Below are 55,881 nucleotides of genomic sequence, written 5' to 3'. Positions count from 1 at the left end.
CTTGTGCGACGACAGCCGGGTGGATCCGCACGGTCGGACACGTGACCGCCGTCATGAGCGGCAGCGAGCACACCTGCGAGATCGCGCCGATGACCGACCACACGAACGGGCTCTGTCCCTGGGCGTCGTTCCACGGGTGGTAGTGGTCGCTGATCCACAGCCCGGTGAACCCCGCCTCCTCGGCGAGGCGGGCCTGCTCGACCAGCTGGGACGGCGTGTACTCCTCACAGGACAGGAAGTATCCGACCTTCACAGAGATTCTCCTTCTATGGCGGCTGCTGACGCGTCTCCCATACCCAACACAGACCTCTGCACGCGGTCACTGCTAGCCTCCGCCCCCAGCGTCGTCTCCCAGGAGCCGTCCGAGCGCTTTCGCGCGATGCCCCGTTCGCGGAACGCCTCCAGCCAGCTCTCCATGGGCCACCACCCCCAGCGCTGCGCGAACCTGTTGGCGTTGCTGACAATGTCGGGCGCGTGCTCGACGGGCGGGCGGCTGGTCGGGTGATGCTGGTGGAAGGCGACCGCGCCGCCGACCCAGAGCATGCGCCCGCCGGCGCGCCCCAGCCGCTGCCCGAAGTCGGTGTCCTCACCCCCGTAGCCGAGGTAGCCATCGTCGAATCCGCCTGTGGCGGACCACGTCCTCGACGTCAAAGCGAAGGACAGCGACCAGAACAGGCGCAGGTCTTCGGCCGGGCGCACCTCGTCAGCCGCGAGTATGGGGCGAGCGGGATGGGCGGAGCCCACGGCATCGAGGTCGAGCTCGCGGTAGTCACGACCTGCGGGTGGCGGTGGCAGATAGAGCACCTCCCCCGCCAGCACGCATGGCGCGGCCCGAGACTCGTCGGTGTCGGGTCGGGCGGGAGCCGAAAGCGCGTCGCGGCCGGCGGCCCGCTCGTCCAGCACCGCGGCATACCTTCTGACCAACGTCGGAGATGGGATGCAGTCCACGTCGAGCAGCACGAGGTACTCGGCTCCAGCATCGAGGGCACGGGCAACGCCGAGGTTGCGCGCGGCAGCCAAGGGCAGGCGCCCGTCCCTGCGGGTGATGCTCGGCACGTGGGTCTCGGGTGCGCAGGGGTCGGCCGCGACGATGCCAGGGACGTCGCTGTCGTCCATCGCGACGACGACGTGCACATCAGGGGCTCGGTGCTGCCGGCGCAGTCCCCACAGCTGGCGCCGCAGGTGCATGTGCCGGCCGTGGACGATGGTCACGACCGCGATTCGACGCTGGCTCACGGTGCTCCGACGGGCCGCCCGAGGGCTGGCGACGGCGAGCGCATCTGTCCGATCGGGCGCGCCTGGTCGGGCATGAGCTGGGTGGCCAGGCCGTCGAGCAGCCGGGCGGCGGCGCCGGCGCCGTTACCGGAGGACCAGCGGTCCCAACCCTTCCCGCCCCGCGACACGGCGCGCTCGAGGATGCCGGGCCAGGCGGTTGCGTCGGCAGGCCACGACCGCAGGCCGACGGCGAGCCCGAGACGGTCGACGGCATCAGCGGTGGCCACCTGCTCGTCGAACGGCCGGGGCTGGGCGACAACGACCGCCGGCCGGCGTGCGGCGGCGACGTCGGCGACCGCGTTCTGGCCGCCGTGGGTCACGACGACATCGGCAGAGCAGAGGTCGGCCCACAGATCGGGCGAGGGTGACTCGGGACTGCGTTCGAGCCATTCCCACTCCGGCGCGGCGACCCGAGCAGCAAACACCTCGGCGGCTGGGACGCCACGTCCTCCGGCACCCCACAGCAGCAACACCCGGCGTCGCCGCTGCCCCGGCTCCCCCGGGGCGCTCGTCGCCGCGGCATGTGCTGTGACGGTCGTCGGGTCATGTCCGTCGAAGCGTGAGATGCCCCCGACGGCCCACAGCTTCGCCCGCCACACAGCCGGCCAACCCTTGGTGTGTGCCCCCGGTGGCCACGGTGCGAGCAGCGCATCGGCCAGGTCGTAGGCGGTCCTGTGGGCACGGTCGGCCCGGGTGCCAGGCAGGGCGACGACGACGACCGGTATGCCGCTGAGGCGGGAGAGCAGCGCCACCTCGACCGACACGTCGACGACCATGAGCGCGGGGCGGGTGCGGTCGAGCCACGACGTCAGCTGCGCCGCTCGTCGGCCCAGGCCGGCGTCGTGGCGCGGCACCCAGTGCAGGACGTGCGCGGTCGGGTCGATCCGCTCGAGGCCCGGCCGAGCGCCGTGGTCGCCACTGGTTCCGTCCGTTTGCCGGACCGCCTCGTCGTCGCGGGCCAGCTGGAGCCAGGGCCCGGGCCAGCCTGCGGAATGCATCGAGCTGATCCCTGTGACCGGGGAGCGAAGGCGCCCCGCGACGGAACCGAACCGGGTGCGGTGACCGATGCCGTGATGGTGCACGTAGTACCCGATCATGCTGCCCCCTGCATCCACGAGAGCGACCGGTAGAGGTCGAGATAGTCCTCCACCATGCGATCCACGGAGCACGTCGCCACGGCGTGGGCGCGACACGTCGCGCGGTCCAGGCGCTCGGCAGAGTCGATGGCCAGGACGGCACTCGCAGGATCGGCGTCCGGAGCGAGCAGCACGCCCACGGACGAGGTGACGAACTCTCGCAGGCCGCCTCGATCGAGTGCGACCACCGGGGTCCCGCAGGCCAGCGACTCCGCCGCAACCAGGCCGTAGGGCTCGTCCCACTCTGGGGTCACGAGGGTGACCGCGCTGGTGCCGAAGAGCTCGACAAGGCTGTCGGTGTCGAGGTGCCCTACGTACTCGACACCTCCACCGAGCCGGGTCGCCACCGTGGTCTCGAAGTATGCTCGGTCGCCGATCGGTCCGGCCAAGCGCAACCGGCGTCCCGAGGCCCGTGCCATCGCGACGGCCCGGTGCGGGGCCTTCTCCGGGACGATGCGACCGACCCAGGCAAGGTCCGGGCCTCCCGGCCCCGGCAGCCAGCGGTCGACGTCGACTCCGTTGGGCACGACCCGGGCACCGGCGACATGCGACCAGGAGCCCGCAGTGTGCGAGCTGACCGCCACGAAATGACTGTGCCGCAGGCGGTTCGGCATCCGTGAGTCGATCTGGATCGCCGGTTCGAGCCACGGTGTCGGCGGGGTGTGCAGCGTCGTCAGCATGGGCGCCGGCACGGACCCCGACATCGCGACGGGAAGGTGGTGAAGGCTGTTGTTGTGGACGACGTCGACATCATCGCGTCGCTGCAGAGCGAGCATCACCTGCAGGTAGGCATGGTGCTCGCGCAGCCAGGCCTCGGGCACCATGGCCACGTCGCGCCGCGCCGCCGCGCTGAGGCCGAGGGGGTCCACGTCGAGCTGAGTGGCACCCAGCCGAGGGTCGCTCCCGGGCGCGGCGAAGAGACAGACCTCGACATCACGCTGACGCAGCCCGCGCACGAGGTGCCAGGTCAGCGACTCGAGACCGCCGGCGAACGGTTCGGCGATCGGGTGGCTCGCCGCGGCCAGGATCACGATGCGCATGCGACACCCCGCACGGCGACGTCGGCCAGGGCGGCGGTATACACCTGCTGGTGGACGAGGGCGATCTCCCGCCGCTCGCGTCTGCGGTCCTCCGGATTCGCTCGCCAATTCTGCCCGACACGGTGGGCCGTGAGGAGGGCGGCGGCCAACGACGGCGTCTGCGTCGCGGGCCCGGTTGGGTCGCTGCTGTCGGCTGACGGGACCCCGTACACCAGGCACGGACGCTGGTCGGCGTAGTAGCCGCAGTCCGGCGCCACCACCGTCGTGCCGAGATCATGGCAGGCCTCGAGCCAGCCCGAGTGCGTGCCGAAGCGGTAGGGCAGCACCGACACGTCGAGCGACTCGAGATAGTCCCAGAGCTCCTCGTCGGAGAAGTAGTCGTGAACGCGCAGGTCGAGCAGTCCGGCTCGTTCGAGCTCACGCAGCCGCGGCTCCAGGTCGGGGGCGTGGCGCTGGTGTCCCGGGGTCATGACGTCGGTGTGGGCGTCGACGCGCAGCCGAGCCCCGGCAAGCCGCGGCAGCGCCCGGACGATCTCCTCGATGACCGGCAGGGGGTCCATCCCGGCCCGGAGGCTCTTCGCGTGCACGCCGATGACGAAGCCGTCGTGCCGCCGGCGAGGCCGCGACAGCCGTGGCTCCTCGACGACGTGTGGGTGGGGCACGACGCGGGCTTCACGGCCCCAGCGCTCAGCGATCTCCCGAGCCGCCCCGGAGGTCAGCGTGAGCACGGCATCGGCGCTCTCGACAAGGACGTCGAGCTGCGCATCGTGCAGCCCGCGTTCGCGATGGTGCGGGTTGCGAAGGTCGTGGACCGTCACGATCAGGGGCCGCCGGTGCCGCCTGAGGTCGGCGACGACGTCGGCGAGACTCTCCGGGGTCACCGCGTCGAAGCCGAAGTGGATGTGCATGAGGTCGAACTCGCCGGCGTGGGCGTCGACCCAACCAGGCTCCAGCATCCGGGGCGGCCACCACTGAGCGTCGGGGACATCCGCCCGAGGCTTCGGGTCAGAGAGCCGCCTTGCCAGGGCCGCACCCTCGGGCGGGTCGAGATGCCTGACGTACACATGCCCGGATGGGACGGAAGCGATAACGGGGATCAAGGACAACCTTTCGGCCTCTGGCGCCCTCACGTACGAGGCGGCGCGCGAAGCCACGTGGTTGAAGCCTCAGGGCCTGTTCGTACCCAGACACGACCCGGCATCCGCACATTCGGCGGACCACTACCTCAGGAGCCGCCCGACGAGGCCGGGCGTCACCGCTCCTCGCATGACTGCTCGCGAGAGGTGGTGACGCCCGGTCGTCCAGCGGCCGGAGGCGAGCTTGGGTGCTACTGCGTGTCGCGCCTCACGTTGTCGGTCGACTGAGCCGCACTGTCTCGGACGTCCTGAGCCGCCTGCTTACCCTCCTCCTTGACGTTCTCGGCGGCAGACTGCGCCTGCTGCTTGACCGACTCGGCGGCCTCCCGGGCCGGCTCCTTCAGGTGGTCGGCGGACTCCTGGGCCACCTGCTTCGCCGTCGAGCGCGCCTCATCGATCACCGGCGTCGCGTTGTCCTTCACGGTCTCGGCGATCTCGCGCTCCTTCTGCGTGGCCGGCACGAGGGCACCGACGACCCACCCGGCGGCCAGCGCCACCAGGCCCGCCGCAAGGGGTGAGCCCGTCGCTTGGCGGCGCACCGCGTATGCCGCCTCTTGGGCTTTGTCTCCCACGCCTGAGGCCACGTCAGAGGCAATGTCAGAGGCATGGTCCGTGGCGGAGCCGGCCACGTCGGAGGCGCTGCCCATGATCCGCTCCTTGAGGCCGACGGCCCGGTCACGGACGCGGTCCGCCCCACGGCGCGCGATGTGTCCTGGGGTCACGGCTTCTCCGAGCGCGTTGACGTCGCGGCTCAGCTCCGACCGAGTCCGCTCGATGTCGAGCCGGATGGCGTCCGGGTCGTCGTCGCGGTAGTAGCCGGGCCGGCCGGGATCGATGTTCTCGCTCTCCGGGAAGGGCTCGGGGTATCCCCGCCCAACACTGGAAACGCCGGTCGACTCGGGCGTGGTCGCGCCCGCCTCGGTGAAGCGCGGGTCCGGATGGCTGGTGGTCATGCCCTCTCCTCATTTCCCTTGAGCGCGTCCGGGATCCGCTTTCCGGTCTCCACGGTCCGCCTCATTCCCTGAATGCTTCGGATGGTGCTGCGGCCCAGCGCGGCAAGGACCGCCGCGATGATGGCCCAGACGGCCATGACGATGACCGCGGCCCAGCCGCGGTTGTCGATGCCGGCCGAGAGCCACTCCCAGACCGCAATCGACAGGAAGAGCAAGGTCATCCAGCCGGCAGTGGCTGCGCCACCGAACAGGCCGGCTCCCTTCCCGGCCTGTTGGGCGGCCTGCTTGGCCTCGGCCTTGGCGAGCGCGACCTCCTGGCGCAGCAAGGTCGACAGCTCCTCGCTGATGTCGGACACGAGCTCGCCGATCGACGAGGTGTCGGCCCTGACCCGGGCCGACGGACCACCCAAGGCCTCGTCGTAAGGCGACGAGGTCGTCATCGCACGGCCTTCCAGTCGGCTCCGGCAATATCCGGCCCAGTCGGCGGCATTCCGTCCGCCGTCGTGCGGCTCGGGGCGGTCGGGCTGGTCATGCCCGTCGTGCCGGTCGTCGGGTCCGGCGTGCCATTGGCGGACAGTGCGCTCGAGGTGCCCGCAGCTGGGGCAGTCGCCTGGTTGGCTGTGCTCCCCGGCGTGGGTCGCGTCTGGCCGCTCTGCGAGGAGCCGCCGGCAAGACCTCTGGTCAGCCTGCCGCCGATGATGCCGAGCACCGCGGCACCCGCGAGGAAGGTTCCCGGGCGCCGGCGGGCGAAGTCACGCACCTCGTCCAGCATCTGTTCGGGCTCTCGCGAGTCGAACCATCGTGCCGCGCTGGCAGCCCGGTCGGCGGCCTGTCGCACGAGGTCGTTGGCGATGCCGTCCGACGGCGACGAGGTGGCCATCTGGTCCAGCTCCGAGCCGAGCGAGTGCAGGCCTTGTGCGGCCCGGCGGCTCTGGTCGGACGCCTGCGTGCGGGCCTCGACACGCAGCTGGTCCAGTAGCTGCATCAGCTGTGTCTTCGCCTCTCGCGCAACGTCCTTCGCCTCGTACGTGGCGGTCTGTGCGACGTCGCGGCCGCGCTCCTTCGCGTCCTCTGCGACCGACGCGGCTTCCTCCGTCACAGCATCCTTCATGGGTCGTTCCGTCATAGGTCCACTCCCAAAGAGATTTCCAGCCGCGCCGTCACGCCCATTTCTCGAGCAAACCTGGCGGGCTGTGTCGGTCGTACCCATTCGCGGCGATTTCCGCCGTCCAACGGCTCTCGAAGATCGTCATGGGTCGTGAGCCGACGCACCGGCATACCCTGATGCGTGGCTCGGCCTCAGCCAAGGTCAGATCGTCGGCGCGGGCCGTCACGCCAGCGGTGTTCACCTATCCCGGCAGCGACACGGAGAAGTCGATCGGCTTGCACGAGCCGTTGTTCGACTTCTCGGCCGAGCAGGCGGTCAGCCCGACGACGAGGTCTGCCTCGGACCGCAGCGTCAGGCGGTCACCGACGCGGGAGGTGGGAGGGTCGATGTGCAAGGTGCCGTCCCGTTCGGTCCACACGTTCATGAAGACGTTGAGCGTGGTGGAGATGGTGTCCGGTGCCACCCCGTAGGCCGCCATCGATGTCGCGAGGTTCTCGTAGCAGCTCGGGTGGTACGCACCGTCAAGCTGTGGATAGAGGATGTCGAACGTCTCCTGGCTGCATGGGGTCAGCAGGATGTCGTGGTGTCCGCACGTGTCCTGCTCGACGACGGCCATCCTGCGGCTGCGGTTGCTATAGAGGACCGTGCCGGTCGTGACCGCGACCGAGTTCGCGTAGTCGATCGTCCGCCCCGAGGAGAACCATTCGTCGAGCCGGTCGGCCATCACGCAGAAGAAGTCGCTGACCTGCTCTCCCACGGGGTCCACCACGGTCAGCCACGCCCCGGCGGGCAGGAGGAAGGCGACGCCGGTCTGAGGTGACAGCCGCTCGAATCCGTATGCCGGAGAGGGCCATTCGCTGTCCGACTCACTCTGCTCGCGCTTGGCGCCTGGGCTCGTCACGCTGTCGGTCATCGGTCAGTGTCTTCCTCGTGTACGTCGAGCGGTGGAACCCAGCGCGCATCGTGGAAGCGACCTGAGTACTGCCTGGCCTCGCTCGACTCGCCGTGGTCGGCCACCATCGGGTTGACCGAGCCCTGGAGCTGCTCGTCCCGTGCCCGGATCCGGGTGCGCATGCCGTCGAACCTGCCCTCGTCCCTGAGGCGCTCGAACTGCTCATGCGGGTTGAAGACGAGTGTGGGCAGCGGCGCCCGGCGTGCGAGGCGCGAGGCCGCCGGGTGCAGTCCGACGATGAAGTACGCAGTGCCCCGGACGCTGAAGGCGAAGTGCGGGTCGGCCGGATCGGACCGGACCCCGGGCGCCCACGGTGCGCTGTCGGCGTCGTGCAGGTGCTGAAGCAGCTCGAACAAGGATCGCTCGAAGCCCGCCTCATCCGTGTGCACAGGGCCGCGGAACGAGGCGATGAACGAGTGGAACCCGTCGGCGTCGAAGCCGCCCTCGGCGAACGCCTCGAGGTGTCCGAGCAACACCTCTGGCGTGCCCGGCGCGTCCATGTCGTCGAGCACGACGTGCGTGACCCGGTCACGCCGGAACACCGACTTTGCCCCCAGACAGGGGTATGCCGGATCGGCGACCATCTCTTCGAGCGCGCCCAGTCCTCCGCGGTCGGACGGATCGCCGTGGGCGGCTGGAACGGCCAGGGACATGCCACCTCCTCGATTGCCCTTCCGACAGACCTTGTGGCGCAGACCTACCCAGGGCGCCGCCGTTCAAAACCTGCCCCGCCGCCTGCTCCCGACCCACGCCTGCCATCGGAGCTGCATGCTCGCGATCACCGCCAGCGGCTACAAGGCCGACCGGACCAGTGTCGACGACCTGGTCATCGCGGGCGCTCTCATCTCCGCGCGACCGAGATGGCAGCCACGGGCCGGTCAGCCTTGCGGAAGGTCCCGGTTGTCGAGCTCGCCCGTCTCGGCCAGTGCTCGCGCCACGGCCCGGAGCTTTTCGTTCAGCCGCTGGGACGAGTGACGTAGCACGTCGAAGGCGTCTTCCGGGGTGAGCTTGAGCCGCTCCATCAGGATCCCCTTGGCCTGCCCGATGACATCTCGGGTCAACAGGGCCGTGCTCAGGTTGTCTGCCAGGTCCTGAAGGTTGGCGCGTTCGTGGACGGCCCCCGCGGCCATCGACGCATGCGCGGCCAGGATGAGCCCGATCTGTTGGGCCTCGTCGGTGAATGCGTCGGGCACGTTGCCGTAGGTGTTCAGCGAGCCGCCGGTCCCTTCGGTCGCAAGACTTGCGGCTGCGAGCCGGTAGGAGGCGGCCGACTGTGCTCCCAGGTCGGCCGGACGCGATGCAAGCCGGGGCCAGCGCTCGTCCGGGAACGACTGCGCATACACGATCGGTGCGTCGACCGCGTCCAAGGAGGGTCCTTCGCGAGCGTCGTACTGAGCCTGGTCCACGGCCCTCGCGGCCGAATCGGTGGTCGCGGCCGTCTGGTAGGCGCCGCGCTCGCTGAGCGTGACGCTGGCCATGTCGCAGCCAGTGACCGTGGACACCGCAGCTTGCGCGATGCGGAGCAGGACATCGTCGAAGGTGTCAGCGGAGTACAGCTGCTCGGCGATCTCGGCGAAGGCCACGGCCAGCCTCGTGGACGGGAGCGCGGCGTCCCGTCGCTTCGTCGCCGCATCCCGGTCTGACGAGTCGCGGTCACGTTGGGCCTGCAGCTCCTCTCTGTCGAGACGCTCCTGGCCCCGGGCGGCACGCTCGTCGGACCGCTGCGCGACAGCCTCGGATCGCCCGGCGCTGTCGACAGGTAGACCCAGCTCGGCAGCACGCTCGTCCTGCAGCCGTTCCCGCTCGTCCATCGCTGCTTCACGTGCGTCCATGGCTGACTGCCGCTCGTCCGCGACGGCATCCCTGGTGTCGGCGTCGACGTCGCGTTCATCAGCCAGGGTGTCTCGTCGATCGGCCACGAAGTCGCGCTTGTCAGCCGCCCACTCCCGCTCGTCCTCGCCTGAACGCTTCGTCATCGGCCCTGGCCTCTCCTTCACGCCGCGCCCAAGAGATTTTACGCCCACGACGCCATCACCGTAACGCCGAGACAGCCTGCGCCGGCGCCCTGGACGACCTGTGAAAACGGCGGACGAAGGCTTGCCGCGTTACCGCCGTGGTGCGCTGGGTGGGGACACGCTGACGGGTTCTCGACCAGTCTCGAGGCACGGGCGAGAGACCCACAGCCGCCGATGAGCAGACTGGTGGGAGCGTGCGTTCAGGTATGCCGCGGGGCTCAGCCGAGCGGCATACCTCCGCTGCGCGTTCGTGGCTGGCGCACGCGGGCGGCGAGGCTCGTGATGTACGGGTCCTCAAGGCCATGCAACCGCAGAGCGTCGGCGAGCCGGAACAGGTAGTCGCGGTTGGTGCCGACCGGACCCTCGGCGTGCGCGATCCGTCGTGCCTGCTCGTCGATGTCGAGCTCCACCACGAGGGACGGCTGGGCCGCGAAGACGAGACTGTCCACGGGCAGGCCGCCCACGGTGAGCGGCAGGAGCGATGCGCGGTAGGCGCCGAAGGCCATCTCGCGGAGCCAGAGGCTGGTGGTCTCTGACTTGACGTCCGCGGCCGCGATGCGCAGCGCCAGTCCGTGGCAGCATCCCGAAGGCACGAGCGCGCACATGAGTCCGGGCCGGTCGGCCGAACCGCGGCCGCCCGGCAGGTCGATGCAGAAGGACCGCTGCCATCCGGCGAGGGTGGCGGGCCGGCTCTCGACGACGGTGATGGCGGGGTTCCACATGAGCGAGCCGTAGGCGAAGACCCACAGGTCGCTGCCGGCGGGATGGGAGCGGAGCGCGTCGGCTCGTGAGGTCGCAAGCTCGTCGTCGGTGAGCGCGACCATGCCGCCCGCGGCCGCGAGCTGGTCGAGCCGTTCCCTGGTGAACTCCGATCGCACCGGCATTGCTCAGAGCACCGCCAGCGCTGTGGTGACCGCGAGCGCCAGCCCGAACACGTAGGTGCCCGCGGCTGCGGCCTCGCGCGAGATCGTCGGCGTGGCCAATGAGGCGCTCGCCAGCATGCCCGAAGCGTGCACGAGGCGGCTTGCCGTGGCGGCGATGACCAGGGTGGTGCTCCACCAGCCAGGCGACTGCCAGGCGACCAGCAGGAACAGCACGATCAGCGTCGGCACATACTCGCTCGCGTTGCCGTGCGCCCGGATCGCGATGAGAAGCCGGTCGGCCGGGTCGGTCGAGGCCTGCGGGCCGCCGTTCTTGCCGCGGATGGCGCGCAGCCGCGTGACGTTGGCCCCGAGGGCGAAGACCAGAGCGCCGAGGACGGCGGTGCAGACGAGGGCTGTGGTCATGGTGGTCATGCGAGTTTCCTTCCGCGGCGCGTGGGGGTGAGGACGCGGTCGACGACGTCGCCGCAGAGCGTGGTGCCGAGCAGACCGTCGGCCTTGCGCAGGGCGCCCGGGCTGGTGACGTTCACCTCGATGAGGTGCGGGCCGATGACGTCCAGGCCCACGACGCGCTGGCCGTGGCGGGCCAGGATCGGCGCCAGGCGTTCGCAGATCTGGCGGTCGCGGGCTGTGACGGGCGCGGCTGAGGCGGGTGCGCCGATGCGGAAGTCGGTCTCGAGCGGGTAGCGGTAGACCGCGGCCTGTGGCACTCCGTCCAGGACGAAGACGCGCTTGTTGCCGTCCGACACCTCGGGCAGGTACCGCTGCGCGATGACCAGGCGTCTGGCGTGGTCCGTTGCGAGCTCGAGGAGTGACGGGAGGTTGGGGTCGTCCGGGTCGAGTCGCAGGACTCCTCTGCCGGCGAAGCCGTCCACGGGCTTGAGGACGGCGACGCGCTGCTGCGTCACGAACGCGCGCAGCGTGTCTGGGTCGGCGGTCACCGTCGTCGGCGGGATGAGGTCGGGGAACTGGAGCGGCAGCAGGTGCTCGCTCACCACGCGGAGGCCGCGCGGGTCGTTGACAAGGGCGGTGGCGAAGGGGTCGACGAGGTCGAGGACGAAGGTGGCGTGCAGGTACGTCTCGTCGACGGGTGGCTCGGTGCGCATGAAGATCGCGGTGGTGTCGTCGAGCCAGAGGTGCTCCGGCGCGGACGCCTCGAACCACCGCGTCGGCACGCTCCACCGGGTGCCGTGGGTGCGTTCGCTCGGAGCGAGTCGCACCTGCCGCGCGTGGGCGCGGGGACGCCCGTCGACGATGTCGAGCAGTCGGGCCTCGGTCACCCAGACGTCGGCACCGCGCTCCTGCGCCGCGTGCATGAGCCCGACGCTGGTGTCGATGCTCGGGTCGAGCCGGGCGAGCGGGTCGGTGACGAAGACGATGGTCATGACCAGGCCTCCGTCTCGTCGTGGGCCAGGCGCGCGGCGCCGGCTGCAGCGATCTCCAGCAGGTCGGGGATGTGGGGCGCGTGTCCTGCGGCGGCTGCGGCCCAGGCCGAGTCGAGGTCGCCGGCGACGGTGTCGAGCAGGTCGAGGGTCTGGTGGCGCGCGACCGGGTCGTACATCAGGGCGGCGACCGTGCGAACGACCTGCTCGATCCGGTCCACCGGCTGTGCGTCGAGGAACCGGAGCTCCAGGTAGCGACCACGTGGCCGGACCGGCGGGAACAGCGTCGACAGGTGGTAGTCCGGGTCGAGCGCCTGCTCGATCGGGAGCGGCTCGGCGGCCGCGGCGAAGGCCGCATAGGCGCCGACCGGGTCCGACGCGTCGACGTGACGGCCGTCGTAGCCGGTTCGTCGCAGGTCCACACCGCGCCAGATCGCGGTGCGCGAGCCGCCGGCCGGCGAGCTGCCCGGCGTGTTGTCGAACGCGACCGCGAGCGCGGGTCCCATGAGGTTCGCCACGACCCACTGGTCGACGCCGGCGGCGCCGGGCAGCAGGTCCACGCAGACCTGCAGGGACGCGGTGGTGCGCATCATCCGCCGCCCGTCGTGCCCGCACTCGTCGAACAGCTCCTGCATCGCCAGGTAGCGCGGCGTCGCGATGCGCAGAGGCACGTCGAACCATTCGAGCGTTGGGTTCACGCCGACGAGCTGCAGCGTCACGCCCTCACGAGCAGCGCGACGCCGAGCGCGGTCGATCGCCCGGACGGCGTCGCGGACCGCCTCCGTTGCCGACGGTCGTGGACCGAGGCTCAGCTCCACCTGGCCGCCGGGCTCCACCGAGACCTCGACCTCCCGGCCGAGCCGCGCGCCGGTCCGGCCACGGTCGCTCAGCTCATAGGTCGGCACGTCCGGGATCAGCTCGATCTCCAGGCCGACTCGGCGGCCCGGGCTCGGGTGCGGTCGGAAGGCCCGGGCCACCGCTTCGTCGAGCCCCGTGCTTCGCAGCAGCGTGCTGGTCATGACTCCTCCTTCGCGAGCTGATGACGACGAGGGTCCTCCGCGGAGCCCGTGGGCACCCGAGTGCCAGTACGCGAATCGAGTACGTGGATCGAGTAGGTGCAGTACGCGGATCGAGTACGCGAGGGCCTCCTTCGATCCCGTGTCTGACTGACCCGTCGGCCCAAGACTCACAACCCCCTTTCGTCGTCGGCATCGTCACTGAGGATGAAGATCGCTCAGCACGTCGTCCTCGAGGACGGTTCGTCCGGCGCCGGGCGGCGACACAATGAGCAGGTGATCAGGGTCCTCATCGCCGACGACCAAGAGCTCGTCCGCACCGGGTTCCGGGTGATCCTGGAGGCCGAGGGTGACATCCAGGTCGTCGCTGAGGCCGAGAACGGCAAAGAGGCGGTCCGTCAGGCGGCACTGACCAAGCCGGAGGTCGCGCTCATGGACATCCGGATGCCCGAGCTCGACGGGCTGGCCGCCACTGAGCAGATCCTGCGTCAGCAGGAGCCGCCCACGATCGTTGTGCTCACGACGTTCGACCAGAACGAGTACGTCTACCGCGCGCTCCGCGCCGGCGCGGCAGGGTTCCTCCTCAAGGACGCACCTTCCTCACGCCTGATCGCCGCGGTCCGCGCCGCTGCGACCGGCGACTCGCTGATCGAGCCGTCCATCACCCAGAGGCTTGTCGAGCGTTTCGCGGAACCCGAGACGCCTGCCGGCGTGCCTGACCGGCTGGCGTCGCTGACCGGGCGCGAGCTCGAGGTGCTCGGCCTGATCGCCCGCGGCCTGTCGAACGCGGAGATCGCCGCGGAGATGGTGGTCGCTGAGACGACCGCGAAGACCCACGTCGCTCGTATCCTCGCCAAGCTGGGCTTGCGCGATCGCGTGCAGGCGGTCGTGGTCGCGTTCGAGACAGGCTTCGCCCGCCCCAGTGGTACCTGAGCCCTGACACCGATCATGGACGTCCCGCGCGGAATCGACGCGGGCTCAAGCGGATCGGTCAGACGCCATCGACGTATGCCGTCAGGCAGGGGACGCCGAGCCGGCTGAGTTTCCCGCTGGCGCAGTCCGGGTACTGGGCGGTTCGTGGGTCGGCCTGGCGGGCGAGGATCCACGCCGGCATACGAGGCGTTCCTGAGGATGACGCGCCGACCGATCTTCATCCTCAGTGACGACGCCGACTACGAGACCAGGTTGTGAGAGTGGGCCAAAGGTCACTGACAACCGGTTCGGAAGGCGGGGGCGTACAGGATGAACGCGAGCCCGGCCGTGGTCGCCGGCATCATCTCCAGCCTGGTGTTTGCAGGCAGCGCTTTGCCGATGCTGGTCAAGGCCCACCGCACGAAGGACCTGCAGTCGTACAGCCTGGGCAACCTGGTGCTCATCAACGCAGGCAACGCCGTGCACACCGTGTATGTCGTCAGCCTGCCGTTCGGGCCGATCTGGTTCCTGCACTCCTTCTACGCGGTGTCCTCGCTGGCCATGCTGGGCTACTACCTGCGGCACGCACGTGGGATCCCGAAGTCCGCCATCAGCGCACCTGACGATCGCGTCATGGCACCCGTGCCACCAACGAGCCCACCCAGCCAACCCAGCCCACCCAGCCAAATCAGGAGCAGGTCCGTGAGGCTCCGCACGACCACAGCCCTCGGGGCGGCGGTCAGCATCCGACGGATAGAGCGTTCTCGAGGATGACGCTCTGAAAGGACTTCATCCTCGTTGAGGACGCCGACTACGAGACCAGGTTGTGAGTCTTGGGCCCACGGAGTCAGTCAGACACCGGATCGAAAGGAGCAGTCATGGATATCTTCAAGGGCATCCGGCCCCTCGACTACGTGCTGACGGCAGTGATGGTCGTCCTCGCTGTGCTGATCGGGCTCGAGAACGTCTACGCGACAGCGGACGTCGCTCATGCACTCGACTCGCGCTCAGCGCTGATGGTCCCCGTCTTCGCCATCGCCGCCGTGCCGATCCTGTGGCGGAGACGCCACATCCTGGCGGCGATCGGTGTCTCGTTCGTGGTCACCGCAGCCAGCGTGCCGATGTTCGGATGGGTGACGAGGTGCGGGTGGGCGCTGCCGCTGTCCATGGCGATGGCATACGCCGTGGCGCGCTTCGCCGGCAGCAAGCAGAACCAGGTCGTCGGCCTGGTCGGGATCCTCGCCTTCCAGATAGTCACGCTGGTGAAGGACTCAGCCACCGGAGGTCTCGGTGCTCTTGCGGTCTCGGTGCCGGCCGCCGCCCTCTGCTACGGGATCGGAAGGTTCGTGCAGTCACGAGCCGAGAAGTCGGCAGCTGGGCCTACGCTGGCAGTCGAGCACGTGCGCGTGTGAGGGGATCGAGCGATGAGAGAGGGCTCCAGGAGCGGGATCTTCACGGGGCTGCGTCCCGTTGACTGGTTGCTCGCGGGAGCCCTCACCGCGCTGGGCGTGTGGCTGATGGTCGGGAACGTCGTGATCTCGGACGCGCAGGTGGCAGCGAACATCTCGGCCGGGAGCATGGTCCACGAGCTGTCGTCCCACTCTTGGGCCATGGTTCCCGTCTTCGCCGCGGCGACGGTCCCGGTGCTGTGGTGGCGGAGCCACGTGATCGTCGTGACCGGGATCGCGGTGGTGGCGATGGTGGCACATGACCTCGTGTTCGGCTGGGTCACCAGGTGTGGGGCCGGATTGCCGCTGGCGCTCGTACTCGCCTATCTCGGCGCCGCGTCCCTCGAGCGCAGGCGGTCGTGGGTCTCTCTGGGCCTCGCCATGGTGCTCACGGCAGCCGTGCTGGTGATGGACGCCACCACCGGCTTCGGACTGATCGTGCTCGCGTTGCCGATCATGCTGATCGTCTTCGCCATCGGTCGCGCCGTGCGACATCGCACGGCTATGAGTTCCGAGCTGCGCTCACGCACGGCTGAGCTCCGGCGGCTGCGCGACCAACGAGTCTCCCTGGAGCTCACCAGCGACCGGGTCCGTCTCTCCGGCGAGCTCGACAGCCTTCTGCAGGAGCGGCTCGGCCAGCTGATGGCTGCTGCCGAGTCCGGCAAGGACCTCGACCCGGACAGCGCCAGGGCGTTGTTCGAGTCCATCGAGAGCCAAGGCCGGGCAACTCTCGACGGGATGCGTGAGCTCGTGGGCCTCCTGCGTGGCGGCGACGTCGCGCTGGCCCCCGCACCGTCGGTCGCCCACCTCGACGCTCTGCTGGCCAGGCACATCGGTGCGGACTCTCGTCTCACGGTGGCCGGTGACCCGCGCTCGCTCTCCGCGAGGGTCGAGCTCTCGGCCTACCGCATCATCGAGCACCTGGTGAACGTGCTGGTCGACCAGCCGGAGTCACCGATCGAGGTGGGCGTCCGTTTCGAGGACGACGCACTGGAGATCCGAGTCCGCGGACCGGTCGACAGATCCGCCGACTTCAAGGCCGGCGTGGCCCGCGCCAAGGAACGCGCCACGTTCCTCGGCGGCTCCCTCGATGTCAAGGTGAGCAGGGGCCACGCCAACGCCCTGGCCCAGCTCCCCGTGCACGGATAGCAGCGCCTGCATGCGTGCGCTCGAGCGGAGCGGCATCGCGCTCTTGATCCTCATTCTCGTGGCGCTGCCGACCGCGCTGCACGGCTGGCCGACAACACTCCGCGGCAACCTGTTCACCCTCGTGGTCCTCTGCGCCGGGCTCGCCCTGATGTGGTGGCGTAGCCATCCGCGTGCCGCACCAGTGCTGGCGCTCGGGCTCCTTCTGCTGGCGCTCGCGATCGGAGGTGGCTGGTTCCCGGACACGGCTGTGGCGATCTACTCCCTCAGCTACGCCCTGCTGGCGCTGGGCTGGTCCGGCCGCGCAGCCTGGCTGGTCGCGCTCTGCGCCGCGGCATACCTGATGCCCCTGTACGTCCTCAGCGAGGCGACCAGCTGGGTGCCTGTGCTCATCTTCACGGTCCCGCCGTACGCCGCCGGAACCGTACTGCGACTGCGCAGGGAGACCGCCGAACAGCTGGCCATGCGGGTCGAGGAGTTGGAGCAGGAGCGTGAGCTCTTCACCGAGATCGCTCTCCGTCACGAGCGGGCTCGGATCGCCAGCGAGCTGCACGACATCGTGGGTCATGCGATCAGCGTGATGGTGATCCAGGCAGCCGCTGGGCAACGACTGGTCGACTCCGACCCGGCACGGGCCAGGGAGGCCTTCGCTGCGATCTCGGAGTCCGCGCGGCAGGGCACCGAGGACCTCGAGCAGCTGATCAGGCTCCTTGGTGGCAGCGCCGACGACTTCGTGGGTAGATCGGACCTTTCGCTGGTGGACGAGGTCGTTACGCAGGCCGCCCGCAGTGGGCTCAACGTCAGCTGCCGCTTTGAGGGTGACCGTGGTCTGGTCGCTGCCCCCGTTGCGCACGTGGCCTTCCGCGTGGTCCAGGAGAGCCTCACCAATGCGCTCAGGTACGCACCGGGGTCGGAGGTTCGCATCCTCATCAGCGTCGACGAGACCGAGCGCAGTCTCGCCGTGCGCGTCGAGAACGACAACACGATGCACGGCAACCCGACTCTGGCAGGGACCGGGCGCGGTCTGGTCGGACTCCGCGAGCGCGTCCAGGCGCTCGGGGGCCAGCTCTACGGTGGGCGAACCCACCACGGCGGGTGGGTCGTCGAAGCACAGCTCCCGAGCGGCTGAGCCACCCGGCGCCCAGCACAGGCACACGGGCCGCGAGCGGACCATCCCTACGAGGGCATGGTCGGGCGGCGAGCGTGCCTCGTGCTTCCCGGCCCACAACGTCGTATCGTGGCGGCCGAAAGGAGGCGGCGATGGCCGATCCGGTGGGCGACATCATCGGGGACTACCAGGCGTTTGCCGCGCAGCAGCAAGACCGCCTTCTGACCCGGGGCATCGACATCCGCCCGTACCCGCTGAGCCATATCGCGGTCCGTGTGCCGGAGTGGGACCAGTACGTGCACATTCGGAACCTGCTCGAACGCCACGCGGTCGCCAACCGCGAAAACGTGTGGAACGGCCGCCCGATCTCCTTGATCGTCCCCGCCGAGCCGCTTGAAGTCCTTGACGGCAAGGAAGTCCCGCTCATCGAGCTCATCCCGCCTGTGCACCAGCGCGTCTACAAGATGGGGTTGGAGCACCTCGGCGTCGTGGTCGGCGACACGTTCGACGCGTTCGTGGCGGCCCACAAGCCCGTCCTGACAGGACAGCAGTTCCAAGGCCCGAACAGCACACCGGACCCGGTCTACATTCTTTTCGAGGATTTCACTCACGTGAAGTTCTATCGACTTTCGCTGAGGGCGTCCGTCGAGCTTGATGCCGGCCCGTTCGACGACGGGTTCCATCATGTTGACGGCTGGGTGCCCCAGCGGCTCGTGACCGCGACCGGCCCGAACCCACTGCCGCGCTGAGCGACGCCGGGAGCTCCGCGCGGACCGAGCGACCGCGCGACCTGGGGCGAGCGGTCTCGACCCTCGGCACCGTTGCTGGCGGGCACTCACGCAATGGCTCACCCGGCGGCCTGTGCTCTCTTGGGCGCAGCGGACGCCCCTCGAGCTAACGATCCTGGTCGGCGTGGGGCCGCCACGGCTCGTGCTGGTGCGAGAGCCAGACCGCCTTGGGGTCGAGCGCGCGCACCAGCCGCTGGCCTTCGGTGCGCGGCTCGTCGAGCTCGGCAGAGAAGACGGCCATGTCGCCCCCGATGACAACCGGACCTCCGCCCGACTGGACAACGACCACCTGCGAGCCTGGCGTGTGGCCCGGCGCCGAGACGAGCCGAAGTCCCGGCAGCAGCTCCAGCGCACCGTCGACCGGTACGTACTGCACTCCGGGCGCATCGACCCACTCGCGAATCGTGTAGTCGTCCTCGCTGCGCGCGGCGTCGAGCTCTCGGCGCTGGACGTAGATCGGCTTGCCGGCGAACAGGTGGTTCCCCCCGCAATGGTCAAAGTGCAGATGCGTGTTGATGACGATGTCGATGCTGGTCAGGTCGAAGTCGGCCCGCGCGCTCAGCGGCATCAGACGCGGATCCATGTCGGCCACCGCCGGGTGCAGCTGCGTCATCCCGGTATCGACGAGCACACGCGCGTCCGAGTGCTCGATGACGTGCACGTAGACCGGCATCCGTTCGCCCCCCGCGAGCAGCTCAGCCACCAGAACCGGAGTGACAGTCGGCGTCGACACCTCGACTCCCGCTCCGTCACCCGTGCCCGTACGCCGCTCACTCATCGCGGACACCCGATGCAGATGCCTCGAGGCCGGCGCGGTCGACGTGACCGATGATCGTGAACGTAGCCATGCTTGCTCGATTCCCGTTGGTGGTGGTGCGCCGCTGAATGCGGCTGCCGGCAATAAGACCGCGAAACCGCACCAAAGTCATCGGTCGGCTCTGGCGGGAGTCCGGCCCGCTCTGGTATCCGGGCCGGACACTTGCTGCATGATCGACGTTGATCCACAGCGATTCGAGGTGATGGTGAGCGAGGCACTCGACGGCATACCTGAAGAGCTGGGCACACTCATGAGCAACGTGGCCGTCACAGTGCAACACGACGGTGGTCCACCAGGCCTCCTGGGGCTCTACCAGGGAGTGCCTTTGACCCGTCGGTCGCCGTTCTACGCCGGCGCCCTGCCCGATCGGATCACGATCTACCGGCAAGCTATCTGCGCCCTGTGCAACAGCGATTCCGAGGTCGTGGAGCAGGTCCGCCGCACGGTCATTCACGAGGTGGGACATCACTTCGGGATCGGCGACGCGCGCCTGCGCGAGCTCGGCTGGTGAGCCAGCCTGCGGCACCAGCGGTCAGCGATCATCGCGCACGGAACCGCGCCGCTCCGGCGCGGCAAGCGACTCCCCGCCGAAGGCGCGTGCGGCGCGGCGGCGCTCGGTGAGTCGCTGGGCCTTGACGCTGTTACCGCAGTCGGCCATGCGGCACCAGCGGCGGGATCCGTTGCGGCTCTGGTCGAGGAACAGCCAACCGCAGCCGCCCTCAGGCACTGGGCAGGAGCGCAGCCGGGTCAGGTCACCCGTCAGCAGTACGGCGAGCGAGGCGTCTGCGACCCGGTCGGGCACCAGCAGCGCCGGGACGGTGCCAAAGGTGAGCCGTACCGTTGGAGGGTCGCCCTCGTCCATCACCAGCGTGGCTCGGGTGGCGGCCGCCGACCACCGCTCGTGCAGCGCGACCAGGGCGGCCTCGGCAGCGATCCGGTCGCCCGCGGTGGTGCCGTCTGGGTCGCCGGGTGTAGCGGGGTGCGCGGGTGGGATCAATGCGAGCAGAGCGCGGTGAAGTCTCTCTCGGATGTCGAGCACGGCGGCGAGCCCGGCGTATGCGGCTGCGGGAGCGTCACGCCAGGCCTCACGAACATGGTCAGCCTCCAGCTCGGTGACGAGGCCCGCCCGCACCGTCCAGCGCAGTAGTGCCGAGGCGTCGGTCAGGTAGTCGTAGGGCGCCTCTCCGGCGGGCGGCATACCTCGCTCAAGCGTATTGACCAGGTCGAGCGCGGCGTGCCCGCCGACGAGCGGCAGCTCGGCAATGTCTGGATGCATCTGGAAATGATACCGTCTATGAGGTCGATGGAGGTTGCATCACATGTCTGGCCGAGCACCCGGCCACCAGGTCCGGACGACCTCGGGCACGGGGTGGTCGGCGGGCGGCCATCGCGAGCCGCTGGCTCGAGAACAAGGGTTCGGCCAGCACCAGGGCAAGCGCTACGAGGCTGAGCAGGGCTCCAACGAGCGCTGTGCTGCGCACGCCCGGTCCGGCCAGCAGCACGCCGCCGAACAAGGCTCCCGCGGTGATTCCGATGTTGAACGCGGTCGAGGTGCCGGCGCTCGCCATGTCCGACGCGCCCGGCGCGTGCCGGAGCACCCGCGAGCCGAGAACGGCTGGGAGTCCCGCCAGCGTGAAGCCCGCCAGAGAGATCGCGATGACGGTCGCGACCTGGGACTCGCCGAAGACGAACTGCCCCGCAAGCGCAACGACCTGCAGTCCCGTGAGCCCCACCATGGTGAGCCAGCCGTGACTGTCCACGAGGACGCCAACCACGACCACAGCAGCCAGTCCCGCGAGGCCGCGAGCCAGCAGGAGCACGCCGACCGACGATGTGGCGAAGCCGGTCAAGCCGGTCAGGAAGGGGCTGATGTACGTGAAGGCGGTGAATCCGCCCGTCACCGCTACGGCAGTCGTGGCAACGATGGACAGGTATCGGCCCCGGTCCGGTGCGCTGCCCCGGTCCGCTGCGCCGTGCCCGGCAGCCGTGTCGGGCAACAAGACTGCGACCACAACGAGTGCGAGCACGACGGGAACGGTGAGCAGGACGAACGCCATCCTCCAACTGGTCTGCTGGCCGAGCCACGTACCAGCCGGTATGCCGGCCAGCGCGGCGACGGAGACGCCGGCATACAGGATCGACACGGCCCGGCCGCGCACCTCGGCCGGGAACATCCCTGCCGCGGCCGGCGTCACCACGCACCAGAACAGAGCCTGGCTCAGTGCGGTGACCATCCTGGCGCCCATGAGCAGCCCGTAGTTCCACGCCGCCGCCGACACACAGGTCGCGACGACGAAGCCTGCGAGCAGGACGCAGAGCAGCCTGCGTCGGGGCAGGCGGCGCGTCAGCCGGGTGAGGGGCAAGGACACTGCCACGATGACCAGCCCGTACCCGGTCACCAGAAGCCCGACGGCTGACTCGGTGGTGCCGAGGTCGTTCGCGATCAGAGGGAGAAGGCCGATCGGCAGCGACTCGGTCGTCACGTAGCTGAACACGGCCAGGGTCAGCGCTATCAGGGTGACGATCGCCGCTTTGCTGCCGAACCGTTCTCGCATGCTTGCCCCTCGGGCGGATCACCGTCGTTGCGGGTGATGGCGGGAGCTCGCGGCCTCGGCCTGTGAAGCTCCCATCTACGAAGCAGACTAGACGACCTTTTGCTACCAGTCAATACGCTATAGCTGGTAGCGCCATCGTGGACCGACGCCAGAGTGACCCGGGGACTCCCGCCGCGCCATCGGGAAATGTGGCCAGGAGCGGGCAGCCCGAGGTCGCGCGCCAGGCGGATGAGGTCCTTCTGGACCCGCCGCTCGCCGACGCGGTACTCGATGTCGACGCTGTCGAAGCGCCACGTGCCGGGCTCGTCGGCCTTGACTTTGATGAGCAGGTTCGCGTACCCGCGTGGCGGTGTCACAAACCCCGGGACCGAATGCCGCTGCGAGGCGGGGATGGCCTCGTATGCATCCCCGTTGTCGATGCCGACCCCGAGGCTGGAACCCTTCGGGTCCTGCGCCTCGACGCGTTCGACCTCGACCGCATCCTCGGATCCGGCAATGGCCGGGACCAGGGTGGCCTTCTCTATGGTGATCGATTCGTCGGCATCGTTGAGCAGGTACACCCCGCCCCAGGTGATGGCCTCCCCCGTCCGCATGCTTGCCCCGTGGATGGTTCGGTTGGGCGCCGCGTGCACCGGCCCGCTGCGGTCCATCGACCCGACACCGGAGAAGAACCAGGCCACAAGCCCTGCCCCAACGGTGAGCGACACCACCAGGGTGCGACGCCGACGCAGCGACCTCGGCAGGGAACCCGCCGACGCTGCGGCAGGCCCCCTGGGCTCGTCAGTTGACATAGACCAGCTTGGCGTAAGGGGGGTAGCCGTTTGATCCGCACGACAGGCCGGATCGTCCATATTCCCGGTCTCATCCATAGCGTCGAGGCATGACCGAAAAGAGCACCCTGAACGCCGAGACCCGCACGCGTGACGCCGCTGGCGGGCTCGCCACCCGAACGCTCGCCACGTATGCCGCCGTCTCGCTAGCCGTCTTCCCGGCCGTCGTCGTCCTGCTCAATCTCATCCAGGCGCAGCACTACTCCGCACGCGCCCAGGCGATGAGCGAGCTCGCGCTGGGGCGCGGGGGCAGCCTCATGTTCGCCGCGTTCAGCCTGATGGGCGCCGGCACACTGATGCTGGCCCTGCTGCTCCACCGTGAGCTACCCCGCGCGAAGGTCGCGTACGTTGCGCTGATCCTGGCGGCGGTCCTCGACGTCCTGTCCGCGATCTTCCACACCAATCGTGCGAACGGGCCGGCCACAGTCTCGTCGAACATCCACATGATCGCGGGTATCTGCACCTACGCCTTGGTCGTTCTCGCGATGTTCTCTACGGTCCGGCATCTCCGCCGCACACCGCGCTGGACCCACTGTGCGACGCCCACTCTGGTCTGGTCGGTCGTCGCCCTCGCCACGTTCTTCCTCGTGCCCGTTCTCGGCGATGACTCGTTCGGTCTCGCACAAAGGATCTTCGTCGCGACCTGGCTGTCCTGGATGATCGTCACCGCCATCCTGGCTCGGCGCCCGGGCTCCCACCCGCCCACCGCACCAGGACGCTGAGAAGAGCCCGATGCGCCATCACCGACCGCACGTGCGGGCTGCGTGATCTCGACCTGACTCTGTGGTGTCAGATGCACAAACAAACGTGCCTTTGGCACCACACACCAGAAACGCTTCTCGCAGGGGCGAGGGGCGTTCGGTGGTGTTGCGTGGAGCCGCCTGTCGGAATCGGACCGACGACCTATTCATCCGCGAAGGACTGTGTGCGGGGGTCGAGGGGTCCGATGATGCGCGTCAGTGCGGTGTCCCAGCCATGGGGCGGGAGCAGGTCGTCAGCGACCACGATCAGTACGTCGGCGTGTGATGTCGCGGCGGAGACCTGCCCGCGATCAAGATCGGCGGGCGCGGCCAGTGGCGCATCGAGGCCCGGGTGCTCGAGGAGTGGATCGCGGCCCAGTACGAGCAGACGCGACGGTTCGTCGCCGATCACCCGAACTAGACCTCACGCCGTGCGATGAGGAGTCCCGGGCCACGGACCTGACTTGGTGACCCGGGACTCCAGCCGCGCCTCGCGAGCGGTGTGGGGCGCGGCACCTAGGAGACCCTCAAGCCCTCAGGCCGTGTCGCTGCGCCGATTCGACCGATACAGGATCACCCCGACCGCCACAGCGGCAACGCCGGCGATGATGCCGAGCTCGACTCCGCCGACGAGCGGCCCGAGCACGACAAGCAGCAGGATCGCCACCGCGATGACGAGGGCGACCTTCATCCATGTCTTCATGAGTCGGCTCCGGTGTATGCCCAGGTGCCGTTGCCGTGGATCGTGAACTGCGCCCAGGGATAGGTGTCTGCATAGCAGCCGTACTTGATCACGCAGTACTCCAGGTGCCGGTCGATGCGCGAGCTGCAGGTGAGTGGGGCGCTGCTGGCCTCGACCGAGGGACGTCGGGTCGGGTCGGGAACCTGCGCGGCCAGGTCCGGCTGGGACTTGATCAGCGCCAGGTCGCCCTTCGTCCAGCCACCGTGCACGATCCGAGACAGTGCAGCCCGGTTACGATCATCGATCGACGCCGCCCGCGCGGACCCTGCTCCCGGCAAAACCCCCGCGCAGATCAGACCCGCCACGCCAACAGCCACGGCAGCGCGCAGCCTCCCGAACGATCGATGTGCAGTCCTCACACGTCCTCCAGGTCGGTGTCGGGACCCGTGACCGATCACCGTCGACCGGTCGGGCCGAGGACGTGAGCACCGCTCGGCGGCGCAGCCCTCGCCTACCGAGACGCAAGTTCGGGCGGGTCATGTCGCCCGAATGTCTGACCCGATGGCTGTCCTGGCATGGATCGACTCGCGGGCAACGGACCGGCCCCTCACCTGTCTGCGCAGGTGAGGGGCCGTTTCGGCGTGGAGCCGCCTGTCGGAATCGAACCGACGACCTATTCATTACGAGCGGTTTGCGCCCTGCCTGCGCCTCGGTCACGGCCGCGCCAGCCGCACGAACCGCGTCAACTCGACCCGGCCGCGGCCATCCGGGGATGAACTCGTGTGCCCGCGCTGTGCCCACCAGCGGCCGAGAGCTTCGACATATGGAAGCAAGCCGTTCAGACCCCCGATGGCGGCGGTGCCGGCCTCTGCTTCGACGAGGCGGGCCGTGCGCCGACGGAGTTGCCGCTTGCCGTCCGCGAACTCGCGGATCGCGGCAATGCCGCCCGAGTGGTCGCCTTTGAGTGCATCGCGCCCTCGGCGCCCTTGCGCACGGTCGCCTTGGCCACCGTGCTGCGCTTCACAGTCTTCGCCGGCATAGCGCGAGCGGGCTTGGCCGGCCCGGTCGGTATGAGCTGTGACACCCGCTGCGGTGAGACGTCCAGGACCTTGGCGACCTCGACACCCTTCAGGCCCGCCTCGGCCAAGTGCCTTGCCGCCGTGCGGGATAGCTCTGCAGTGCGCTTCTGAAGCTCTGCCAGTTCAGCGATCGCGTCCTTCGCCGCCTTCACCTCGCCCTCCAGTGGCCCAGGCAGCTCGATGACAAGGGTGATGTCGAACGAGTCTTCGGGTACATCAAGCACGAAGGCGATGGCCTCTCGGGCGTGCTCCTCGGCATGGCTCACGGACCGAACCTGGGATACGGCGCCGGGCGCGTCGGGCGAGGTGACGAGCCACCATTGCTCGTGCTTGACCGCGTGGACCTCGTGGACCGGTCTGCTCACTTCCGCCACCATCCTTTCCCCAACGCAGGCTCCAGTTGCTTGAAGATCGTCTCGGCGAACAGGTCCGGCATGTCACTTGACGATCGACTGATCGTGGTCGACGTCGCGCCCACCCTTATGCCGGTGTGCCGCTTGAGCTCATACTGCTCGAAGTCGACACCCTGCCGCTTGGCCTCTTTCTTGATGGCCTTGATGACGTCTCCTCGCTTCAGAGCATAACTCTAGCCCCCCTTTAGGTCAAGGGTCAAGGGGGGCTTGATAGGACGCCGCTTGGGTTACCGGCCCCGGTAGCATCACCTTGAAACCACCGGGGTCGTCCGCCGCGGCGTCTGCCCCACCCGCAGCCGTGGGTCAGGGACGCAGGACGACCTGACGTCATACCAGCGCAACCTTTAGTCGCCGTCCGGCATTGGCACCAGCGCCAGCTGGGCTCGGCGCGTCTGGTCATCCCTTCATCTGCGGCACTGAAGATGCGCGGGCAAGGAGGTGCTGGGTCGGTTCGACCTGATGGGCGGCTCGACACGCATCTTTCGGCGAGAGGGCGATGGCGGCTGCTGCGACCCAGGCGCTGCCAAGGAGCCAGCCGCCCAGGACATCCGATGGCCAATGCGCCCCGAGCAGCACTCGCGAGGCACCTACGGCGGCGACGAGCACAGCGACGATCGTGGCGCTGGCGAGTCGGAGCTGTGGGCCTGGTCGACAGGCCCGCCAGCCCACCACGAGCAGGATCGCGGAGTAGGTGACCGTCGCTGCCTGGGTGTGCCCTGATGGATACGAGAAGCCGTGCGCTGACGTCAGGGCCGCCGCGGTGGGCGGTCTCGTTCTCTCGAGCGCCAGCTTGATCGTGGTGTTCAGCAGGGCGCTGCCGCCAACGGTGACAGCGAGCCAGACGGCGAGCATCCTCCGGCGGGCGAGCCCGTCCGGACCCAGCCTTAGCCTCGCACTGGTCGTCGCTCGTCGACCGACCTACTTGACGCGGGCCCATTCACCGCAGCGTTCGCTGCTGAACGCGTAGTCGGTCGACCGGATGCGGACCTGCACCCGTCGCGCCTGGTTGATGAAGTCGTTGTCGATGGTCTCGCCGTTGCGGTTCTGCCGCTCCCAGTAGCAGCCGTCGACGTCCGTAACGAAGTAGGTGCCGGGCTTGATCTCCTTGCCGACCAGGAAGGTGCCTGCGCCGAACCGAGTCCCATTGGATTGCTCCTCGAGCACCTGCGCCGAGGCGGCGATGCCAGGCCCGGAAACCCTGACGACCGCGCGACGGGTGGCCCTAAGGAGCTCGACGCGGCCTACACGTGAAGACGCCGAAGCAGCCACATCATGTCGACGACAGACTCTGTGGAGTCCCGGGCCAGGACCGGGCACGTGACCGGGGACTCCCGCCGCCGCCGGAGTGTCAGGAGGTCCGCTGGGTCGGGTCGGCCTCCTTCTGGAGGGCCAGGCAGTCCGGATCGCCTGCGACCCGTGGGCAAGCCGCGAACACCAAAGGAAACTCGAACGTCTGCCGCTCGCCGGCGGACTCGTAGGTGATGCGCCATCCACTCGCGGCGGCCCCCGTGCCGGTGGGGTTGGTGAACTCGACCCCGAGCTCATCACCCAGGCCGGAGTCGGCCGCTCCACACGCGACATCGACCGCCCGCCCCCCGCTGAAGCCGGACTGTGCCAAGGAGCCCTTGCGGTCCCCAAGCATGTCCCTGGGCGGGGAGGCGAGAAACGGGTTCGAACGGAACCCGTAGTCCACGACCGTGATCTGCCCGATCGGCTGGATCGGCTCCACGCTCAACACCTTCACAGTGCCGGGTGCCGAGAGACAGACGAGCATGTCACCCATGCTCACGTGGACGCGGGGGCCAACCTCCGCGAAGCCCTCGACCACATGGTTGACCGGCGCCGGGAGTCGCATGACAGGACCTGAAGGGCCGAGACCGCTGCACGCGGCGACAGCAGTAGTGACCACCGCTGCTGTCGCTGCTAGCGCGCGAAGGCGCCGCCAGGTCAATAGATGTCCGCCTCGACGATCGAGGACGACAATGGCCCGTTCACGTTGTTTCCGCAGATCTCGCCCGGCACGTTGTAGACAAACCCGAGGTCGACGCTGTCCGAGAAACCCGACTGGGCGGACACGGTCGCCACCGACAGGCTGACCCCGGCGCCCACTGTGATCTCCGATGCCGTGCCAGTATTCCAGTGGTCACCCTTGTTCTTGGGGCTGCATGTGTACCAGTTGGCTCTGGTGACATTGACCCCGTCGTTGCTCAGGATGTCGTAGAAGCCGATCGGCGTCCGCTGCGTCAAGCCGGTGCAGCTGTTGCCGTAGTCGCGGTAGTTCACCCGGTTGTAGATGGTGTGCGACGTGGAGTAGGTCGTTGATGCGCTAGCGCTGGAGGTATGGGTGATGGAGCTGGTTCCGCTTGCGCTCCAAGACACATGGTCCAGCGTTTGGGCAACACCGAGGGTGTGGGTCGTAGCGTGGGTCGAGGAGGTGCCCTCGGTGAGAGTCGCAGGGATGCCTGACATCGTGTAGAGCGTCGAGAAGTGTTCTTTCTGGCCGTAGTAGGTCGACCCCACCAAGAGCGAGCAGTACGGCACCGAGTCAGGCGTTGCGCTGACGTCCGCACCTCTGCCCGTGGCGTCGGCCGTCGCAGCCAACGCGCCGCCAGCCTTGCCGACCAGCGCCGACTCCCTCACGGGCTTCGATCCGTGCCCGGAGTCAGGGGTTCTGGAGACCTTCTGCGCCTTGAAGTCGTAGTCGACCCGCGGCGCGGACGCCCCGTCCGAGGCACCCATCACGGACCAGGAGTCCGTCGTGCTGGGCGAGCCACTCACAAAAGGTTTGACGCTGTAGTCGTAGGTCATGTCCCTGCCGCCCGACAGCGCCACCAGCTCGACGTTGACGTATCCATGCTTGCCCGCCGTCTTCATCAGCTGGCCAGGCGCCACGTGCAGCGTGTACCGGCCGGATGAGTCGGCCTTGGCTCGCCCGAGACGAATCAGCGGAATCCGCGCCCCTGTCTTCTGGCCGATCAGTGCCGACTGATCCGGCCATGCATACGCCAGTACCACGGCGCCAGTATCAGGACGGCCCAACCCATCCAGGACGCTGCCCGAAGCCAACGCGCCACCCTTTGACAGCCCACCTGCGTTCCCCTCGACCGTGGCGGCCCCCGAAGCCGCGTTCGCGGCAGCGCTGGTCAGACCCGCGCCCACGAGCAGCACCCCGGCCGCCGTAACAGCAGCCGCGACCCGTAGCCGCCTCATCGATCGATATGCACGTCTCACATGCTCCTCCAAACATAGGTCGGGTCCCATCGAGGCCGATCCCCTGTTGAACCGGCCGGCCGAAGGCGTGCACCCCGCTGGGCGGCGCAGCCCTCGCCTACCGAGACGCAGGTCCGCTCGGGTCATGTCGCCCGAATGGCTCCCCCAATGGCTCCCCAGCCCACTCCCGAGCCGATGGCAGCGAAACGGCCCCTCACCTGTCTGTGCAGGTGAGGGGCCGTTTCGTTGTGGAGCCGCCTGTCGGAATCGAACCGACGACCTATTCATTACGAGTGAATCGCTCTGGCCGACTGAGCTAAGGCGGCGCGTACCCGTCGGGCCGGGGATGACCCGGGCACGGTGGATGAGTATACGCAGACCCCAGTCTGGGCACGAAATCGGACCGTCCCCGCACGCGCGGTGACCCACAGCGCGCCCATCGCCACGTATGCCGCCCGGCAGCCGCCGGCCTACGGCACCCCCGACGTACGCCCGACGGCATACGGCTCCCGACGGCTGCGGACGCGGCCTCAGCAGGCCTTGCCGTCGGGCGGGGTCCTGCCGTCGACGAGGTACCCGTCCACAGCGTCGTCGACGCAGGTGTTGCCCTGGTTGTAGGTGCCGTGGCCGTCGTGGTCGGAGGTGAGGAGCACACCGGACGCGAGGTCCTTCGCCAGCTGCTTCGTACCGCCGATCGGCGTCGCCGGGTCGCGCTCGTTGCCGATGACGAGGATCGGCGCGGCCCCGACGCCGAGGGTCGTGCCCTTGGGGGTGCGTCCGGCACCGGGCCAGGTGCGGCAGTTGTCGTAGAGGTCGCCGGTCATCCGCGCCCACAGCGGGTGGGCCGCCTTGGCCCGGTCCTCCTCGGCCACCCTGGCCGCCGTCGGCGGCGTGCGCGGCCAGTCGGCGCAGCGGACCGGGATCATCGCCTGCAGATAGCTGCCCTTGGCGTACTTCCCGGAGGGGCTGCGGTCCACGAACAGCGAGCCGATGCGCAGGAGCAGGTCGCCCTTGCCCTCGTCGAGGGCCTGGGTCAGGGCCTGGTTGAGCGGCTCCCACAACTGGTCCGAGTAGAGGCACATGAAGATGCCGAAGGCGACCCAGCCCTCGCCGATCCGCGAGAGGCCTGGGCGGCTCGTCGTCAGCCCGTCACGCTCAGCCTTGTCGAGCAGGTCGACGAGCTTCTGCTTGGCCGCGGCCTTGTCGCGCCCGAGCGCGCAGTCGTCACGGGCGACACACCAGTCGAGGAACGCATCGATCGACGACTCGAACCCCTGGATGTCGTACGTCATCTCCTGCTCGTCGGTCTGGTTGGGCGACATGGCCGAGTCGAGCACCATTCGCCCGACCTGCTTGGGGAACAGGTCGGCGTAGAGCGCCCCGAGGAAGGTGCCGTACGAGCCGCCGAAGAAGTTCAGCTTCTGGTCACCGAGGAGCACCCGCATGATGTCCATGTCGCGGGCCACCTCGGTGGTGCCCATGTGCCGCGCCTTCTCGCCTCCACGGGTCGCGCAGCGCTCGGTGACGCCGTCGAGGACGGAGTGGCCCTTCGCCTTCTCGGCGGCCGAGTCGGGGGTCGGGTCGGTGCTGAAGAGCAGGTCCATGTCGCCGTCGCTGAGGCAGTCGACGGCGTCAGAGGCCGCGATCCCGCGCGGGTCGAAGCCGACGATGTCGTATGCCGCGAGGACGTCGGGGCTGAACGTGCTGGATGCCGCCTGGGCGAACTCGACGCCGGACGCGCCCGGGCCGCCCGGGTTGACCAGGAGCGACCCGACGCGCTTCGAGGGATCGGTGGCAGGCACCTTGCGCAGCGCCAGGTGGAAGCGGTCACCCTGGGGCTTGGTGTAGTCGACCGGGACCTGGATCGTCGCGCACTGTTGCTTGGAGTCGCCGGAGCACGGCTTCCAGTCGACCTTCTGGGTGTAGTAGTCGCGCAGTGCGGCGGCGTAGTCGGTGGGCCGCGCCTGAGTCGGCGAGGCGCTCGGGCTGCCACCGGCCCCCGGCGTCGCCCACCCGCTCGCCGGCCGCCTCGGCTCGGCCACCGTCGGCGGGTTCCCGACGCGCCAGACCGCGAGACCGACGGCCCCGAGCAGCGCGACGACGGCCACGAGGGCGAGCACACGCCGAAGCGGAGAGTGCCGCACCGGTACGGCCGCGCCCGGCGGGTGGACGCCGGATCCCATTGGGCCAGAAGGAGGTCCGGGTGGCGGGAGCTCCGGTCCCGAATGTGCCGTTGACCCAGGAGATGGTGGCGCGTAGTCCGGCGGCAGGGCGGCATACCCAGGTTGCGCCTCGGGAAGGTCGTCCGGATGTGGCGCGTCGCTCAGCATGAAAGTCCGTCCTTGGGAACGCGCCCCTGCACGTAGTACGCGTCGATGGCGCCGTCGACGCAGGTGTTGCTCCGACCGTATGCCGTGTGGCCGTCTCCGTCGTACGAGATGAGCGCCGCGTTTGCGAGCTGGTCGCGAAGCCGCTTGGACCACTCGTAGATCGTCGCGGGGTCGCGCGTGGTGCCGACGACGACGATGGGGTTGCTGCCCTCGGCGCGGATCTTGTGCGGGCCCTGGCCCTCCTTGGCGGGCCAGACGCCGCAGGGCAGGTTGCCCCAGGCGAGCCAGGGGCCCCAGGTCGGCGCCGCCTTCGCGAAGTCGGTCGCGTACTTCTCGTAGGTCGACAGGTCAGGGCTGTCGGGCCGGTCGATGCAGTTGACGGCGTAGATCGCTTCCATGATGTTGCCGTTGTACCCGCCGCCCGGTGTGCGGTCCGCGTAGGAGTCCGCCAGCTGCAGGAGCGTCTGCCCGTTACCCGACTTGGCCTCGGTCAGCGCGTCGGTCAGGACGCCCCACGAGCCCTGGTCGTAGAGACCCAGAGCGACGCCGAGCCGGCCCCAGGACTCGTTGAGCTGCGGCACCGCCGGGTCGCCCGTCGGCAGTGGGTTGCTGTCGAGGCCGGCGAAGAAGTTCTGCAGGCTCTTCTCGGCCGCCGGCACGGTGTCGCCTAGCGGGCAGTCGCCGCCGGCCACGCAGTCCTGCAGGTAGGCCTTGGTCGCGAGCTCGAAACCTCGGGCCTGCCCCTCGGCGAGCTCGGCGCTCGTGAGGTCCGGCGGCACGACGCCGTCGAGGACCATCCGGCCGACCCGCTCCGGGAACAGGCCGGCATACGTCGAGCCGAGGAACGTGCCGTAGGACTTGCCGAGGTAGTTCAGCTGGGAGTCCCCGACCGCGGCCCGCAGCACATCCATGTCACGGGCGGCGTCCTCCGTCGACAGGTGCTTCACGAGGTCGGGGTTGTTGGCCTCGCAGCCGTCGGCCATCGCCTTCGCCTCGTCGAGCAGGTTCTGCTCCTCCGCCGGGGAGTCCGGCGTCGCGTCGGCGCCGAGGAAGGCGTCGAGCTGGCGGTCACCGAGGCAGTCGATGGGGTCCGAGCGGCCGACGCCGCGCGGGTCGAAGCCGATGCGGTCGTAGTAGCGGCGCACCTGCGGCCCGCCGATAGTGCTCGCCCCGCCGGCGACGTAGTCGATCCCGGACGCTCCCGGCCCGCCGGGGTTGATCAGCAGCGAGCCGAGGCGGTGGTCCTGGTCGCCCGCCTTGACGCGCAGCACCTTGATCCCGAGGTCCTTGGCTGGGTCCGGGTGCGCGTAGTCCAGCGGCACTCGCAGCGTCGCACACTCGAACTGGTTGCACGGCTTCCAGTCGAGATGCTGTGTGTAGTAAGGGGCGAGATCCGCGGCCGGCGCGACCGTGGCTGCCGGGAGCCCGGACCGGGTCGGCGCCGCGACCGGAGGCTCGGAGTCGTCGCACGCCGCCGCGCCGAGCACGAGCGCCACCGCCGCCGCCGTCGCGGTGAGGGCACGTGCGATGGCGGCAGGGCGTGTCGTCATGGCGGAAACGGTAACCCGAGAACCTGGGCCGACCTACATTCCGAGGTCGCGCGGCACCCGCAGCTGCAGTGCCATCGCCTCGAGCGCCAGCAACGGTGCCACGTTGGCGTTGATCCGCTCGCGCGCCTCGTTGATGGCGTCCATCGCGCCGAGGAGCTGCTCGGCGGTGAAGACGCTCGCGAGGCCACGCACCTTGTCCATCGCGTCCGGGTTGACCAGGTCGACGTCCGAGCCGAGCCGCAGCACCAGAGCGTCGCGGTAGACGGAGGTCAGGTCGACGAGGGCGCGGTCGATGACGTCGCGGCCGTAGCGGGTCGCGCGGGTCTTCTGCTCCCGCTCCAGAGCGGCGAGCTGGGACCGGATGTGCGGCGGCTGGACGCGGGCGGTCGGGTCCGCGCCGAGGGTCTCCATGAGCCGTGCCCGCTCGGCCGCGTCGCGCTCGGCACCCGAGGCCGCGGACTCCTCGTCGGCGATCTGCGCGAGGTCTGCAGCGGCACCCATCGCGTCGCCGACGCCGACGATCTTGGCGGCCATCGCGATGACGTCGTGGCGTCGGATCCGGGCCTGCTCGTCCCGGGCCAGACGGCGGGCGAGTCCGATGTGGGACTGTGCTGCGCGAGCGGCATACAGAGCCATCGCCGAGTCGACGCCGTCGCGGCGCTGGAGCAGCTCTGCAACCGCCTCGACCGGGGGTGTGCGGAGCCGCACGTGCCGGGACCGGGACCGGATCGTCACGATGACGTCCTCGAGGCTCGGCGCGCAGAGCATCCAGACGGTGCGTGGCGTCGGCTCCTCGAGCGCCTTGAGGAGTGCGTCGGCCGGGGCGTCGGTGTATGCCGTGAGGCGGTCGGCGTCCTCGATGATGATGATGCGCCAGCGACCGACCGAAGGTCGCATCGCCGCCTCCTGCACGAGCGCGCGCGCCTCCGCGACCTTGATCGACAGGCCCTCGGTCGCGACGACCTTGACGTCGGCGTGCGTGCCGTCGAGGGCAGTGCGGCACTCGATGCACTCTCCACAGCCTCCCTTGGGGCACTGGAGCGCTGCCGCGAAAGCCCGGGCCGCCGTCGAGCGACCCGACCCGGGAGGGCCGGTAAAGAGCCACGCGTGGGTCATGGACGCCTCGTCGCGAACCGCGCGAGAGAGCGTCTCGATCGTCGGCTCCTGTCCGACGAGGTCGCGCCAGACGGTCATGTCCGCCTCGCGATCACCTGGTCGACCCGCGCCAGGACGGCGGCATGGATCTCGGCGACGGGCAGGGCGCCGTCGACGACGAGGTAGCGGTCGGGATCCTGCGCGGCGAGGTCGAGGTAGGCCCGGCGGACCGCGGCGTGGAAGGCATCGGCCTCCGACTCCAGCCGGTCGTGGACGTCGCCACGGCGGGAGCGGCCGACCTCGGGCGAGACGTCGAGGACGATGGTGAGGTCGGGAACCAGCCCACCCACCGCCCACTGCTGCAACGCCCGGATCTCGGCGATGCCGAGCGACCGGCCGACACCCTGGTAGGTGATGGAGCTGTCGATGTAGCGGTCGGTCAGGACGACCTCCCCGCGACGCAGCGCCGGGAGGATGACCTCGTCGACGTGGTGCGCCTTGTCGGCGGCGTAGAGCAGGGCCTCGGCGCGGGCCGCAACATGGTCGCCATGCAGGACGAGCTGGCGGATCTGCTCGCCGAGCGGGGTGCCTCCAGGCTGCCGCGTGACGAGGACGCGACGTCCGCGGCGCTCGAGGGCGTCGGTGAGCAGGCGCACCTGTGTCGACTTGCCCGCGCCGTCGCCGCCCTCGAAGCAGACGAACAGCCCCGGAGCCGTGTCGACGCCTGGGGTCGCCGCCGCGAGGATGTCCGTCACGACGCCGAGCCTATGCGACCCGGGCGACACTCAACGTCGAGTGGCCCCGCCGTCACACCAGTCGCACGCAGGGACACCCTTTCCCGGGACGCGTGTGACGACGGGGCCACTCGACGGAACCACTCGACGGGGTCAGCGGCGGGCGAGGAGCTCCTCGGCGATCTGGACCGCGTTGAGGGCCGCACCCTTGCGCAGGTTGTCACCGACGACGAAGAGCACCAGCCCCTTGCCCTCGGGCGCGGCCTGGTCGGCGCGGACCCGCCCGACGAACACCTCGTCGCGACCCGCGGCCTCGAGCGGGTTGGGGACGTCGGTCACGATGACCCCCGGGGCGTTCTTGAGCAGGTCGAGCGCTTCGTCGGCGCTGAGGTCCTCGGCGAACTCGGCGTGGATCGCGAGGCTGTGGCCGGAGAAGACCGGAACCCGCACGCACGTGCCGGACACGCGCAGGTCCGGGATGTGCAGGATCTTGCGCGACTCGTTGCGCAGCTTCTGCTCCTCGTCGGTCTCGAGCGAGCCGTCGTCGACGAGCGACCCCGCGAGGGGGACGACGTTGAACCCGACGGGGACGGCATACACCTGGGCCTCGGGGATCGTCACCGCGCGACCGTCGAGCGCGAGCTCGGCGGGGTCGCCCGCGGCATACCCACCCCGCAGCTGGCGGTCGAGCTCCTGGACGCCCTTGCCGCCCGACCCGCTCACGGCCTGGTAGCTGGAGACGTGCAGGCGCACGAGGCCGGCCCGGTCGTGCAGGGGCTTGAGCACGGGCATCGCGGCCATCGTCGTGCAGTTCGGGTTGGCGACGATGCCCTTGGGGATGGTGTCGAGATCCGAGGCGTTGACCTCGGACACGACGAGGGGGACCTCGGGGTCCTTGCGCCAGGCGCTCGAGTTGTCCACGACGACCGCACCCGCTGCCGCGACCTTCGGCGCGAGCTCCTTGGACGCGGCGCCGCCGTTGGAGAAGAGCGCGATGTCGATGCCGGAGAAGTCGGCGGTCGCCGAGTCTTCCACGGTCACCTCGGCGCCCTTCCACGGCAGCGTCGTGCCCGCCGACCGCGCCGACGCGAAGAACCGCACCTGCTCGACGGGGAAGTCGCGCTCCTCGAGGAGGGTGCGCATGACCCCACCGACCTGACCCGTTGCACCGAAGACACCAACACGCATGTCACCAGGTTACGAGCAGTGCGTCGGGCGGCCGGCTGCCGTTCACCAGTTGGTCTGAGGCGGGTACGACCAGGAAGGTGTCGCGGACTTCGTCATCGCCGCTGACGCGGCCCTCAGCGCCACTGCACAACGGAGGCGCAGCAGGGCCGTCACGACTGTTGCCGGTCGGCGTTGGCGTGGATCGCGTCGCGGACGTACTGGGCGAGCCCCTCCTCGAGGTCCTCGTACGTCCTGGTGAACCTCGGGTCGGCGACGTACATGTCGGCGAGGTTGCGGTGGAAGTCCGGACTGAGGTCGTAGAAGCGGTTGTGGATGTGCAGCCGGTGCTGCTCGGCGGCGTCCATGGCTGCCTCGCTCGTCGGTGGCAGGCCGGAGCGCTTGGCCCGGACGAACGCCGCGTGCGCGGCCTGCATCTCTGCCTTGACCTCCTCCCAGTCCGACTTCGTGTAGCGCTTGGTGCGCTGCGCCGACTGCTTCCAGGCGTCGGTCTCGCCCCAGCGCTCCTGCGCTTCCTGCTGGTACTCGTCGCTGAACCCGTCGCCGAAGAGCTCCTTCATCTCCTCGGGCGTTGCTGGCTGGTTGCTCATCTCTCTCTCCAGTGCTCTGTCGATGGCGTCGACGAGCTCACCGAGCTCGCCTAGCCGGGTCACGACCGTCGCGCGCTGCCGACGCAGGTGGTCGACCGCGTCCTCGCCGCCGTCGAGCAGTCCTGCGATCTCGTCGAGCGGCAGCTCGAGCCGCCGGTAGACGACGATCTGCTGCAGCCGGGTGAGGTCCTCGTCGGTGTAGAGGCGGTAGCCCGCCTGCGAGCGCTCGCTCGGGTTGAGCAGGCCGATCTCGTCGTAGTGGTGCAGCGTGCGCACCGTTACGCCGAAGAGGTCGGCGACCTGCCCCACCGTCCAGGTGGTCATCTCCTGCGTCCTTCCGGTCATGACACGAGCGTGGCGCCTCACGTCGCGTGAGGGTCAAGCCCCATGACGACGGTATGCCGTGTGGCGCAGGAACGCTCCCCGTCCAGCGCAGGCCCGTGGCGCGGGACACGGTGTGGTCCGCTCCATCTGCGTCGCTCCGCCACATGGACCAACGCAGATGGAGCGGACCACAACCCTGCTGCCTCGCACCCGCGCCCCTAGGCTGTCCGCGTGCATCGTCGCCTCGCGCTCGTCCGCCGACCCTCGCCCCGTCTGGCCGACGGGATCGTCACCCACATCGAGCGCTCCGGCCAGGTCGACCCCGATCTCGCGCTGCGCCAGTGGCAGGAGTACTGCGACGTGCTCCGGCGCCGCGGCTGGTCGGTGGTACAGGCCCCGCCGGTCGACGACTGCCCCGACGGGGTCTTCATCGAGGACCAGGTCGTCGTGCATGGCGACGTCGCAGTGCTCTGCCGGTCCGGGGCACCGGAGCGCCGCGGCGAGCAGGCGGGGATCCGCGAGTCGGTCGAGTCTCAGGGGTACCGCGTCAGGGCCATCGAGGAGCCAGGCACGCTCGATGGTGGCGACGTGCTCAAGCACGGCCGCTGGGTGTGGGTCGGGGTCGGCGGGCGCACCAACCTCGCCGGCGCCGAGCAGCTCCGAGCCGCACTGACGGGCCACCGGGTGGAGGTCGTGCCCGTCCCGGTCAGCAAGGTGCTGCACCTCAAGTCGGCTGTGACCGCCCTGCCCGACGGCAGCATCATCGGTTTTCCGCCGCTCGTCGACGACCCGACCGTCTGGGACCGGTTCGTGCCGGTGCCCGAGGAGGCGGGCGCGCACGTCGTCCTGCTCGGCGGGATGTCGGTCCTCATGTCGGCCGCGGCCCCACGCACGGCACGGCTGCTCGAGAGCCGCGGCAACGACGTCACCGTCGTCGACATCTCCGAGTTCGAGAAGCTCGAGGGCTGCGTGACGTGCCTGTCCGTCCGGCTCCGCGGCTGACTCCCGGCAGCGTGGCCAACGCGACCACCGCACCGACGAGGAGCACCGCGCACGCCACGAGGTCGGTCGAGTGCATCCCGTCGACGTATGCCGTCCGGGCCGCGTCCAGCACTGCTTGGCCCTGGGTGCCCCCGACCTGCCCGGCCACCACGACCGCCTGACCCAGGGTCTCGGAGACGGCGGACTCGACGGAGGCGGGCAGTCCGGCCGGGAGGAGCGTGTCGATGCGGGCGGCATACACGGCGCCGATGATGCTGCCGAGGACCGCCATGCCGAGCGCCCCGCCGAGCTCGCCGGCGGTCTCGACCAGCGCGGAGACTGACCCCGCCCGCTCGGCAGGTGCGACGCCGATGGCGTACTCGGTGACCAGGGTGGCGACCGACACGAGACCCATCGCGATGAAGGCCGATGCGACCAGTGCGGGTGCGATCGACGAGTTGGCGTGGGCGAGCCACATCCCCGCGAATCCGACTGCGGCGACAACGAACCCGACTGCCATCACGATCGGCCGTCCCACCTTCTGCGAGATCGCGGCCGCGGTCGGCGCGGCGGCACCGACGAGCACCGACGGGAGCAGGCTCCACAGAGCAGCGGCGAGCGCGGAGTAGCCAAGCACCGACTGGAGGTACTGCGTCATGAGGATCGCGTTGCCCATGACGCCGAACATCCCGATCATCTGGACCGCGATCGATCCCCCGAAGCCACGGTTGCGGAAGAGCCCGAGGTCGACCATCGGCGAGGGCACTCGTGACTGGCGGCGCACGAAGGCCACTCCCGCGCACACGCCGACAGCGGCATACGCGAGAAGCCACGGCGACCACCCGTGGGCGGCAAACTGCTTGAGCGCGTGGATGACCGGAAGGATCGCGAGCAGCGAGAGGGCCGAGCTGACCAGGTCGACGCGGCTCGCGGCGGCTCGCGACTCGGGCAGGAGCAGTGGTGCGACAACGAGCAGCGCGACCATGACGGGGACGTTGATGAGGAAGACCGAGCCCCACCAGAAGTGGGCCAGGAGGATGCCGCTGATCACGGGGCCGATGCCCACGCCCCCGGCCATGACGGCCGACCAGATGCCGACCGCCTTGGCCCGCTCGGCCTCGTCGGTGAAGAGGTTGCGCACGATGGCGAGGGTGCTCGGCATGAGGGTCGCTCCCCCGACGCCCATGAGCGCGCGGGCGGCGATGAGCCACTCGGCCGTCGGCGCGTAGGCCGCGAGGACGGACGCGAGCCCGAACGCCGTCGCGCCGATCAACAGCAGCCGGCGCCGGCCGATGCGGTCTGCGAGGTTGCCCATCGTCAGCAGGAGCCCAGCGAGGACGAAGCCGTAGACGTCGAAGATCCACAGGACCTGGGTGGCGGTCGGCGACAGGGCCTCGGCAATGTGCGGCACGGCGAAGAAGAGCACCGACACGTCCATCGACACGATGAGCAGCGGCAGGGTGAGCACGGCGAGCGCGGTCCACTCGCGGCGGCCGGCGCGCGGGGGCGCCGGGGTCGAGGTCTGTTGCACAGTCATGGTCTGCCCTCCGAGATCTGCGTATGACGCATAGTGTTTATGTCGCACACTGAAAGTAGACCTAATCTGCGTACCACGCAAGCAGTTGGCTACACTTCGTCTCGTGACCGACCTGCCGCGCTACCTGCAGCTGCTCTGGGGCAAGGAGCCCGAGGGCCGACGCGGGCCCAAGCCCGGCCGCAGCATCGAGGAGATCGGCGCTGCCGCCGCCGCCATCGCCGACGCCGACGGGCTCGACGCGGTGTCGATGAAGAGCGTCGCGACCGCCATCGGCTTCACCACGATGTCGCTCTACCGCTACGTCGACAGCAAGGACGAGCTGTATGCCGTGATGCTCGATGTCGCGTACGGCCCACCCACGCTGGAGTTCCCACCAGGGGACGGCTGGCGCGCTCGGATCTCCAGCTGGGCCAAGGAGATCGCCTCTCGACGGCTCGCCCACCCCTGGACCACGGAGACGCGCCAGGCCGGCCCGCCGCTGACCCCGAACATGCTCGCCTGGATGGAGTCGGGACTGGAGGCGCTCGAGGACGCGCCCCTGACGAACGAGGAGCGGCTCTCGGCCATGCTCGCGATCGACGGCTGGGGCCTGAACCACGTGCGCCAGTCGATGCAGATGGGGCTCGTCGGGGCGGCGGACCCGGACAGCCCCCAAGCCTCCTACCTGCCGCTGATGAGCGCGCTGATCGACCCGGCCGTCTTCCCGCGCCTCACGTCCGCTGGGCCGGAAGCCCTGGACGATGACGACGAGGACTTCTTCGAGGTGGAGTTCGACAAGGGCCTGCGCCTGCTGCTCGACGGCATCGAGGCGCTCATCCAGCGGTCAGCCGCGAAAGCCGACCCAGCGCTCACCCACGAAGGTCGAGTGAGCGGCCCGTCCCACGACTGACCTGAAACGCCCGCGGCCGCTGACGATGGTGGGACGCAGCAGGGCGGCCGCCATCTACTCGGCGCCGCGCAGGGCTTCCGGTCCCGGCGCCCGCGCAGGGCTTCCGGTCCCGGCGGCCGCGCAACCCGCAACACACCGAGCAGTCGCAAACTCAGCGGGTTATTCCCGTCGAAGTTTGCGACTGCTCGGTGTGTTGCCGAGCCAGGGCCCGCGCGCAGGCGGGCGGGCGGGGCGGGCGCGCAGGTGGGCGCCGGGCGGGCGGGCGGGCGGGGGGCGGAGGTCGGAGCTAGGTCCAGCCGCGCTCGTCGACTCCGCCGGGGACGTCGGCGAGTGGGTCGTACGGCGTCCGCGTGAAGCGGAACGACGCGAGGTCCAGGTGCGACACCGTGCCGTCCGTATGCCGCACGACGCGCAGCGGCTCACCGGTGTAGTAGCCATCGAGCCCCACCCACTCGTCCGGCCCCACGGGGTCGAACCTCGACCCGCGCCCCGCGCCCGGTTCACCGAGGACGAGCCGGCCTTCGACCACCTTGGCGAGGGTGACGGCTGGTCCCCAGTGCCAGATGCCGGTGATGTCGAGCAGGCCGGGATCCCCTGCCGCATGCCAGGTCCGCGGCGGCGGGGGCTCGTGCTTGACGTAGGTCTCGAGCAGGTTCATGGGCAGCGGCGCGAGGGTCCCGGTGGTGGAGTTGGTGAAGGCGACGACGCCGTCCCCGGTCTCCTGGTTGACGCGCAAGGAGGCGATGAAGCCGGGCATCGAGCCGCCGTGGCCCGCGTACCGTACGCCGTCCACGTTCCAGACCTGCCAGCCGAGCCCGTGTGCCCCGACCCAAGCCGTGCCCGGGTTGTCGTTGACCACATGCGGCTCGAACATCTCGCGCAGCGTGTCTCGCGAGAGCACGTCACCGGTGTCGCCCCCGGCGAAGGCCGCCCACCGGGCGAGGTCCGAGACCGTTGTCCAGAGCTGCCCGGCAGGCGCCATCGCCCCGGCGTCGTGCTCCGGCTCCGGCAGCAGCACGTCGGCGAAAGGGTGCACCGCGAGCCCCGGCGCTGCCTTGCCGGTCGGACGGGTCGTCGTGCGGCTCATCCCGAGCGGCTCGAGCAGGTCACGGCGCACCACCTCGAACCAGTTCAACCCGTGCGCCCGAGCCAGGAGCTCGCCCAGTGCGGCATAGCCGACGTTCGTGTAGTGGAACATGCGTCCGGCTCGGAACCGTTGCTGCACAGGCGAGTCCACGAGATCGGCCCACGAGGCGCCAGGCGTGCGTTCCCACCACGGGCCGTTCGTCTCGGCCTGGAGGCCGGCTCCGTGAGACAGCAGCTGGGCGATGGTCGCGCGGCCGAATGCGGACCCCGGCACGTGCTCCTCGAAGCGGTCGTCGAGATCGAGCCGACCGGCATCCCGCAGCCTCATGACCGCGACGGCGACGAACGTCTTGGTGATCGAACCCATCCGGTACTGGGTGTCGGCGTCTGCAGACTCGCCGCCAGCGCGACCGTCGAGCGTGCCGACTGCGCCGGACCACACGAGTGTCCCGTCCCGGACCACCCCGGCTGCCACGGACGGCATACGGCCCTTCGACTGGGCGTCGGCAAGGAGGCGGTCGAGTGCTCTTCGTGCGGCGTTGCTCACCGGGACACCTTAGTGACGCCTGCACGGAGGCCACGATCCCGGCGCCGCCGGCACTTTCCGTGGCCGCTGGGTCACCCCGGCGCACTTCCGGCTGTGGACGGCATACGGGCCGCCCATCGTGCGCCGCTGGGGGTTCGCTGGGAGCCCTGCCAAACGCGGCGCCGGGCGGCCGCACCCGGCCTACGCTTCACCCGTGGGCGCCGCCCTGGTCGGCCGTGACGTCGAGCTGGCCCGACTCCGTGAGGTCGTCGCCTCGGCGACGACCGGGCGACCCGTGCTCGTCTCCCTGGAGGGCGAGGCCGGCATCGGCAAGACCGCCTTGGCTCGCCGGATGGCCGACGACTGCGCCCGAGATGGGATCCGCACCCGCTGGGCCAGTTGCGTCGACGATGCCGGCGCACCCCCGCTCTGGGTGTGGCGGCAGCTGCTCGGCGAGGCCTCGCTCGGCGGGGCGTTGCTCGGCGAGGCCCTGTCCGGCGGGGCCTCGCGCGGCGGGGCGCTGACCGGCGCCGGCGACAGGTACGCGCTCTTCGAGTCTCTCGTGACGAGCCTCGGCTCCGAGTCGGGGACGCTGGTCGTCGTCGACGACGTCCAGTGGGCCGACGAACCGTCCCTGCTCGGCCTCCGGCACGTCCTGCGCAGCGCGCCGGACGGGAGGCTCGTCGTCTGCGTGACGCGCCGGCCCGGCGCCCCGGGCACCGGTTGGTCGCACCTCGGCGCCGAGCTGTCGTCCGGGCCCGACTCCGAGCGGGTCACGCTGCGGGGCGTGACGGGCGTAGCGGCGAGGCAGATCCTCACCTCTGTCGCCGGGTCTCCGCTTCCCGAAGAGGTCGTCGCCGCCGCCGAGCAGGCCAGCGGCGGCAACCCGCTCTTCCTGCGCGAGCTCGGACGACTGCTCGGTGAGCACGAGGGGCCGGGAACGCTCCGGGACACCAACGGGATGGGCGTTTCCTTGGTCGGTCGAATTCCATTGGGACACAATATTTCTGAGTTGATCGAGGCGCGTGTCGCGCGTCTTGGGGCGGAGACTCAGCGGCTCGTCCGCACCGCGTCGGTGCTCGGTGACGAGTTCGAGCTGACCGTGGCCGCGCGCTTGCTCCGCCGGCCGACCGCCGCCTGCCTTGGACCGGCGGACGAGGCCGTCTCGGCGGGGCTGTTCGTCCACCTCGGCGCCGGCCGGTTCCGGTTCGGGCACGGGCTCGTGCGCTCGACTCTTGAGGCCACCCTTCCCCTTCAGCAGGCCGTCGGCCTGCACCGCGCGGCGGCCGAGGCGCTGGAGGATCTTCACCGCGACGACCTCGGCTCCCACGTCGCCGAGATCGCCCGCCACTGGGCCGCCGTGTCGGTGACCGGTGAGCGACGTCCCGCTGTCGACTGGTCCCGCCGCGCCGGTGACGAGGCGATGCGGTCGCTGGCCTTCGAGGAGGCTGCGCGGCTCTACTCCCTCGCGATCTCCTCAGGTGCTGGCGCTCTCGACCTCGCCGAGCAGGCCGAGCTGCGGATCCTGCTCGGGTCGGCCAGCCTGACTGCCGGCCGGCTGCAGGAGGGCTTCGCCGCAGTCTCCAAGGCGGTCGACCTGGCGAAGTCGGCCGGACGGCCGGATCTCGTCGCACAGGCCGCCCTGACCATCGAGCCGATCGGCGAGCGGGCCTGGGACCGGGCCTGCCACGACTGGTGCCGGCTGGCGTTGGACAGCGGCGTGGCCGACGGCGATCCCGCCCTGAGGGCGAGGATGCTCTCCCGGCTGTCCGACGCGCTGGTCTACATCGGCCGGCCGGAAGACGCGGCGCCGCGGGCCCAAGAGGCTCTCGATGTGGCGGAGTCCACGAACGACCCCGGGACGCTCGCGGCCGCCCTACGGGCTCGGCAGCTCGCCCTGAGCGCGCCCGGGTATGCCGTGGAGCGCCTCGAGCTTGCCTCGCGGATGACCGCACTCGGTCAGCAGCAGCGGCGCCCGGGCGACGAGATGTGGGGACACCTCTGGGCGCTCGACGTCCTGTGGCAGCACGGGGACCTGGCAGGGGTCGAGCGGGAGACGGGACACCTGGCGACCTGTGCCGATGCGCTCGCCACGCCGACGGCCCGCTGGCACCTGCTCGTGGCGCGGGCCGCGGTCGCGCAGGCTCGCGGCCGGTTCGACGAGGCTCTGACCACCAGCGACGTGGCGCGCGCCGTCCTCGAGCGGCAGGGGCACCCGGGGGCGTACGGCGCCAACATGTCTCTCGCCACCGTCGTGGGCCACCACATCGGGCACCGGCCCGAGGTGATGACGCCACCGCCCGAGTTCGGGGTCGAGCGCGACACCGTCCGGGGTGAGATCTTCGCCCTCCTCGGGCCGGCCTTCGCGCTCGCTGACGAGGGTGAGGTCGACCGCGCGGGCGAGCTCTACCGGCGGCTCGGCCCGCCGGCCTCGTGGCACATCCCGCCGTACTTCGTCCTCTCGTGCCTCGCGGTCGGCTCGCGCGTGGCCATCGCGCTGGGCGCGCGCGAGGACCTTGCGTGGTTCGTGGACCAGCTCCGCCCGTGGCGTGGCCAGCACGTGGTGGGCGGCGCCGGGAATGCGAGCTACTTCGGCCCGGTCGAGCTCGCCCTCGGCCGGTCTGAGGCGACCCTCGGCGACCTCGACGCAGCCGCGACCGACCTGGACGTCGCCCGGCTCGTCGCGCGCAGGACCGGCGCCCCGGGGTTCGAGGTGGAGGCGACGGTCGAGCTGGCCTCGGTGAGGTCGTCCCAAGGCCGGCGCGGCGAGGCGGACGCGCTGCTCGCCGAGGCGGCTCCGACCGCACGCAGGCTCGCGATGACGCCGTGGCTGACCCGGATCCGCGGGATGCGCGTGGCCCCGTCCGAGCCGCTCACCGTGCGCGAGCGGGAGGTCGCCGCCCTGGTGGCGCAGGGCCTCAGCAACCGCGAGATCGCGGCCTGCCTGGTGCTCTCGGAGCGGACCGCCGCCAACCACGTCCAGCACATCCTGACCAAGCTGGGCTTCACCAACCGGTCGCAGATCGCCGTGTGGGCCGCGACCGGCGATCTGCGGTGATCGGTGAGTAGTGCGGGTCGAGATCTGAGTAGCAGGGATGAGCAGATCGACGGACGCGGCACCACGCTGCGCTTCATAGCGTCGGTCGTGACCGGTCCACGAGGGCCGGCACCACCGAGGAGGGAACCATGACCTACGTCGTCTACACCAAGTCCCCGGGCGTCACGCCCGACCTCTACGACCAGACCGTGCTCGAGCTCGGCACGGCGCCGATCTCGGGACAGCAGGCGCACTACTGGAACTTCGTCGACGGCGCCCTGTGCACCATCGACATCTGGGACTCGCAGGCAGATGCCGACCGGTTCGCCGCGGAGCGCCTCTTCCCGGCGTTCGAGCGCGTCGGGCACCGGCCGTCGCCCGAGTCGGTCATCGTCGGGTTCGTGCCTGCCGCGGCCTCCTGAGGTCGCACAGCCGAGCACCCCCGCGCTGTTACCGGACGCGGCGCGGGGTGGTCGGCACGCTGGCGCGACCAAGGTCACGCGGGCAGGATGGGCAGGGCGCTACCCCTCGCCGCGACGCATCCGATATCTTGACATCAAGATTTATTGAGGATCGCCGCCGGAGCCTCCGTGGCTCCGGACGTCTCGCAACCGAACGGAGCACCCGCGTTGGACTCGAAGATCATCTACACGCACACCGACGAGGCGCCCGCCCTGGCCACGGCGTCGCTGCTGCCGATCGTCTCGGCGTTCGCCAGGCAGGCCGACGTCGACGTGGAGACGCGCGACATCTCGCTCGCCGGGCGCATCCTCGCCGCGTTCCCCGACGCGCTCACGGCTGAGCAGCAGGCATCCGGCGTGGGCCACGACGCGCTCGCCGAGCTCGGCCAGCTGGCCAAGACGCCCGAGGCCAACATCATCAAGCTGCCCAACATCTCGGCATCCATCCCGCAGCTCAAGGCCGCGATCGTCGAGCTCCAGGCGGCCGGTTTCGCGCTGCCCGACTATCCCGACAACCCCGCCACGGACGACGAGAAGGCGGCCCGGGCGGCATACGACAAGGTCAAGGGGTCCGCGGTGAACCCCGTTCTGCGCGAAGGCAACTCGGATCGCCGCGCACCCGCGTCGGTCAAGAGCTATGCGCGCCGGCATCCGCACTCCATGGGTGCGTGGAGCGCCGAGTCCAAGACCAACGTCGCCACGATGGGCCAGGACGATTTCCGCCACAACGAGAAGTCCGTCGTCATCGCCGCCGACGACACGCTGCGCGTCGAGCACGTCGCCGCCGACGGCACGACGACGGTGCTCAAGGAGTCGATCCCGGTGCTCGCGGGCGAGGTCGTCGACGCCACCTTCATGAACGTCGCGAAGCTGCGGGACTTCCTGTCCGCACAGGTCGCGCGCGCCAAGGCGGAGGACGTCCTGTTCTCGGTGCACCTCAAGGCGACGATGATGAAGGTCTCCGACCCGATCATCTTCGGGCACGCGGTGCGCGCCTTCTTCCCTGAGGTGTTCACGACGTATGCCGCCGAGCTGGCGTCCGTCGGCGCCTCCCCCAACGACGGGCTCGGTGCCGTGCTCAAGGCCGTGGAGAGCCTGCCCGCCGATAAGCGCGCGGCGGTCGAGGATGCGGTCAAGCGGGCCTTCGCCGACGGGCCGGCCATCGCGATGGTCGACAGCAATCGCGGCATCACCAACCTGCACGTCCCGAGCGACGTGATCGTCGACGCGTCGATGCCCGCGATGATCCGCACCTCGGGCCACATGTGGAACGCCGAGGGCAACGAGGAGGACACCCTCGCGGTGCTCCCCGACAGCTCGTACGCCGGCATCTACCAGGTCGTCATCGACGACTGCCGCGCCAACGGCGCCTTCGACCCGGCGACGATGGGCTCGGTGCCGAACGTCGGGCTCATGGCGCAGGCCGCCGAGGAGTACGGCAGCCACGACAAGACGTTCGAGATCGCAGCCGACGGCGTGGTGCGCGTCGTCGACGGTTCGGGTGCCGCGCTCCTGGAGCACGAGGTGTCGCAGGGCGATATCTGGCGCGCCTGCCAGACCAAGGACATCCCGATCCGTGACTGGGTCAAGCTCGCGGTAACGCGCGCCCGCGCGACCGGCTCGCCGGCCGTGTTCTGGCTCGACGCCGACCGGGCCCACGACGCGAACCTCATCGCCAAGGTCACCGAGTACCTTGCGGACCACGACACCGACGGCCTCACGATCGAGATCATGAAGCCGACCGACGCGATCGCCTTCTCCCTCGGCCGGATCCGCAAGGGCGAGGACACCATCTCGGTGACCGGCAACGTCCTGCGCGACTACCTGACCGACCTGTTCCCGATCCTCGAGCTCGGTACGTCCGCCAAGATGCTCTCGGTCGTGCCGCTCATCAACGGCGGCGGCCTCTTCGAGACCGGTGCCGGCGGCTCCGCGCCGAAGCACGTGCAGCAGCTGGTCCAGGAGAACTACCTGCGCTGGGACAGCCTCGGCGAGTTCCTCGCCCTGGCCGTGAGCTTCGAGCACTATGCCGGCGTCACCGGCAACAAGCGCTCCCAGGTGCTCGCCGACACGCTCGACCGTGCGACCGGCCGGCTGCTCGACGAGAACAAGTCGCCCGCCCGCCGGGTCGGCCAGATCGACAACCGCGGCAGCCACTTCTACCTCGCGCTCTACTGGGCACAGGAGCTGGCGGGCCAGTCCGACGACGCCGACCTCGCGGCCGCGTTCACTGATGTGGCCACGGCGCTGCGCGACAACGAGGCGACCATCGCGGGCGAGCTGGTCGGCGCGCAGGGTCACCCCGTCGACCTCGGCGGCTACTACCGCCCCGACCCCGCGAAGGTTGCCGACGTCATGCGCCCGAGCCAGACGTTCAACGACATCGTGGCCACCCTGGCTTGACCCCGGCGGATCCCTCCTGACGAGTGAGCGCTCCGTCCCACCCGTTCCGGGTCGAGTGGGCGCCCGGCCCCACCTGTCACACGACGGGCGGGGCCGCCGCGGCGTAACGCGTGGGACGGAGCGCCCACTCGACCAAGACGGAGCCCCGACCGGCATACACCGCCCGTCCCGGCCACCCGCCGGGCGGCCGCAAGCCCCGGTCGAGTGGGCGCCCGGCCCCACCTCTCACACGACGGGCGGGGCCGCCGCGGCGTCACGCGTGGGACGGAGCGCCCACTCGACCAAGACGGAGCCCCGGTGGGCCGGCTACTGGATGCGGTGGCCGCTGATCGCCCGCGCGATCACGAGACGCTGGATCTCGGAGGTCCCCTCGAAGATCGTGTAGACCTTCGCGTCTCGGGACCACCGCTCGACGGGGTGGTCGGCAACGTACCCGGCGCCACCGAGGATCTGCAGCGCCCGGTCGGTGACCGCCACGGCCACCTCCCCCGCCTTGAGCTTGCTCATCGACCCTTCGGCCGCGAGGAACGGCCGGTTGGTGCGCCCCATCCACGCGGCGCGCCAGACGAGCAGCCGCGCGGCGTCGATCTCGGTGCGCATGTCGGCCAGCGAGAAGGCGATGGCCTGGTTCTCGATGATCGGCCGTCCGAAGGCGACGCGATCCTTCGCATAGTCCAGGGCGTACTCGTATGCCGCTCGCGCGATCCCGAGGGCCTGGGCACCGACCGAAGGCCGGGTGAGCTCGAAGGTGCGCATCGCGGCCTGGGTGCTGGAGGTCTGCCCCTCGCGGGCCCGGGCGAGGCGTTCGTCGAGCCGTTCCTTGTCGCCGAGCAGGCAGGAGCCCGGCACCCGGACGTGGTCGAGGAAGACGTCAGCGGTGTGTGATGCGCGCAGCCCGTGCTTGCGCAGCTTCTTGCCTGCAACGAGCCCCGGGGTGTCGGGCGGCACCACGAAGGCAGCCTGCCCCCGGGAGCCGAGGTCGGGGTCGACCACGGCCGTGACGACATGGACGCCGGCGATCCCGCCGTTGGTGATGAACGCCTTCTGCCCGGTGAGCACCCACTCGTCGCGCGCCTCGTCATAGCGCGCCCGGGTGCGCATCGCAGCGACGTCGGACCCGGCCTGGGGCTCGGTCGTGGCGAAGGCCGCCACCTTGGGATCGTCGGCATCCCCGAAGCACTGGGGCACCCACTCGACGAGCTGGTCCGGCGTGCCCGACCCGTAGATCGCGGCGACGGCCAGGGTGGTGCCGAAGATCGACATGCCGATGCCGGCGTCGCCCCAGAAGAGCTCCTCGTTGGCAAGGTTGATCGACAAGCCGGTGGGATCGGCCCACAGCTGGGCCAGGAACTCGAAGCCGTAGAGGCCGGCCTTCGCGGCCTCCTGGATGATCGGCCAGGGAGTCTCCTCGCGGGCGTCCCACTCGGCGGCCGCCGGGCGCACGACGTCGGCAGCGAAGCCGTGCACCCAGTCGCGCAGCTCGACCTGGTCGTCGTCGAGCGCGAGCGAGAACTCGACCACCTCGTCAGGCCTTGGGCAGGTCGAAGTAGTTGCCGATGTTGGCGGCGAGCCCGAGGTCGCCCTTTGCCTTGATCTTGCCGGTCATGAACATCATGACCGGGTTGCCGCTCTTGGTGATGACCTTGGTGAAGTCGACCGGGCCCATCGCCAGGCTGAGCGTCGCCTCCCCCTCGTGGCCCGGTGCCACGGTGCACTGCCCGTCAGCGAAGGCCACGGTCCACTCGTCGGCGCCGCCGTCGGGGCGGCCGGTGATGCTCCAGTGCGTCGTCGCCCGGGTCGACCCGGCGCGGTCGGGCCGGAACAGCTCGGGCATCCGGCCGAAGATCGCCGCGATGATCGCCTCGCGGTTGCCGCTGTCCATGACTGCCTTGACATCCTTGTCGGACATGGCCTTCACGGTCTGGATGAACTCGGCCGGCTCGACGGACGCCAGCTGCTCGGGCGTGGCTGTGGTGAAGTCGATGTCGGACATCGCGGACCCCTTCCCAGGGCGAGGGACTCTTGGTTACCGCCAGTAACCTACCCGACCGCTGCGGCGTCGAGGAACCACCCCACGACCATCCCCTCGGGCCGCGCCGGCTCGATGAAGTGCTCCCAGCCGAAGGCCTGGGCGAACATCTCGACGGGCATGGCGAGCATGCCCTGGGCGTCGGACTGGCTGGCGTGGGCCTGAAGGGCCTCCCGCTTGACCTCGATGAAGTCGCTGACGTCGCACGCCCAGTGCAGCTCGCTCTCGAGGCTCCCCAGCGGGTTGCCGTCGTCCATCGGGGCGCGCGGGTCCCACTCGCTGACGTCGGCGCCGGCGGCAACCGCGGCATCGTGCGCCCGGATGATCGCGTCGCGGTTCATCGTCACCTCGAGGTAGCGCGGCGTCCCGGCCAGCTCGGCCGCCCGCCGTGCCACGGCATGAACCTTGACATGGTCGGGATGGCCGTAGCCGCCGTGCCAGTCGTAGCCCACGACGATGTCGGCGGCCTCACCGCGCAGCACCTCCGCGAGCCGCTCGGCCGCCGCCTCGGTGTCGACCTGCATGAAGCTCGCCTCGTGGTCGTTCTGCGCCCATCCGGTCATTCCGGAGTCCGCATACCCCAGGAACTCGACGCGATGCGTGCCGATGGCGGCGTTGGATGCCATGGCCTCGGCGCGACGCCGGTCGACCACGGTCTCCCCCGCGGCGAGGTCGTCCGGCGAGTCCCCGTGGTCACCGTTGGTCGCGACGACGAGCACCACCCGGTGGCCCTCCTTGACGGCGCGAGCCATGGAGCCGGCCGTCTGGGAGGCCTCGTCGTCGGGGTGGGCATGGACGAAGACAAGTGTTGCCATGCGCCCACCTTCTCATCCGCCTCGGACAGCCCGCCCGACTTACACCGGCAGCGTGTACACGACGAAGCCGTGGTGCTCCGCCACGGCGTCGTAAAGCTTTCTGGCCGTGGCATTGTCGCGATGCGTCTGCCAGTAGACGCTGCCGCAGTCATGGGCGCGCGCCCAGTCCCGCACGGCCTCGATGAGGGCCTGTCCTACCCCGTGCCGGCGCGCCTCGGGCGCCGTGAACAGGTCCTCCAGATAGCAGAGGTCCGGCTCGCTCGTGCTCGGGTGCACGAGGAAGTGGGTGATCCCGACGAGAGTGCCGTCCAGCCACGCCCCGAGCGCGTGCATCGTTGTGTCAGAACGGAACTCACGCCAGGCACGGTCGTATGCCGCCTGCTCGAGCTCGCGCTCGTAGAAGGCGATGTACGCGCGGAACAGCCTCTCCCACCGGTCGTGGTCGTCCTCGCCCAGCGGGCCGATCGTCAGCATGACGTGACGGTACCGGGACGGCACGGGGCTCGGGGAGGGCCACTTCCCGGCATACCGACTGGGCCACGTGCCGCAGCGCCCCCAACCGCGGGTCGATGTAATCCCGCGCGACATAGCGCGCGGGAACACATCGAACCGCAGCGGGCGGCGTCGCTAGGCCTTCTTTGCGGTCCGCTTCGTCGTGCGCTTGGCCGTCTTCTTGACGGCCCGCTTGCGGGTCGTCGGGCCCTTGGCGCGCTTCTCTGCGAGCAGCTCGAACCCGCGCTCGGGCGTGATCTCGGCCGGGTCGTCGTCCTTGCGGAGCGTCGCGTTCGTGTCGCCGTCGGTGACATACGGCCCGAACCGGCCGTCCTTGACCACGACCGGCTTGCCGCTCACCGGGTCGGTGCCCAGCTCCTTGAGCGGGGCCGCGGCCGCAGCCCGGCCACGCTGCTTGGGCTGCGCATAGATCGCGAGTGCCTCCTCGAGCGTGATGTCGAAGAGCTGCTGCTCGGTGACCAGCGAGCGAGAGTCGGTGCCGCGCTTGAGGTACGGGCCGTAGCGGCCGTTCTGTGCGGTGATCTCGACGCCCTCGGCGTCCTTGCCGACGACCCGGGGCAGGCTGAGCAGCTTGAGTGCCGTGTCGAGGTCGATCGACGCGAGCTCCATGTCCTTGAACAGGGACGCGGTGCGCGGCTTGGCCTTGGCGGCCTTCCGCGTGCCCGAGCCGTTCTGGGTCGGCCCCTCCTCGATGACCTCGGTGATGTAGGGACCGTAGCGGCCCGCCTTGGCGACGATGTCGCGACCGGTCGCGGGGTCCTGCCCGAGGACGCGTCCGTCGTCGGCGGCGACGTCGAGCAGCTCCCGAGCGCGCTCGGGCGTCATCTCGTCCGGCGCGACGTCGTCGGTGATCGTCGCCCGGCGCGGAGTGGCGGAAACCGTTGCGTCGTCAGGGATCTCACCGGTCTCGAGGTTCACCCCGGTCGGAGCGACCTCCTCCACGTAGGGCCCGTAGCGGCCCACGCGGACGACCATGCCGTCGCCGAGCGGGATCGTCGAGATCTCCTTGGCGTCGATCTCGCCGAGGTCGTCGACGAGGTGCTTCAGGCCCTCGCCGGAGGTCGCCTCGTCGCCGAAGTAGAACCGCTTCAGCCAGTCGACGCGCCCCTCGTCGCCGTTGGCGATGCGGTCGAGGTCCTCCTCCATCGAGGCCGTGAACTCGTAGTCGACGAGCTCGGTGAAGTGCTCCTCCAGCAGGCGGGTCACGGCGAACGCGAGCCAGGTGGGCACCAGCGCCTGGCCCTTGGTGAACACGTAACCGCGGTCCTGGATGGTGCCGATGGTGGCGGCATACGTCGACGGACGCCCGATGCCGCGCTCCTCCATCGCCTTGACGAGCGTTGCCTCGGTGTAGCGAGCCGGAGGTGTCGTCTCGTGGCCGTCGGCCTCGGCGCGCAGGACCTCGAGCGAGACCCCCGCGGAGAGCTTCGGCAGGCGCCGCTCCTCCTCGGCGGCCTCCGCGCGCGCGGTGGCCTCGTCGTCCCGGCCCTCCTCGTATGCCGCGAGGAACCCCTTGAACGTGATGACGGTGCCGCTCGCGCTGAACTCGACCTGCTGCGCCCCCTCGACGGCGGTGTCGACGACGAGCTTGACGGTCGCGGTCGACCCTCGGGCGTCGGCCATCTGGGAGGCGACGGTCCGCTTCCAGATCAGCTCGTAGAGGGCGAACTCCTCGCCGCGCAGCTCACCGGCGACCTGGGCCGGGGAGCGGAAACGGTCGCCGGCAGGGCGGATCGCCTCGTGCGCCTCCTGGGCGTTCTTGACCTTCTTCTCGTAGCGGCGCGGGCTGTCGGGGACGTACTCCGCGCCGTACATGTCCCGGGCCTGGCTGCGCGCCGCGGTCAGGGCGGCGTCCGACAGTGTGGTGCTGTCGGTACGCATGTAGGTGATGTAGCCGTTCTCGTACAGCCGCTGGGCCACCCGCATCGCGTTCTTGGACGACATGCGCAGCTTGCGCGACGCCTCCTGCTGGAGCGTCGAGGTGGTGAACGGCGCCGACGGGCGTCGGGTGTACGGCTTCTCCTGCACGTCGGAGACCCGGGCAGTCTGGGGCAGGCACGCCTCCGCGATCCGCGTGGCGAGCCCTTCGTCGAGGTGGACGACCCCCTTCCCGGTGAGGGCGCCGCCGTCGGAGAAGTCACGTCCTGTGGCGACCCGGGCACCGTCGACCGACGAGAGCCGGGCGGTGAACTGCTGCGCGGCCGCGCCGGGCGTGAAGTCGCCCACGACGTCCCAGTAGGACGCTTTGACGAAGGCCATCCGCTCGCGCTCGCGCTCGACGACCATGCGCGTCGCGACCGACTGGACGCGTCCGGCCGACAGGCCTTGGCGGACCTTGCGCCACAGGACCGGGCTGACCTCGTAGCCGTAGAGGCGGTCGAGGATGCGGCGGGTCTCCTGGGCGTCGACGAGGCGGGTGTCGAGCTCGCGGGTGTCGTTGACGGCCCGCTGGATCGCCTCACGCGTGATCTCGTGGAAGACCATCCGCTTGACCGGGACGCGCGGCTGGAGCGCCTCGAGCAGGTGCCAGGCGATGGCCTCGCCCTCGCGGTCCTCATCGGTGGCGAGGTAGAGCTCGCTGGAGTCCTTGAGCAGGCGCCTGAGCTCGGCGACCTTCTTCTTCTTGTCGGTGTCGACGACGTAGTACGGCTCGAAGCCGTGGTCGACGTCGACGGCGAACTTGCCGAACGGGCCCTTCTTCATGTCAGCGGGCAGCTCGGACGGGTTGGGCAGGTCGCGGATGTGCCCGACCGACGCCTCCACCTCGAAGTCCCCACCGAGGTACCCGGCGATCGTCTTCGCCTTCGCAGGCGACTCGACGATGACGAGCTTGCGGCCCTTTCCTGCGGCCATGAACACACCTTCAACTTCCCGGTCTCACGTGCAGCGGATTCGTCGCTGCTCCGACGTGGACGCGCCCTGACCGTAACAGGCTCCATCAAGGACGCATTCCAGGATCCCGTTTTCGGCGGGTTCCGGCAGCAGATCTGGTATGCCGTCGGGCTAGGTCGCAGCAGCTGCGCCGCCGCGCAGGTAGCCTCCGGTCGTGCTCCTGACATATGTGGACGAGTCGTACACGAAGGAGCGCTACTTCATCGCGGCAACCCTCGTCGACGAGCGCCAGGCGCGGTCGCTGACACGCACGTTGGACAGGATCGTGGCTGACACCGCGTCCGCTCATGACGACCTGAGTCCCGACGCAGAGCTTCACGGATACGACCTGGTCGCCGGCAAGGGCGACTGGGCACCCTTGGCGTCCAGGGTTCGGGCTCGCATCGGCGTGTACAACAAGGCCGTCCAAGCCGTCGCCGATCACGAGGTCAAGGTCGTCGTCAGGTCCGTCGACATCCCGGGGCTCGACGCTCGCCACCCTCATGGACACGACCATCCACACAGCATCGTCATGACCCACCTCGTGGAACGTGTGGACGAGCACGCCGAGTCCCGCAACGAGCGGGCGTTGCTCATCGCCGATGAGGTCGACGACCAGGATCAGTATCGCCGTGACCTTTGGCACTACCAACGCTCGAGGACCTGGGGCTACCGGAGCCGACAGATCACGCGCATCGTCGACTCGCTTCACTTCGCCCCAAGCCACGCGAGCCGCCTCCTCCAGACGGCCGACCTGGTGGCCTACCTGGCACGCCGCAGGGCCACCCACAAGGAGACCGACGCGCGCGCGAAGCACGCTAACGAGAGACTTTGGGCACGCCTCGAGCCCACCATCGTGCACGATGGATGTTGGTGGCCCCGGCCGAGGTGAGCCAGGCGCACGAAGGCCCCTCCGTAGAGGGGCCTAAGGCTGACAGGAGGAACGCCTCCTATGCCCGAGTTTAGGACAACGATCAGCTGCCCGCCACCGACCACGACCGCAGCCGAGCTTGATGGGGCACGGGCGGCGGTGATCGACCCGGTCGCAGGACTCGAAAGCCAGCGACCGCTGACGCCGCCCCCGTTGTTCGCCTCGCGTCGCGTTTCAGGTCGCCGGACTCGTCGTGATGGCAGCACCGGCGGGACACGAGGGGCGACCTGACGCACGATGCGACGCCGGCAGCCGGCCCCAGACTCCCGGCATACGGTCAGCGCGACGAGCTTGAGTCGTGATAATTTAGTGTTCAATCACTTTGGAAGGACGCTCATGACCGCCGCTCCCGTCATCTACCTCAGCCACGGCGCACCGCCCCTCGCCGACGACGAGCGCTGGACGGCCGAGCTCGCCGACTGGTCGTCCGACCTGCAGAAGCCGCAGAACGTCCTGATGGTCTCGGCCCACTGGGAGGACGCGCCGACGACCCTCGGCACGACGACCGGCGCTCCCCTGACCTACGACTTCTGGGGCTTCCCGCAGAAGTACTACGAGGTCACCTACAACGCCCCCGCCGCGCCGGCCCTCGCCGACGAGGTGACCACGCTGCTCACCTGGCCGGGCCACGAGGTCCACCGCGACGAGGCCCGCGGGCTCGACCACGGCGCCTACGTGCCGCTCAAGGAGATGTTCCCCGAGGCCGACATCCCGGTGCTGCAGATGTCGATGCCGACGCTCGACCCCCGCGGCCTGTTCGAGATCGGCCGGCGCCTGGCCCCCCTGCGCGACCAGGGCACGATGATCGTCGGCTCGGGCTTCACGACGCACAACCTGCGGTGGTTCAACCCGTACGGCGGTGCCGACGGCACCCCACCCCAGGCCAGCCAGGAGTTCGACCAGTGGGCGCGCGAGGCCATGGCCGCGCAGGACGTGGACAGCCTGCTGGACTTCCTCGCCAAGGCTCCCGCCGCCCACGAGGCGCACCCTAGGACCGAGCACTTCGCGCCGCTGTTCGTCACCTTGGGAGCGGCATACGAGTCCGGCGGCCTCGACAACAAGAGCGTCATCGAGGGCTTCTGGTTCGGCCTGTCGAAGCGGTCCTGGCAGTTCGGCTGAGCGTCCAATCCGGCCGCGAGACGACGGGGCCACTCGACGGGGGTTGTCGGCACCCGAGGCCAGTCGTGCCCCCACTCGAGTGGCCGCTGCGCCCCGACTGAAACCCGCCCAGCCTGAGACGACCAGGCCACTCGACGGGGGTTGTCGGCCACCCGAGGCAGTCGTGCCCCCACTCGAGTGGCCGCTGCGCCCCGACTGAAACCCGCCCAGCCTGAGACGACCAGGCCACTCGACGGGGGTTGTCGGCCACCCG

The 55,881-nt window shown here is 69.9% G+C and carries 56 protein-coding genes and 1 tRNA gene (1 of these 57 only partly in view); 15 read left to right on the top strand and 42 right to left on the bottom strand.

The features are described 5' to 3' along the window. From ACWEOW_RS17470 to ACWEOW_RS17400, 15 genes are all read right to left on the bottom strand, one after another. Positions 1-253, bottom strand: partial view of a TIGR03557 family F420-dependent LLM class oxidoreductase gene (locus tag ACWEOW_RS17470; RefSeq protein ID WP_452270498.1) — the 5' end (the start) only. The gene continues 704 nt to the left of window position 1, outside the view; only the first 253 of its 957 coding nucleotides appear in the window; the start codon lies at positions 251-253; its stop codon lies off the left edge, out of view. Then, a complete protein-coding gene (locus tag ACWEOW_RS17465; RefSeq protein WP_452270497.1) occupies positions 250-1,236 on the bottom strand; it encodes a glycosyltransferase family 2 protein in 987 nt (328 codons plus the stop codon). The genes ACWEOW_RS17470 and ACWEOW_RS17465 overlap by 4 nt, the downstream gene beginning before the upstream one ends. Then, complete coding sequence (locus tag ACWEOW_RS17460) at positions 1,233-2,372, bottom strand: glycosyltransferase (RefSeq protein WP_452270496.1); 1,140 nt, start codon at positions 2,370-2,372, stop codon at positions 1,233-1,235. The genes ACWEOW_RS17465 and ACWEOW_RS17460 overlap by 4 nt, the downstream gene beginning before the upstream one ends. After that, the gene (locus ACWEOW_RS17455) at positions 2,369-3,451 is read right to left on the bottom strand and encodes a glycosyltransferase (RefSeq protein ID WP_452270495.1); all 1,083 of its coding nucleotides are present in this window, start codon (positions 3,449-3,451) and stop codon (positions 2,369-2,371) included. The genes ACWEOW_RS17460 and ACWEOW_RS17455 overlap by 4 nt, the downstream gene beginning before the upstream one ends. Next, positions 3,439-4,407, bottom strand: a complete 969-nt coding sequence (locus ACWEOW_RS17450; RefSeq protein ID WP_452270494.1) for a glycosyltransferase family 1 protein — start codon at positions 4,405-4,407, stop codon at positions 3,439-3,441. Before ACWEOW_RS17450 ends, ACWEOW_RS17455 begins: the two co-directional genes overlap by 13 nt. Before the next feature lie 371 nt (positions 4,408-4,778). Further along, on the bottom strand, positions 4,779-5,540 hold the full coding sequence (locus tag ACWEOW_RS17445; RefSeq protein WP_452270493.1) for a DUF3618 domain-containing protein: 762 nt from the start codon (positions 5,538-5,540) through the stop codon (positions 4,779-4,781). After that, positions 5,537-5,980: a phage holin family protein gene (locus ACWEOW_RS17440; protein WP_452270492.1), complete on the bottom strand. Its 444-nt coding sequence runs from the start codon at positions 5,978-5,980 to the stop codon at positions 5,537-5,539. The genes ACWEOW_RS17445 and ACWEOW_RS17440 overlap by 4 nt, the downstream gene beginning before the upstream one ends. Next, positions 5,977-6,651, bottom strand: coding sequence for a hypothetical protein (locus ACWEOW_RS17435; RefSeq protein ID WP_452270491.1), 675 nt, complete (start codon positions 6,649-6,651; stop codon positions 5,977-5,979). Before ACWEOW_RS17435 ends, ACWEOW_RS17440 begins: the two co-directional genes overlap by 4 nt. A gap of 238 nt (positions 6,652-6,889) precedes the next feature. Beyond that, a complete protein-coding gene (locus tag ACWEOW_RS17430) occupies positions 6,890-7,561 on the bottom strand; it encodes a DUF1989 domain-containing protein (RefSeq protein WP_452270490.1) in 672 nt (223 codons plus the stop codon). Further along, positions 7,558-8,253, bottom strand: coding sequence for a guanitoxin biosynthesis heme-dependent pre-guanitoxin N-hydroxylase GntA (gntA, locus tag ACWEOW_RS17425; RefSeq protein ID WP_452270489.1), 696 nt, complete (start codon positions 8,251-8,253; stop codon positions 7,558-7,560). The genes ACWEOW_RS17430 and gntA overlap by 4 nt, the downstream gene beginning before the upstream one ends. Positions 8,254-8,478: 225 nt before the next feature. Then, on the bottom strand, positions 8,479-9,576 hold the full coding sequence (locus tag ACWEOW_RS17420; RefSeq protein WP_452270488.1) for an ANTAR domain-containing protein: 1,098 nt from the start codon (positions 9,574-9,576) through the stop codon (positions 8,479-8,481). A 257-nt stretch (positions 9,577-9,833) separates the two neighbouring features. Further along, positions 9,834-10,499, bottom strand: coding sequence for a gamma-glutamylcyclotransferase (locus ACWEOW_RS17415; RefSeq protein WP_452270487.1), 666 nt, complete (start codon positions 10,497-10,499; stop codon positions 9,834-9,836). 3 nt (positions 10,500-10,502) lie between these two features. Continuing rightward, positions 10,503-10,910, bottom strand: coding sequence for an MAPEG family protein (locus ACWEOW_RS17410; RefSeq protein ID WP_452270486.1), 408 nt, complete (start codon positions 10,908-10,910; stop codon positions 10,503-10,505). Continuing rightward, positions 10,907-11,881: a glutathione synthase gene (gene gshB, locus ACWEOW_RS17405; RefSeq protein ID WP_452270485.1), complete on the bottom strand. Its 975-nt coding sequence runs from the start codon at positions 11,879-11,881 to the stop codon at positions 10,907-10,909. The genes ACWEOW_RS17410 and gshB overlap by 4 nt, the downstream gene beginning before the upstream one ends. Continuing rightward, positions 11,878-12,897: a glutamate-cysteine ligase family protein gene (locus ACWEOW_RS17400; RefSeq protein WP_452270484.1), complete on the bottom strand. Its 1,020-nt coding sequence runs from the start codon at positions 12,895-12,897 to the stop codon at positions 11,878-11,880. Before ACWEOW_RS17400 ends, gshB begins: the two co-directional genes overlap by 4 nt. Before the next feature lie 204 nt (positions 12,898-13,101). Between ACWEOW_RS17400 and ACWEOW_RS17395 the strand changes: the two genes are divergently transcribed. Next, positions 13,102-13,827, top strand: coding sequence for a response regulator (locus tag ACWEOW_RS17395; RefSeq protein WP_452270483.1), 726 nt, complete (start codon positions 13,102-13,104; stop codon positions 13,825-13,827). A gap of 58 nt (positions 13,828-13,885) precedes the next feature. Here the strand turns inward: ACWEOW_RS17395 and ACWEOW_RS17390 are convergent, their stop codons facing one another. Continuing rightward, positions 13,886-14,008: a hypothetical protein gene (locus tag ACWEOW_RS17390; protein ID WP_452270482.1), complete on the bottom strand. Its 123-nt coding sequence runs from the start codon at positions 14,006-14,008 to the stop codon at positions 13,886-13,888. Between the two features lie 128 nt (positions 14,009-14,136). Between ACWEOW_RS17390 and ACWEOW_RS17385 the strand changes: the two genes are divergently transcribed. From ACWEOW_RS17385 to ACWEOW_RS17365, 5 genes are all read left to right on the top strand, one after another. Further along, entirely contained in the window at positions 14,137-14,580 is a 444-nt protein-coding gene (locus tag ACWEOW_RS17385) for a hypothetical protein (protein ID WP_452270481.1), read from the top strand. 104 nt (positions 14,581-14,684) lie between these two features. Then, positions 14,685-15,218 carry a hypothetical protein gene (locus tag ACWEOW_RS17380; protein WP_452270480.1) on the top strand — a complete coding sequence of 178 codons (534 nt, stop codon included), beginning with the start codon at positions 14,685-14,687 and terminating at the stop codon, positions 15,216-15,218. 12 nt (positions 15,219-15,230) lie between these two features. After that, complete coding sequence (locus tag ACWEOW_RS17375; protein WP_452270479.1) at positions 15,231-16,403, top strand: sensor histidine kinase; 1,173 nt, start codon at positions 15,231-15,233, stop codon at positions 16,401-16,403. 10 nt (positions 16,404-16,413) lie between these two features. Further along, on the top strand, positions 16,414-17,529 hold the full coding sequence (locus ACWEOW_RS17370; protein WP_452270478.1) for a sensor histidine kinase: 1,116 nt from the start codon (positions 16,414-16,416) through the stop codon (positions 17,527-17,529). 131 nt (positions 17,530-17,660) lie between these two features. Next, positions 17,661-18,257 (top strand): VOC family protein, encoded by a 597-nt coding sequence (locus ACWEOW_RS17365; RefSeq protein ID WP_452270477.1) that lies wholly within the window; start codon positions 17,661-17,663, stop codon positions 18,255-18,257. 145 nt (positions 18,258-18,402) lie between these two features. On the opposite strand, the gene ACWEOW_RS17360 is transcribed toward ACWEOW_RS17365, so the two are convergent. After that, positions 18,403-19,074: an N-acyl homoserine lactonase family protein gene (locus tag ACWEOW_RS17360; protein WP_452270476.1), complete on the bottom strand. Its 672-nt coding sequence runs from the start codon at positions 19,072-19,074 to the stop codon at positions 18,403-18,405. Between the two features lie 208 nt (positions 19,075-19,282). On the opposite strand from ACWEOW_RS17360, the gene ACWEOW_RS17355 reads away from it, so the two are divergent. After that, positions 19,283-19,624, top strand: a complete 342-nt coding sequence (locus tag ACWEOW_RS17355; protein WP_452270475.1) for a metallopeptidase family protein — start codon at positions 19,283-19,285, stop codon at positions 19,622-19,624. Positions 19,625-19,645: 21 nt separating this feature from the next. Here ACWEOW_RS17355 and ACWEOW_RS17350 read toward each other — a convergent pair whose 3' ends face one another. The 3 genes from ACWEOW_RS17350 to ACWEOW_RS17340 are packed head-to-tail and all read right to left on the bottom strand — an operon-like array spanning position 19,646 to position 22,375. Beyond that, positions 19,646-20,389, bottom strand: a complete 744-nt coding sequence (locus ACWEOW_RS17350) for a CGNR zinc finger domain-containing protein (RefSeq protein ID WP_452270474.1) — start codon at positions 20,387-20,389, stop codon at positions 19,646-19,648. Between the two features lie 16 nt (positions 20,390-20,405). Next, positions 20,406-21,668 carry an MFS transporter gene (locus tag ACWEOW_RS17345; protein WP_452270473.1) on the bottom strand — a complete coding sequence of 421 codons (1,263 nt, stop codon included), beginning with the start codon at positions 21,666-21,668 and terminating at the stop codon, positions 20,406-20,408. Next, a complete protein-coding gene (locus ACWEOW_RS17340; RefSeq protein WP_452270472.1) occupies positions 21,626-22,375 on the bottom strand; it encodes a hypothetical protein in 750 nt (249 codons plus the stop codon). The genes ACWEOW_RS17345 and ACWEOW_RS17340 overlap by 43 nt, the downstream gene beginning before the upstream one ends. 173 nt (positions 22,376-22,548) lie before the next feature. On the opposite strand from ACWEOW_RS17340, the gene ACWEOW_RS17335 reads away from it, so the two are divergent. Further along, on the top strand, positions 22,549-23,220 hold the full coding sequence (locus tag ACWEOW_RS17335) for a DUF998 domain-containing protein (RefSeq protein ID WP_452270471.1): 672 nt from the start codon (positions 22,549-22,551) through the stop codon (positions 23,218-23,220). Positions 23,221-23,401: 181 nt separating this feature from the next. Here ACWEOW_RS17335 and ACWEOW_RS17330 read toward each other — a convergent pair whose 3' ends face one another. From ACWEOW_RS17330 to ACWEOW_RS17260, 15 genes are all read right to left on the bottom strand, one after another. Then, positions 23,402-23,650 (bottom strand): hypothetical protein, encoded by a 249-nt coding sequence (locus ACWEOW_RS17330; protein WP_452270470.1) that lies wholly within the window; start codon positions 23,648-23,650, stop codon positions 23,402-23,404. A 123-nt stretch (positions 23,651-23,773) separates the two neighbouring features. Further along, positions 23,774-23,941, bottom strand: coding sequence for a hypothetical protein (locus ACWEOW_RS17325; protein WP_452270469.1), 168 nt, complete (start codon positions 23,939-23,941; stop codon positions 23,774-23,776). Then, positions 23,938-24,189, bottom strand: a complete 252-nt coding sequence (locus tag ACWEOW_RS17320; RefSeq protein ID WP_452270468.1) for a hypothetical protein — start codon at positions 24,187-24,189, stop codon at positions 23,938-23,940. Before ACWEOW_RS17320 ends, ACWEOW_RS17325 begins: the two co-directional genes overlap by 4 nt. A gap of 569 nt (positions 24,190-24,758) precedes the next feature. Beyond that, complete coding sequence (locus ACWEOW_RS17315) at positions 24,759-25,364, bottom strand: type II toxin-antitoxin system HicB family antitoxin (protein ID WP_452270467.1); 606 nt, start codon at positions 25,362-25,364, stop codon at positions 24,759-24,761. A gap of 444 nt (positions 25,365-25,808) precedes the next feature. After that, entirely contained in the window at positions 25,809-26,264 is a 456-nt protein-coding gene (locus ACWEOW_RS17310; RefSeq protein ID WP_452270466.1) for a phosphatase PAP2 family protein, read from the bottom strand. A gap of 66 nt (positions 26,265-26,330) precedes the next feature. Next, positions 26,331-26,576 carry a hypothetical protein gene (locus ACWEOW_RS17305; RefSeq protein ID WP_452270465.1) on the bottom strand — a complete coding sequence of 82 codons (246 nt, stop codon included), beginning with the start codon at positions 26,574-26,576 and terminating at the stop codon, positions 26,331-26,333. Between the two features lie 184 nt (positions 26,577-26,760). Further along, the gene (locus ACWEOW_RS17300) at positions 26,761-27,141 is read right to left on the bottom strand and encodes a hypothetical protein (protein ID WP_452270464.1); all 381 of its coding nucleotides are present in this window, start codon (positions 27,139-27,141) and stop codon (positions 26,761-26,763) included. Between the two features lie 218 nt (positions 27,142-27,359). Further along, entirely contained in the window at positions 27,360-28,571 is a 1,212-nt protein-coding gene (locus tag ACWEOW_RS17295; RefSeq protein ID WP_452270463.1) for a hypothetical protein, read from the bottom strand. Between the two features lie 300 nt (positions 28,572-28,871). Then, positions 28,872-28,948 (bottom strand) — tRNA-Thr (locus ACWEOW_RS17290). 204 nt (positions 28,949-29,152) lie between these two features. Further along, on the bottom strand, positions 29,153-30,742 hold the full coding sequence (locus tag ACWEOW_RS17285; protein WP_452270462.1) for an alpha/beta hydrolase: 1,590 nt from the start codon (positions 30,740-30,742) through the stop codon (positions 29,153-29,155). A gap of 203 nt (positions 30,743-30,945) precedes the next feature. Continuing rightward, positions 30,946-32,502: an alpha/beta hydrolase gene (locus ACWEOW_RS17280; protein ID WP_452270461.1), complete on the bottom strand. Its 1,557-nt coding sequence runs from the start codon at positions 32,500-32,502 to the stop codon at positions 30,946-30,948. Positions 32,503-32,535: 33 nt separating this feature from the next. Then, positions 32,536-33,696 carry a DNA polymerase III subunit delta' gene (locus ACWEOW_RS17275; RefSeq protein ID WP_452270460.1) on the bottom strand — a complete coding sequence of 387 codons (1,161 nt, stop codon included), beginning with the start codon at positions 33,694-33,696 and terminating at the stop codon, positions 32,536-32,538. Beyond that, positions 33,693-34,352, bottom strand: a complete 660-nt coding sequence (tmk, locus tag ACWEOW_RS17270; protein ID WP_452270459.1) for a dTMP kinase — start codon at positions 34,350-34,352, stop codon at positions 33,693-33,695. The genes ACWEOW_RS17275 and tmk overlap by 4 nt, the downstream gene beginning before the upstream one ends. A 132-nt stretch (positions 34,353-34,484) precedes the next feature. Continuing rightward, positions 34,485-35,519, bottom strand: a complete 1,035-nt coding sequence (locus ACWEOW_RS17265; RefSeq protein ID WP_452270458.1) for an aspartate-semialdehyde dehydrogenase — start codon at positions 35,517-35,519, stop codon at positions 34,485-34,487. Between the two features lie 149 nt (positions 35,520-35,668). Continuing rightward, positions 35,669-36,451 carry a MerR family transcriptional regulator gene (locus ACWEOW_RS17260; protein ID WP_452270457.1) on the bottom strand — a complete coding sequence of 261 codons (783 nt, stop codon included), beginning with the start codon at positions 36,449-36,451 and terminating at the stop codon, positions 35,669-35,671. A gap of 210 nt (positions 36,452-36,661) precedes the next feature. Between ACWEOW_RS17260 and ddaH the strand changes: the two genes are divergently transcribed. Beyond that, the gene (gene ddaH / locus ACWEOW_RS17255; RefSeq protein WP_452270456.1) at positions 36,662-37,432 is read left to right on the top strand and encodes a dimethylargininase; all 771 of its coding nucleotides are present in this window, start codon (positions 36,662-36,664) and stop codon (positions 37,430-37,432) included. On the opposite strand, the gene ACWEOW_RS17250 is transcribed toward ddaH, so the two are convergent. Further along, entirely contained in the window at positions 37,356-38,948 is a 1,593-nt protein-coding gene (locus tag ACWEOW_RS17250; RefSeq protein ID WP_452270455.1) for an MFS transporter, read from the bottom strand. The two genes, ddaH and ACWEOW_RS17250, sit on opposite strands and share 77 nt — an antisense overlap. A 103-nt stretch (positions 38,949-39,051) precedes the next feature. Between ACWEOW_RS17250 and ACWEOW_RS17245 the strand changes: the two genes are divergently transcribed. Further along, a complete protein-coding gene (locus ACWEOW_RS17245; protein ID WP_452270454.1) occupies positions 39,052-39,837 on the top strand; it encodes a TetR/AcrR family transcriptional regulator C-terminal domain-containing protein in 786 nt (261 codons plus the stop codon). A 286-nt stretch (positions 39,838-40,123) separates the two neighbouring features. Here the strand turns inward: ACWEOW_RS17245 and ACWEOW_RS17240 are convergent, their stop codons facing one another. After that, entirely contained in the window at positions 40,124-41,470 is a 1,347-nt protein-coding gene (locus ACWEOW_RS17240) for a serine hydrolase domain-containing protein (protein WP_452270453.1), read from the bottom strand. Positions 41,471-41,663: 193 nt separating this feature from the next. Here ACWEOW_RS17240 and ACWEOW_RS17235 point away from each other — a divergent pair, with 193 nt between their 5' ends. The 3 genes from ACWEOW_RS17235 (at position 41,664) to ACWEOW_RS17225 (ending at position 47,350) form a co-directional block, all read left to right on the top strand. Beyond that, entirely contained in the window at positions 41,664-44,507 is a 2,844-nt protein-coding gene (locus ACWEOW_RS17235; RefSeq protein WP_452270452.1) for an ATP-binding protein, read from the top strand. Positions 44,508-44,635: 128 nt separating this feature from the next. Next, positions 44,636-44,908 (top strand): hypothetical protein, encoded by a 273-nt coding sequence (locus ACWEOW_RS17230; protein ID WP_452270451.1) that lies wholly within the window; start codon positions 44,636-44,638, stop codon positions 44,906-44,908. 207 nt (positions 44,909-45,115) lie between these two features. Then, positions 45,116-47,350 carry an NADP-dependent isocitrate dehydrogenase gene (locus tag ACWEOW_RS17225; RefSeq protein ID WP_452270450.1) on the top strand — a complete coding sequence of 745 codons (2,235 nt, stop codon included), beginning with the start codon at positions 45,116-45,118 and terminating at the stop codon, positions 47,348-47,350. 306 nt (positions 47,351-47,656) lie between these two features. Here ACWEOW_RS17225 and ACWEOW_RS17220 read toward each other — a convergent pair whose 3' ends face one another. From ACWEOW_RS17220 to topA, 5 genes are all read right to left on the bottom strand, one after another. Further along, positions 47,657-48,871, bottom strand: a complete 1,215-nt coding sequence (locus ACWEOW_RS17220; protein WP_452270449.1) for an acyl-CoA dehydrogenase family protein — start codon at positions 48,869-48,871, stop codon at positions 47,657-47,659. Positions 48,872-48,875: 4 nt separating this feature from the next. After that, positions 48,876-49,343 (bottom strand): SCP2 sterol-binding domain-containing protein, encoded by a 468-nt coding sequence (locus ACWEOW_RS17215; protein WP_452270448.1) that lies wholly within the window; start codon positions 49,341-49,343, stop codon positions 48,876-48,878. Between the two features lie 47 nt (positions 49,344-49,390). Continuing rightward, complete coding sequence (locus ACWEOW_RS17210) at positions 49,391-50,194, bottom strand: PIG-L deacetylase family protein (protein ID WP_452270447.1); 804 nt, start codon at positions 50,192-50,194, stop codon at positions 49,391-49,393. Positions 50,195-50,233: 39 nt separating this feature from the next. Then, complete coding sequence (locus ACWEOW_RS17205) at positions 50,234-50,668, bottom strand: N-acetyltransferase family protein (RefSeq protein ID WP_452270446.1); 435 nt, start codon at positions 50,666-50,668, stop codon at positions 50,234-50,236. A 153-nt stretch (positions 50,669-50,821) separates the two neighbouring features. After that, positions 50,822-53,560, bottom strand: coding sequence for a type I DNA topoisomerase (gene topA, locus ACWEOW_RS17200; protein ID WP_452270445.1), 2,739 nt, complete (start codon positions 53,558-53,560; stop codon positions 50,822-50,824). A 193-nt stretch (positions 53,561-53,753) separates the two neighbouring features. Here topA and ACWEOW_RS17195 point away from each other — a divergent pair, with 193 nt between their 5' ends. Next, the gene (locus ACWEOW_RS17195) at positions 53,754-54,470 is read left to right on the top strand and encodes a DUF3800 domain-containing protein (RefSeq protein ID WP_452270444.1); all 717 of its coding nucleotides are present in this window, start codon (positions 53,754-53,756) and stop codon (positions 54,468-54,470) included. A gap of 375 nt (positions 54,471-54,845) precedes the next feature. After that, a complete protein-coding gene (locus tag ACWEOW_RS17190; RefSeq protein WP_452270443.1) occupies positions 54,846-55,628 on the top strand; it encodes a dioxygenase family protein in 783 nt (260 codons plus the stop codon). Positions 55,629-55,881 lie beyond the last annotated feature (253 nt).

This window comes from Monashia sp. NPDC004114, from assembly GCF_053603855.1.
The sequence above is the reverse complement of the archived record's forward strand: the minus strand, read 5'-3'. Positions and strand labels throughout refer to the sequence as shown.

Coding starts and splice junctions, on each gene's coding strand:
- ACWEOW_RS17460 (WP_452270496.1), bottom strand. CDS start 2,372: ATGATCGGGTACTACGTGCACCATCACGGCATCGGTCACCGCACCCGG.
- ACWEOW_RS17455 (WP_452270495.1), bottom strand. CDS start 3,451: ATGCGCATCGTGATCCTGGCCGCGGCGAGCCACCCGATCGCCGAACCG.
- ACWEOW_RS17450 (WP_452270494.1), bottom strand. CDS start 4,407: ATGCTGGAGCCTGGTTGGGTCGACGCCCACGCCGGCGAGTTCGACCTC.
- ACWEOW_RS17445 (WP_452270493.1), bottom strand. CDS start 5,540: ATGACCACCAGCCATCCGGACCCGCGCTTCACCGAGGCGGGCGCGACC.
- ACWEOW_RS17440 (WP_452270492.1), bottom strand. CDS start 5,980: ATGACGACCTCGTCGCCTTACGACGAGGCCTTGGGTGGTCCGTCGGCC.
- ACWEOW_RS17435 (WP_452270491.1), bottom strand. CDS start 6,651: ATGAAGGATGCTGTGACGGAGGAAGCCGCGTCGGTCGCAGAGGACGCG.
- ACWEOW_RS17430 (WP_452270490.1), bottom strand. CDS start 7,561: ATGACCGACAGCGTGACGAGCCCAGGCGCCAAGCGCGAGCAGAGTGAG.
- gntA (WP_452270489.1), bottom strand. CDS start 8,253: ATGTCCCTGGCCGTTCCAGCCGCCCACGGCGATCCGTCCGACCGCGGA.
- ACWEOW_RS17420 (WP_452270488.1), bottom strand. CDS start 9,576: ATGACGAAGCGTTCAGGCGAGGACGAGCGGGAGTGGGCGGCTGACAAG.
- ACWEOW_RS17415 (WP_452270487.1), bottom strand. CDS start 10,499: ATGCCGGTGCGATCGGAGTTCACCAGGGAACGGCTCGACCAGCTCGCG.
- ACWEOW_RS17410 (WP_452270486.1), bottom strand. CDS start 10,910: ATGACCACCATGACCACAGCCCTCGTCTGCACCGCCGTCCTCGGCGCT.
- gshB (WP_452270485.1), bottom strand. CDS start 11,881: ATGACCATCGTCTTCGTCACCGACCCGCTCGCCCGGCTCGACCCGAGC.
- ACWEOW_RS17400 (WP_452270484.1), bottom strand. CDS start 12,897: ATGACCAGCACGCTGCTGCGAAGCACGGGGCTCGACGAAGCGGTGGCC.
- ACWEOW_RS17395 (WP_452270483.1), top strand. CDS start 13,102: ATGAAGATCGCTCAGCACGTCGTCCTCGAGGACGGTTCGTCCGGCGCC.
- ACWEOW_RS17390 (WP_452270482.1), bottom strand. CDS start 14,008: ATGCCGGCGTGGATCCTCGCCCGCCAGGCCGACCCACGAACCGCCCAG.
- ACWEOW_RS17385 (WP_452270481.1), top strand. CDS start 14,137: ATGAACGCGAGCCCGGCCGTGGTCGCCGGCATCATCTCCAGCCTGGTG.
- ACWEOW_RS17380 (WP_452270480.1), top strand. CDS start 14,685: ATGGATATCTTCAAGGGCATCCGGCCCCTCGACTACGTGCTGACGGCA.
- ACWEOW_RS17375 (WP_452270479.1), top strand. CDS start 15,231: ATGAGAGAGGGCTCCAGGAGCGGGATCTTCACGGGGCTGCGTCCCGTT.
- ACWEOW_RS17370 (WP_452270478.1), top strand. CDS start 16,414: ATGCGTGCGCTCGAGCGGAGCGGCATCGCGCTCTTGATCCTCATTCTC.
- ACWEOW_RS17365 (WP_452270477.1), top strand. CDS start 17,661: ATGGCCGATCCGGTGGGCGACATCATCGGGGACTACCAGGCGTTTGCC.
- ACWEOW_RS17360 (WP_452270476.1), bottom strand. CDS start 19,074: ATGAGTGAGCGGCGTACGGGCACGGGTGACGGAGCGGGAGTCGAGGTG.
- ACWEOW_RS17355 (WP_452270475.1), top strand. CDS start 19,283: ATGATCGACGTTGATCCACAGCGATTCGAGGTGATGGTGAGCGAGGCA.
- ACWEOW_RS17350 (WP_452270474.1), bottom strand. CDS start 20,389: ATGCATCCAGACATTGCCGAGCTGCCGCTCGTCGGCGGGCACGCCGCG.
- ACWEOW_RS17345 (WP_452270473.1), bottom strand. CDS start 21,668: ATGCGAGAACGGTTCGGCAGCAAAGCGGCGATCGTCACCCTGATAGCG.
- ACWEOW_RS17335 (WP_452270471.1), top strand. CDS start 22,549: ATGACCGAAAAGAGCACCCTGAACGCCGAGACCCGCACGCGTGACGCC.
- ACWEOW_RS17325 (WP_452270469.1), bottom strand. CDS start 23,941: ATGAAGACATGGATGAAGGTCGCCCTCGTCATCGCGGTGGCGATCCTG.
- ACWEOW_RS17310 (WP_452270466.1), bottom strand. CDS start 26,264: ATGCTCGCCGTCTGGCTCGCTGTCACCGTTGGCGGCAGCGCCCTGCTG.
- ACWEOW_RS17280 (WP_452270461.1), bottom strand. CDS start 32,502: ATGACGACACGCCCTGCCGCCATCGCACGTGCCCTCACCGCGACGGCG.
- ACWEOW_RS17275 (WP_452270460.1), bottom strand. CDS start 33,696: ATGACCGTCTGGCGCGACCTCGTCGGACAGGAGCCGACGATCGAGACG.
- ACWEOW_RS17265 (WP_452270458.1), bottom strand. CDS start 35,519: ATGCGTGTTGGTGTCTTCGGTGCAACGGGTCAGGTCGGTGGGGTCATG.
- ACWEOW_RS17260 (WP_452270457.1), bottom strand. CDS start 36,451: ATGACCGGAAGGACGCAGGAGATGACCACCTGGACGGTGGGGCAGGTC.
- ACWEOW_RS17250 (WP_452270455.1), bottom strand. CDS start 38,948: ATGACTGTGCAACAGACCTCGACCCCGGCGCCCCCGCGCGCCGGCCGC.
- ACWEOW_RS17230 (WP_452270451.1), top strand. CDS start 44,636: ATGACCTACGTCGTCTACACCAAGTCCCCGGGCGTCACGCCCGACCTC.
- ACWEOW_RS17215 (WP_452270448.1), bottom strand. CDS start 49,343: ATGTCCGACATCGACTTCACCACAGCCACGCCCGAGCAGCTGGCGTCC.
- ACWEOW_RS17210 (WP_452270447.1), bottom strand. CDS start 50,194: ATGGCAACACTTGTCTTCGTCCATGCCCACCCCGACGACGAGGCCTCC.
- ACWEOW_RS17205 (WP_452270446.1), bottom strand. CDS start 50,668: ATGCTGACGATCGGCCCGCTGGGCGAGGACGACCACGACCGGTGGGAG.
- topA (WP_452270445.1), bottom strand. CDS start 53,560: ATGGCCGCAGGAAAGGGCCGCAAGCTCGTCATCGTCGAGTCGCCTGCG.
- ACWEOW_RS17190 (WP_452270443.1), top strand. CDS start 54,846: ATGACCGCCGCTCCCGTCATCTACCTCAGCCACGGCGCACCGCCCCTC.